This window comes from Microbacterium paraoxydans, from assembly GCF_020524545.1.
Taxonomy (GTDB): Bacteria; Actinomycetota; Actinomycetes; order Actinomycetales; family Microbacteriaceae; genus Microbacterium; species Microbacterium paraoxydans_C.
Map to the genome: position 1 here is coordinate 1 of NZ_JAIVLG010000002.1, position 57,671 is coordinate 57,671.

Sequence of the window (57,671 nt, forward strand, 5' to 3'; positions counted from 1 at the left end):
TGATCAGGATCTCGTACTTGGCCACCGTTCACGATGTCCTGAGACATCACCGCGCCACCAGACCCACCGTTCACGATGTCCCGAGACAGTCGTTCACGATGTCCTGAAACCAGACACCCTCGTCTCCGCGGTGTGATGTCTCAGGACATCGTGAACGACTGAACCCCCGGTTTCGGGGGTTCAGTCGTTTGTGCGCGGGTGGGACTAGCGCCGGGGCAATGCGATGGCGAGCGCGCGGACGAAGGCATCCACATCCTCGCTCCCGAGACACAGCGGAGGCTTTATCTTCAGCACGTTCTGATGGTCGCCCGTCGGCTGGACGATCACACCCAGCCCGCGCATCCGCTCGCAGACGAGCGCGGTCTCCTGTGTCGCCGGTTCGCGCGTCTCGCGATCGCGGACGAGCTCGATGCCGAGATAGAGACCCGAGCCGTGCACGGCTCCGACCAGAGGACTCTCCAGGCCGAGCACCTGATCGCGCAGATACGAACCGACGGTGCGAGCGTTCTCCTGAAGTCCCTCGTCGCGGATCACGTCCAGCACGGTCGACCCGATCACGCTCGACACCGGACTCCCGCCTGTCGAGGCGAAGAAGTAGCCTTCGCGTCGATATGCCGCGGCGATCTCCCGTGTCGTGACGACGGCCCCGAGCGGATGCCCGTTGCCGACGGCCTTCGCGACCGCGACGACGTCCGGCACGACGCCCTGCTGTTCGAACCCCCAGAACCACTCGCCCAGACGACCGAACCCGACCTGCACCTCGTCGGCCACCGTGAGGCCTCCGTGGGAGCGGATCGCGTCGTAGACGGCGGCGAGGTAGCCGTCAGGCAGCGGGACTCCGCCTGCATTGCCGAAGAAGGTCTCTGCGATGAACGCCCCCGGCGCGTGGCCCTCTGCCGCGAGCCGTTCGATCTCGGCGACAGCCTCCTCGGCGTATCGTGACGCGTCGGTATCGCGATGTGTTCCGCGGTAGGAGTTGGGGGCATCGACCGTGCGCACCCATTCCGGGCGGGTCGTGAGTGCAGCCGGGTTGTCTGCGATCGATGTCGACACCGCATCGGCGAGGTCGGTCCAGCCGTGGTACGACTCTCGGACGGCGAGCACGTCACGCCGGCCCGTCGCGGCCCTCGCGAGGCGCAGCGAGAGGTCGACCGCCTCCGAACCGCTGTTCACGAGGAACACCGTGTCGAGGCTCTCGGGTGTCAGCGCGGTCAGTCGCTCCGCGTATTCCACGACGGCGGGGTAGTGGAACCGCGAGTTCGTGTTCAGGGTTCGCAGCTGGCGGTCGGCGTCGGCGGCGATCCGCGGATGTGCGTGGCCGAGGGCGGTGACGTTGTTGACCATGTCGAGGTAAGCGCGGGCGTCGGTGTCGACGAGGTACTGCTTCCACCCGCGCGCGATGATTGGTGGCGCATCGTAGTAGTGCTCCTGCACCTCGGCGAACACGCGCACGCGTCTTGCCAGGAGCGCAGCAGGATCGTCGCGCTCGACGGCGTCGGGATGACCGGGGACCAGTGCGGACGGATCGGCGATGACGGCGAGCCAGGCGTCGGCGAGGGCCGGTGGGACGAACGCTGGGACGGGCTGGTCCGCATCGACGTCGCGCACGAGGCGGACGGTGACCCCGGGCGCGGTCTTCCCGATCACCTCACCCTGGGCGACCGGGCGTGGGTCTCGTCCCGTGGCGTTGGCGAGCGGGCCCCCTTCGGGGGACGCTCCCGTCAGCTCCAGACGAGTTCCCCCCGCGTCGCCGTCACCGCGGAGCACCAGTCCGCCATCGCCACAGGAGAGCCGGCCGTTCCAGGGCGCGACCAGTTCGGTCGGCCGATCGAGGACGACGTCGATGCCCGTTGCGACGGTGGCCGGGGCCTCCTGTGCGTACCTCGAGCCACGGGTCAGTCGGGCTTCACCGAACCGGGTGACGGCCGCACTCGCACCGGAGAGAAGTGCCGTGCGGGCGATCCAGGCTTCCGTGGCGGGGTCGAGCCAGGCTCCTTCGTCGAGGTCTGGGCTCGCCGGTGAGAGGTCGAGCACCGCGACGGTACCCGCATCCACTGCTGGCAACAGCGGGACCGAGGACGGCGCTGCAGCAGCGGGCGATCGGAATCCGAGAGTGCGGAGCACGTGTCGCGTGGCGACGGGCAGCGGCACCGAGATCGCCGCGGCGAGGATTGCTTCCTCGTGGCGAAGGTTCTCCGCGGCGTAGGCGTTGTCGGGCTCGCGGGAGACGACGTGGTGCCCACTTGCCACGAGGTGCACTGCGCGCAGGGTCACGAGCGGCCACAGCGCTGCCGCCTCTTCGCGGGTGAGGGGTCGCCGACGGTGGTACGCGTGCAGTGCGCGAAGCGCGGAGGGCAGATCCATGCCGTCGTGGTGCAGAAGGGAGGAGATCGTGATCGCCAGTCCGGCGACTGGCCACGTGCGGTTGAGGTCGCCCAGATCGATCACGCCGTCCGGTGTGCGCAGAACCGGGTCCGCCCATACGACGTTGTCGTCGGTGAGGTCGCCGTGCACGGCTTGTACCGGCAGTGCTGCCTCCAGAGGGGCGATCGCGGCCCACGCGCGGGCGGCGATCGCCTCGAGCCGCGAACGGAGAGCATCATCGCCGAGGCGCCCGAACAGCTCGGGAAGGACCGAGCGGGATTGGCGCAGATCCCATTGATGCGGCCGCTGCGTTCCCGGTGCATCGAAGTCGGCGAGGGCGAGGTCGACTCGGGCTGCCAGGTCACCGAGCGCGTCGACGATGGCGGTACCGAGGTGATCGCTGCCGGACAGCGTGCCTCCCTCGAGGAAGTCGAGCAGCCGGACGTGCAGGACAGCGTGACCGTGCGTGACGAGGGCAACGGTCGCGCCATCGATCGTCTTTCGCGTTCGAGGGGCGCGAACGGCGGGGTCTCGGAGTGCGAGATGCGCCGACGCCGCCGACTGCGCCGAGACCTCCGCAAGGGATGTCGCGGGATTCGCGATCTTCAGCAATACACGCTCAGTGCCCGTTTCAAGGAGGAAATTACGGTCCTCGTGGCTGCCGAGGCTGCGCGCGGTTCCCTCGACACCGAAGTGCTCACGGGCGATCAGGGCGGCATCCGCCTCGGTCAGCTGAGGCGGGGCCTCGGGGATGAGGCGCGGTGCGGCCGACGGATCGGTGGTCATGGTGCTCCTGTGGGGTCGAGGGGGGATTCGATGCGTGCACCGTCGAGGTGCAGCGGGGTCAGCGGGGCGGCGCTGCAGGGGAGCAGTCGGCCGGCACCCGGCTCGAAGAGCGGGTCGTTGATGTACTCGAATTCGCCGCATGCGACAGTGCGCACGCACGTGCCGCACACGCCGACCCGGCATTCGCTCGGCCAGTCGAGACCGGCTCGCTCGGCCGCGTTCAGGAGAGTCCCGTCGCCGGGCTCCCACATGAACGGGCCGCTCGCCGATTCGACGGGAACGGGGCCCTCCGCCCGGGGGATTCGCGGAGGGCCCCAGTCAGGGGAGACGGGCGAGTAGAACGCGTCGATGCGGATGCCGTCTGACGCGAAGCCGAGTTCGACCAGCATCGCCCGCACACTCGAGGCGAAGGTGCGGGGACCGCAGACGAAGGCTTCAGCGGAGCCGAGGTCGAGATCGGCGAGGGCCGTCGCCAGCGCGGCGCGGTCCGGTCGTCCGGCGACGGCCGTGAATCCCACGGGCGTGGCGGGAGGGGCGTCCCGGGTGAGGTGGAGCGTCGCGGTGCCGTCGCCGAGGGCCGCGACGGTGTCGCAGACCTCTCTCCACAGCGGTAGCGAGTGTATGGAGCGCTCGGTGTGCACGACGCGCACCCGGCCGCCCTTGCCCTGCATCGCCCGGGATCGCAGCAGCGCAGTGGTGGGCGTGATGCCGATGCCGGCGCTGACGAGGAGCAGATCGCGGCCGCCGTCATCTTCCGTCTGATCGCCGTGCGGGCCGGTGACGAGGATCTCTGACCCCACCGGATAGGCGTCGTGGAGCAGAGTCGAGACCCGTCCGTCCCGCTTGACGCTGATGCGGAACCGTCCCTGCGCCACCGCCGAGATCGTGTACGAGCGCCAGTTCGGGGTCGGGCCGCCCGGCAGGTGCAGTCGTACGTGTGTCCCCGGTGCTGCTGCATCGAGAACGTGCAGCGGGTCGGCGAACCAGAAGCTCACCACGTCGCGGGACTCGTCCCGTCGATCGACCAGACGTGCCGTACGCGGCCAGCCAGGCTCCCCCGCGAGCGGAGATCCGACGAGGGGGCCGGCATCCTCGACGGCGTCGCCGGCGCACAGCGAGCCCGCCGTCACGACGCGGGCGTACACCCCGCAGAACATGTGCCCGAACCGGGATCCGAGCAGCGCGGGGACATTGAGGTCGGAGACGCCGTCGCCCGGTCGGATCGTCGTGGCGCGGCAGCGGTCGGTCGGCTGGAACACCTCGAGCTCGACATCGCCCACGCGGATGCGGCGACCGACGAGCGCGAACTCCGCAAAGGGCTCGAGGCCCGTGAGGTAGAGGTTCCCCCGCACGCGACGCGGATCCACGGGAACCTCTGCTTCGCGTCCAAGAGCCTCGAGCGTTGCGCGGTTGATGATCGACAGGTGCGCCCGCGGCCAGTCCCACAGGCCCGCCGCGGTGGTGGCCACCAATCGGGGTGCGGACGTATCGTCCGCCAGCGTGCGGCGAAGGAGCGCGTCGATCCTCTCATCGACAGAGCCTTCGCCGGAGCAGAAGTCGCCGATCCGTCCTTTCGCCGACTCCCCGTTCGGGGCTGTGACCGTCAGCGTGGGAGAGGCGGTCTCTGCGTCGGCGAGGTCGACGGTGAATCGCGCGATGTGCTCATGCCGGGCGAGATGGAAGAACTCCTCGCGCGGCCGCCACCCGGCGTCGCTGGGAGTGGAAGCGTCGCGGGCGATCGCGAACGAGCGGTCCCAGCGAAGACCCCCGCCGGGCTCTAGGTGCACCGATTTCGCGGTTGTCACCCCGGCGAGGCCTTTCACCGGGTAGCGGACGATGCTGTCCACGACGATGCGGTTCGCGTCCACGGTTGCCCCCTTCGTCGGCTGCGGCGCTCGCTCTCAAAGTGCACAGGTCACGGGATGGTGTTCGAGCATGCCGGATCGTTCCGGCGTGCTCGAACTGTAGCGACCACCAACGCACCGCGTCAAGGATGCCGGAACGATCCGTTCCCTGACATCACGGGAGTGTTTCGATCGAGAGAACTTCCGAAATCGACTCTTGACGAGGCTGGCGAGGGCGGATAGCTTGCAAGTGCGCCGGAACGATCCGGCAGAGTCGCCGACTCGATCCGCGCACGACTGTGGCACCCTCCCGCACCACTCCTGCACCACCGACCCTCGAAGGACTCCGACAATGCGCACGAAGCTCCCCGCAATCGGTCTCGCCCTCACGACCGCACTGGTCCTGGCGGGCTGTTCCGCCTCAGCCGCTCCCGACAGCGGCACGTCCTCGGAAACGAAGTCCGGCTTCCTCGCCTCCGCCGACACCGCGCTCCCGACCGGCGGCGCGTTGACGGTCGCCGTCGACTACGACAGCGTCGAAGCCGCGGGTCTCGACCCTCAGCTGGCCGATACCGCTCGTTCCTGGATGATCCTCGGACTCTCGTACGAGACCCTGGTCGGCCTCGATGAGACGTTCGCCCCTACCCCCGGGCTCGCCGAGTCGTGGGAGGAGAAGAGCCCGACCGAGTATGTCTTCACTGTGCGCGAAGGAGCCGCATTCTCGAACGGTCGCGCTGTCACCCCCGAGGATGTCGTGGGCAGCTTCGAGCGGCTCAAGGCTGCCGGCGGCGCTTGGTCGGCGCAGGCTGCGGTGATCTCCTCCGCAGAGGTGACCGGCGACCGGGAGGTGACTCTGCGCCTCTCGAAGCCGTACTCCCCGCTGTTCGGTCTGCTCGCGCATGTCGCGACCGCGATCCTGCCGATCGCCGAGATCGAGTCGGGCGAGATCGACGTCAAGACCGACATCGTGGGCAGTGGGCCCTATGTTCCGACCGCCCATGTGCAGGATCAGTCGTGGACCTTCGAGCGGAACACGCACTACAATGGCCCCGAGTACTCTCCCGACACGATCGCCCTGCAGGTCATCCCCGACGAGGCTGCGCGTCTCGCCGCCATCCGCGACGGCAGTGCCGACTACGTGGTCTTCAACAACCCGGATGCTGCGTCGCTCCTCGCCCAGACCGCGACGGCGAACGTCGTCAACCAGCAGAACACCGACTTCTTCTACCTCGTGCTCAACGGTGCTGACCCTGACTCGCCCCTTGCGGATGAGCGCGTGCGGTTCGCCGTCAACGCGATCGTCGACCGGCAGCAGATCTCCGACATCGCACTCGCGGGCAATGCCACGCCGACGGCGCTGACTCCGTTCGCGCTTCCCGACGCGTGCGATCCCGCCGACCTTCCCTCGGCGACGATCAGCGACGACGAGATCCGTGCGCTGCTCCGTGATGCAGGGGCGGACGACCTGAGCCTCACCCTCAAGACCTGGAACAGCGAGGCAGGCCCGGGAGCGATCGCCCAGGTGATCCAGCAGCAGCTCGCCGAGTTCGACATCGACCTCGACGTGCAGATCCTCGACGACGGTATCTGGTCCGAGGCGTTGTACGGCGATCCTGCGGTACCGGCCGATGCCGACCTCAGCATCAGCTGGTTCGCCGGCTACGGCGATGCCTCGCTCGTGACGAACTGGTGGAACACCGAGACGGCGGGCTTCACAGGGAGGTTCATGGCTCCGACGCCCGAGATCAACGCCCTCATCACTCAAGCGGCCGAGACTCCCTTGGGTGATGAGCGTGCTGCGGTCTTCACCGACCTGTGTGCGGCGGTCGACGAGAACGCGCAGATGGTGGCCCTCGTGAACCGACCAGGCCAGGTCGCGTTCCGCTCCGACGCTCTGAGCCCGACGATCGCGACCAACGAGGGCTACGGCAACGTGCTGCGTTTCGTCTCGGACTTCCGTCTCAGCGAGGCGCAGTAGCACATGCGTATCCTGCGGATGTTGCCGGGGAGGCTGATGACGGCCCTCGCGGTCGTCGTGGGCGCGTCGATCCTGATCTTCGTCGCGGTACGCAGCCTTCCCGGTGACTTCGCCCAGCTGCTGCTCGGCCCGCTCGCCTCCGACGCAGCCAAGGACGCCGTCCGGGAGGCCTTCCGACTCGATCGGAGTCTCCCCGAGCAGTACTGGGCGTGGATGACCTCGGCGCTGCACGGCGACTTCGGGATCTCGGTGGCCAGCCAGGCACCGGTCCTGGACGAGTTCGCGCTGCGAGCCCCCACCACGGTGCTGCTGGCGGTCATGGCGATGTTCATCACGCTGGCCGTCGGCATCCCGCTCGGCATCTACGCCGGCACTCGACCGGCCCGCGGGCGTTCGGCGGTCACGGGGCGCCTGCTCGGCAGCATCGGCATCAGCATCCCCGAGATCGTCTTGGGATCGCTCGTCGTTTACCTTTTCTCACGCTTCGACCTCGGCCTGAGCGTGACCGGGTTCGTGTCGCCCCGCGATGACGTCGGCGGCGCGACGGTCTCGCTGCTGCTCCCGGCCTTCGTGCTGTCGGTCTTCTGTGTGGCCGCCACAGCCAGGACCACGCGAGACGCGGTGATGGGCGTGCTGGTGGAACCGCACATCCTCGCCGCTGTCGCGCGGGGTGAGCGCCCCGGTTTCATCGTGCGGCACCACGTGCTGCGCAACGCCCTCATTCCGGTGTTCACCTTCACGGCGACGATCTTCGCCTACCTCCTCGGCGGCGCAGTCCTGGTCGAGAGCGTGTTCTCGGTGCCGGGGCTCGGGTCCTACCTCGTTCAGGGGCTGGGGCGCCGTGACATAGCCGTCGTGCAGACGGGCGTGCTGCTGGCGACCGTCGTCTTCGTGCTGTGCAGCCTTCTGATCGACGTGGTCACCGCCCTCGTGGATCCCCGAGTCACGCCCGGCCGGAAGAGAGGTCTCGCGTGAACACCCCCACTCCGCCCGCTACGGGCCTGATCGGGGTGCGCGCCCGGCGTCTCTCCTCGACGTTCCGCGGAATCGACGTGCTCGGGCGCGTGGCACTCGGCGTCCTCATCGGGATCCTCCTGATCGGTGTCGCCGGCACGTTCCTGCAGGTCGGCGGCGACTCCTCGACGATCGTCGGTCCCCGACTGGCTCCGCCCGCTCCGGGGTGGCCGCTGGGAACCGATTCGCTCGGGCGTTCGCTCTTGCCGCGCTTGTTCGAGGGCATCGCCACCACGCTCGCACTCTCCATGCTCGCGGTCGCGATCACGGCCGTCGTCTCAGCCACGGCGGGCATGATCGCGGGGTACCACGGCGGTCTTGCCGGCGGCATCATCCTGCGTATCGGTGACATCCTCTATGCGTTCCCCGCCATCGTCCTGGCGATCCTCGTCGCGACCGCGGTGGGGCCCGGTGTGACGACGGCCGTCGCCGCGATCGTGCTGGTCACGGTGCCGCTCATGACTCGAATGGTCGGACAGGAGGCGCGCTCCGTCTCGGGGCGCGACTTCATCACCGCGGCGATCATCGCCGGAGTCAGCACCCCGCGGATCCTCGTCCGGCATGTGCTGCGCAACGTCTCCGGCACGATCGCCGTGCAGGGAACGTACGCGCTGTCCGTCGCGATCCTGGTCGAGGGTGGGCTCAGCTTCCTCGGGTACGGCGTGCAGCTGCCGGCGTCCTCGCTCGGACTCCTCATCCGTGAGGGGGCGATCTACATGGTCACATCGCCCATCCTCCTGCTGGCGCCGGGCATCGTCCTGGTCATCGCGATCCTCGCGATCAACGTCCTCGGCGACAGCCTGCGTGACCTCTTCGAACCCCGCGAGACGAGGAACCTCGAATGACCTCCTCCCTGCAACCGCCGTTCGCTCCCGTGGCGCCCGCCATCGAGATCGACGATGCCGTGGTCGAGTACGTCCGCCGCGACGGCGGGCTCGTGCGAGCCCTCGACCACGCGACGCTCTCGGCCGCGCCCGGTCGGCGCCTCGGGCTGGTCGGCGAGTCAGGCTCGGGCAAGTCGACGGTCGCCGCGCTCCTCGCCCGCCTGCTTCCGGCGAATGGCTCCGTCACCTCGGGTCGTGTCGAGGTGAACGGTGCGGACGTGCTCTCGATGGACGTTCGACAGCTCAGGGCACTGCGGCGTGACGTGGTCGGGATGATCCCACAGGACCCGGTGTCGTCACTGGACCCGACGATGCGCATCGGACGGCAGCTACGCCTCGCCCTCCCCGGCATCGTGCGGACGGATGCGGACGCCGCCGAGATGCTCGAGCGGGTCCGCATCCGCGACCCGCGCGGTGTTTTGCGGCTGTTCCCGCACCAGATCTCCGGAGGGATGGCCCAACGCGTCGTCATCGCGATGACCCTCGCCCGAGGTCCGCGTGTCCTCGTCGCGGACGAGCCGACTGCGGCACTCGACTCCAGCGTGCGCCACGAGGTCACCAGTCTGTTGTTCGAGATCGCCGACGAGCAGGACACGACCGTCGTCTGGCTCAGCCACGATCTGCGCTCGGTCGGACGCTGGTGCGAACGCGTCGCCGTGATGTTCGCCGGAGCAGTGGTCGAGGAGGGGCCGGTGTCGACCGTGTTGGAGAGCCCGACCCACCCCTACACGATCGCCCTCGCGAAGGCCGATCCGGCAAGCGCGAGGCCGGGGGAGCGTATCGAGACCGGTGTCATCGCACAGGCACGAAAGGGAGCGAGATCATGAGCGCGGTCATGTCGTTGGATGCCGTTTCGTGCACGTTCGCGAGCGGATGGGGCTCCTCCCGGCGCCGGGTCGAGGCGATGCGTCAGGTCTCGTTCGACATCCACCGAGGCGAGACTCTCGGGCTTGTCGGCGAGTCCGGCTCCGGCAAGTCCACCACCGGACGCGTGGCACTCGCCCTGCAGAAGCCCACCAGTGGGCGGGTGCTCTTCGAGGGCGCGCCGCTGGGCACTCCGAAGTCGGCTCGCGGACGACGGCAGCTGGTGCCGCAGAATCCGCTCTGGTCCCTCGATCCGCGTCTCCCTGTGGCCGCATCCATCGCGGAGCCGCTCGCGGCGCTCCAGGGCGGCACCCTGCCGACCCACCGCGACGCGGTGGAGGGGATGCTGCGCGACGTACGGCTCGACGTGTCGTTGGCCGACCGTTACCCCCATGAGCTGTCCGGCGGTCAGCGTCAGCGTGTCGCGATCGCCCGTGCCCTCATCACGCACCCGCCCTTCATCGTGTTCGACGAAGCGGTCAGTGCGCTCGACGTCTCGGTGCAGACGCAGATCCTGAACCTGCTGCGCGACCTTCAGGATGAGCACGGCTTCGCCGCCCTGTTCATCTCCCACGATCTGGCCGCAGTGCGCTACGTCGCGCACCGTATCGCAGTGATGCGACTCGGCGAGATCGTCGAGCTCGCCGACACCGAACGCTTCTACTCCGAACCGGCCCACGAATACTCCCGCCAACTCCTGGAGGCACTATGACCCCCTCATCCGCCACGCCCACCCCTCGGCTGGCCGGCGTTCCCGACTGGGGCCCCCGCACGCTCAACGGCGACGTCGAGCTCTCTCCGGTCGCTGGCACGACAGGAGACGTCGTCGAGTACGACTTCCCCGGTGTCGAGGTCGGCGTCGCCACATACCCCGAAGGACCGACGGGCTGCACGGTCGTGCATGTCCCCGGCGGTGCACGGATGGCGGTCGACGCCCGCGGCGGCGCCATCGGCATGAGCAGCGGCTACGAGTACTTCGCGCACGCGATCTGCCTCGCGGGCGGCTCGGTGTACGGGCTCTCGGCCGCCTCGGGCGTCGCTGACGAGTTGCGTGCGCGCCGAGGCAACCGCGGCGGCGTGGAGGATCTCGCGCTCGTCTCGAGCGCGATCATCTACGACTTCTCGGCGCGAGCGACGGCGATCATCCCGGACGCGCGGCTCGGACGCGCGGCCGTTCGCGACGCCGCGGTGGGCCGGGTGCCGGTGGGACGCATCGGCGCCGGCTCCTCCGCTTCGGCGGGCAAGATCGACTACGCCCGTGCGGAGATCACCGGTCAGGGCGCGGCGTTCGGACGGATCGGCGACGTGCGCGTGCTCGTGGTGACGGTGCCGAACCCCGTCGGTGTCATCGTCGACCGGGCGAGCGAGGTCGTCCGCGGCAACTATCGCGCGGAAGACGGCACGCGCCGACGCCTGGAGCCCGACTACCTCGACGCCATCGAGAAGGCCCAATCCTTCGGGGCTGGCCGGCCGGCCGCCCAGCGTGGCAACACCACCATCACGACGGTCGTCACGAACGTGCGGCTCACCGAGCACGAACTCATCCACTTCAGCCGTCAGGTGCACTCGTCGATGAACCGCGCGATCCAGCCGTTCCACACGGCGCTCGACGGCGACACGCTCTTCGCCCTGACGACAGACGAGGTCGACCTCGCCCCCGGTGCACCGGCGGACGCGAGCCCCGTCGATGCGCTCGCCCTCGGAGTCTTCGCCTCCGAACTGGCCTGGGACGCGGTCCTGTGCGCCGCGCGGTGACCCACGAGTCCCACCGCCCGACCCCCATCGAGGAGACAGCATGACTTTCATCGACCCGGCCCTGGCCGATCCCGACGCCGCCCATCGGCTCGTCCCGCCTCCCGTCACGGGCGACCGCATCGGGAACGACGACCTCGAACTCGTGCCCACTCACGGCGTCGGGCGAGGGCAGGTCTCGTTCGACTTCCCCGGTGTCTCGATCGGCACGGCGGAGTATGCCGAAGGGCCGACCGGTGCCACCGTTCTGGCCTTCGACCGCGGCATGCGTACTTCTGTGGATGCGCGCGGGGGTGCCATCGGCATCATCGGACGCTACGAGGGGGTGAACGACGCGATCTGCTTCGCCGGAGGTTCGGCCTACGGGCTCGCCGCCGCGACCGGCGTCGATGAGGAGCTCCTCGCCCGTGCGGAGGGCCGCGTGGGCTGGCAGGCGCTGCGCTCCACATCCGGAGCTGTCATCTACGACCTCGCCGCGCGCCCGACCGGCATCACCCCTGATGCTGCGCTCGGCCGCGCCGCGCTGCGCGCCGCCCGCACCGACTCCGTCGCGGTAGGTCGCGTCGGCGCGGGTGTGTCCGCCTCGGCGGGGAAGATCGATCCGTCGCGCACCGAGTTCTCGGGTCAGGGGGCAGCGTTCCTCCGGATCGGGGAGATACGCATCCTCGTGGTCACCGTCGTCAATCCGGTCGGCGTGATCCTCGATCGTTCCGGGGCCGTCGTCCGCGGCAACTACGACGCCGTCACGGGAGAGCGCCGGCACCCGTTCGACGACTACGAGCAGGCGCTCGCGGCGGGGATCGCTCCGACCACATCATCCGGGAACACGACCGTCACAGCCGTGGTGACCAATGTGGCCCTCGACGACAAGGAACTGCGACTGTTCGCCCGGCAGGTGCATTCCTCGATGCATCGAGCGATCCAGCCGTTCCACACGAACCACGACGGCGACACCCTGTTCGCGCTGACCACCGATGAGGTGACACTGCCCCCGGCCGGTAGCACCCGACTGGGGGAACAGGCCGTCAACTCGATCGCACTGGCGACCGTCGCCTCCGAGGTCGCGTGGGACGCCGTCCTGCGTGCGGCCACATGACCGCGCCGACCACACCCCCTTGCACGGCGTCGTTCGACGCGCGCCCCGCACGACTTGAGAGGAACATCCCATGACGATTCGCCGCTTCGAGACCGATGAGGTCGACCCGTTCGCACGCGGCGCGGCGATCGGACGCTTCAGCGCTGAGGGGATCGTCTGGAACCTGCGCAGCTACCGCGAGCTGTTCACGGTCGTCGGTGTCGATGCCGGCGACCTGCCTCGTCTCGGTCTCGCCGCGCTCGAGAACATCGAGCGCTGGTCGCCCGCTCTCGGCGCCGAGGCGCGGGGGCTCGCCGAAGGCGCCGGAGTACAGCCGTGGGAGATCGGGATGCTCAACGCCCGCACCGAGATCCTCGCGATCGTCGGTGCGATCGGCGAGGGGGAGTGCTCGACGGTCGTGACCCTCGACCAGGGCCGCGCGCCGTGGACCATGCAGACCTGGGACTGGCATGATGTGTCCAACGATGATCAACTCGTCGTGCGGGCACGGGTGCGTCCCGACCGCGAGGTGCGCTACTTCACCGAATTCGGCATCCTCGGGAAGGTCGGCGTGAACGACGCCGGTCTCGGCTCGCACTTCAACATCCTCAATCACGACGATGACGGTGGCGAGATCGGCGTGCCCGTGCACGCTGTGGCGCGCAGGGTGCTCGACGACGCCCGGGACTTCGACGATGCGATCCGGATCGCCCGATCCGCCCCCGTGAGCGCCTCGACCGTCCTGACCGTCGTCGCCGGCGATGCCGAGGGGGGACGCGCGGTGTCGATCGAGCTGAGCCCGGGTGGCGCCGCGGTCGTCCACCCCGACGAGGACGGCCTGCTCGTGCACACGAATCATTTCCTCGACGCCACGCTCGCCGAGGGCGAGATGGTGCCGGACAAGTCGAGTACTTTCCCCCGGCTGACCCATCTGCGCGAGCGCAGCGCGCGTCTGCGCACCGCGGATCCCGTTGCGCGAGCGCAAGCGATGCTGGTGCACGAGGCCGATGGCGCCGCGGTGTGCTGCCACCCTGATCCTGCATTGACGTTCGAGCACCGCTGGGAGACGTTGACCACGATCGGGGTCGACGTCGAGCGCGCAGAGCTGCAGTTCCACGAGGGTGGACCCTGCAGGGTGACGCGCGAGGGGTGGCAGAGCTTCTGAGACGGAAGGTTTCTGAGACAATGGCGAGGACTCGGGAGGGGCGCGTGGCATCGGCGACGATAGTGGACGTGGCGAAGGCGGCCGGAGTGTCGAAGACGACCGTGTCCGACGCCCTGCGTGGTGGAGGACGGGTCTCGGAGGAGACGCGCAAGGTCGTGCTGGCCGCCGCGGAGAAGCTCGGCTACTCGCTCAACAGATCGGCCCGCTCCCTGCGCACCGCGACGACGGGGGCGATCGGGCTGTACATTCCGCAGGTGCTGGTGCGCAGCGAGCACTACCTGTCGTTCGTCTATGGAGCCGTGAACGAGGCCGCCCAGCGTGACTACGACGTGACGCTCATCGTGGCAGGGAACCGGGAACGAGCCGCTCACGTCCCGCACGTCGACGGTCTGGTCCTGATCGACCCGGTCGAGAGCGACGAGAACCTCGACCGGCTCATGGCGACCGGCCTCATGACGGTGTCCTCCGAGCGTTTCCCCGGCGGACGCCAGCCCTCCGGCGTCGTCTGGTCGGATCACGCCGTCCAGGCGCGGCGGCTGCTCGACCACCTCGCGGCCCAGGGCGCGAAGGCTCCGGCCCTGGTCGCCTCGACGACCGTGTCCGAGTGGTCGCTCAACATCCGCGAGGCCTACATCGGGTGGTGCAGCGAGCGGGGGATCGACCCCGTCATCGTGGAGTCGCCGTTCGGTGCCTCACCGGACGACCTGCAGCGCACAGCGACTGATCTCCTGCGTGATCATCCGGCGACCGACGCCCTGGTCGCGGCGGGAGACGGCGTGGCGGCAACGGTCGCTCCGGCCCTCACCGCAGCGGGTCGGACGATCGGCGGGGACTTCCTGCTCGCATCCTGCGTCGACAGCCAGGCCAACGAGGCACTGCAGCCGCCGATCACCTCGGTCGATGCACGCGGCGGCGATGCCGGAGCGGCGTGTGTGAGGTTGCTCCTCGATCTGCTCGAAGGAAGCGTCGAGCCGGGGGCCTCCATCGAGCTGCCGCTGCTGCGCCATACCCGCGCCTCGACGCAGCGGATCGCGAGATCCGACGTCGATCCCCCCGCGAACGTGTAGAACCGGACTTCGTCGGCATCCGCCACGCGTCAGGTCGTGTGCTGTGAGGCGATGCACGGCTAATCTTCGGGAATGCGTACCTGGTTCCTTCGCGCTCGCGAGTCCTTCTGGTTCCTGCCGACTCTGTTCGGAGTGGGAGCGATCGCCCTCGCGGTAGGACTGACCGAGCTGGATCGGCTGCTGCTCGCGAACGGCGACACCTCAGGCGCCCTCCTGGCGGATCTGTCCGCGACGGGCGGGCGCGCGATCCTCACCGTCATCGGCGGGACGATGCTCGGGGTGGCGGCGACATCCTTCTCGATCACGATCTCGGTGCTCGCGACGACGTCATCGGCGTATGGTCCGCGCCTGGTGCGGAACTTCATGGCGGACCGCGGCAACCAGTTCGTCCTCGCCGTCCTCACCTCGACGTTCCTCTACACGCTGGTGGTGCTGCGCGCGGTGCGGACCGAGCAGGACTCGATCTCCGCGTTCGTTCCCGTCACGGCGGTGACGTTCGCTGTGTTGCTGGCGATCGCCGACGTCGCGGTGCTCGTGTACTTCATCCACCACATCGCCAGATCGGTCCAGGTGACCACGCTCCAAGGTCGGGTGCTGAGAGAGCTCGTCGACGTCATCGATCTGCTCTACCCCGACGCGCCCGACCGTGACACGGTGGCGGTGGAACCGGATGACCTGGTCGTCCACGAAGAGGTCCTCGCCACCACCTCGGGCTACGTGCAGTACGTCGATGTCGACGCCCTCGTCGCCGTCGCCCGCGCGCATCAGGTCGTCGTTCACGTCGTCGCGCCCCCGGGAACCTACGTGCTGGAGGGCCAGGTGATCGCTCAGTCCCTGGTCTCTCGGAATCAGCATCGGGACGAGAACACGGAAGAGGGGACGTCGAAGGCGATCACCTCCGCGATCGCTGTCGGTGCGGCTCGCACTCCCCATCAGGACCTGGGCTTCGCCGTCCAGGGCCTGACGGAGATCGGCATCCGAGGGCTCGCGTCGGGAACCAACGACCCCTACACGGCCGTGGCGGCGATCGACGCCCTGAGCTCGGCTCTCGCGACCCTCTGCACCCGCCCGCCGGCAGACGGAAGGCATCCCGGAGCCGACGGCGAACTCCGGGTCGTCTGCCGATGGCCGTCTCCCAGCGAACTGATCGCCGACGCGCTTCTCGCCCTCCGCACCTACGGGATGGGGCATCCGCTCGTCGTGCGTGCGGGGGTCGGGCTCCTCGAGCGGCTGGAGGGCGCGATGACCGGGGGAGAGCGTGCGCGTTTGCGCGACGAGATCACCGTCTTCCGCTCGGCCTACGTCGCCACGGACCCGCCACCCACCGATGCCGCACCCGTGCTCGAGCGGCTGGACGACACCCTTCGCCGCCTGGCCTGACGACCTGACGTCGGCATGGGGTCAGGGGCGTCGATCCCGTCGATGCCAGAGGCGATCCAGGAATTCCCTGGCCCTTCGGAACAGGGTGTCTTCGCGTGGTGAGAGCGTCTCCCCGCGGCGGAGACGGGTGCCGCGTTCGATCGTGATCTCACGTGAACGCTCGGTGCGGTCGACCACGGTGGACTCGCGCAGGGGGAGCTGCAACTCCGATTCCGCCTCCTGCCCGGCTTGGAGCTGCCGGCCGCGTTCGAGTTCCGCATTGAACTCGGCGCCGATCAGCAGAGCCGCGTTGATGACGAACAGCCACAGGAGAAAGACCACGACCCCGGCGAGGGAGCCGAACGTCCGGTTGTAGTCGGCGAAGTTCGACGCGTAGAGGAAGAGACCGGCGGAGGCGAGGGAGAGCACACCGACGGCGAACGCTGCGCCCAGCCCCAACCACCGAAGCGGGGGCTGCTTCAGATTGGAGGTGCCCTTGTAGAGCAGCGTGATCATCAGGACGACGGCCGCGGCCAAAACCGGCCACTTCGCGACATCCCAGGCAGCCAGGGCCGTCTCGCCGATGCCCAGGGCATGTCCGGCGGCGCGCGCGACGGGCCCGGAGAGCACGACCACCGCGACGACCACCAGCGCGAGAGCGAGCAGGACGACGGTCACGCCGAGCTGCCAGGGCTTGCGCTTCCAGTACGGTCGCCCCTCGGGGACGCCGTAGATCCGGTTCAGTATCCGACCGAATCCGCTCACGTAGATCGATGCCGACCACACGGCGGTGACGATGGCCACGATCAGGGTGATCCCCGCGGCGGACGTGCCTGCCGCATCGGTCAGAGGGCCGCGAAGCGTTTCGGTCACAGCCGGAGGTGCAACCTCGGCAAGGAGCGAGAGCAGCCGATCGAGGACGTCGTCCGTGTCCGCGAGAACCCCGACCAGCGCCATCACCGCCAGCCCCGCGGGAAAGACCGCGAGGACGGCGAAGAAGGTGAGCGCGGCCGCCGCGTCCACGCACCCGTCACGGACGAATTCCTGCAACGCGCGGCGCCCGACGTACATCCAGGTCTGCCGTCGAATCTGCAGGGGAGTCGAAGGCTTCGCTCGATCTGCGGATCCCGAGTTCGACATACCTTCACGCTACGCCGCCGGGAGATGTCGAGGCTCCTGCCGGTCCTGGTAGGGTTGGCGACCCGTGCAGGAATCAAGGAGGTGGTACCCGTGAACGAATTGACGTCGGTGCTCCTCCGGGGAGTCACGGTCGGGCGATAGGTCGTCCGGGAGCGCCGCTCATCCGCAGCACTCCCGAAAGGCACGACCATGCACTTCATCTCCGAACAGAGCCTCGGTGAGAGCATCACCGAGCGTGAGTTCACCCTCGACGACATCTCCGGCATTCTGTGGACCCCTCCGGCCGCTTCCCCATCCGCACCGGTTCCGCTGATCCTGATGGGGCAGCCCGGCGGAGTCGGGATGCGGCGAATGTACCCCCGCCTGGCGGCACGAGCTCGCAGCGCCGCAGCGCAAGGCTTCGCCGCCGTGTCCGTCGAGCTGCCAGGAGCGGGCGACAGGAGGCCGTTGCCCGATTCGGAGCAGGCTCGGGCAGACCTCGCTCGTGCGATCTCCGCCGGAGAAGCGCCGGCGGAAGAGGTCATTGACCGGTTGATACTCCCGCTCGTCGACCAGGCGGTGCCGGAGTGGCAGCGCACGATCGACGAGGTCCTCGCGCTTCCCGAGATCGGCGCGCGGGTCGGATTCTCCGGCGGCGTCATCGCGATCGGAGTACGTCTCGCGGCGATCGACTCGCGCATCGTGGCGGCAGGCCTCTTCGCGGGCAGCTATGTCCCGCGCGTGACGATCGAAGAAGCGCGTCGGGTCACCATCCCTCTGCACGTTCTCCTGCAATGGGATGACGAGGGCAACGACCGTCGGATGGCCCTCGACCTGTTCGACGCCTTCGGATCGACGGAGAAGACGCTCCACGCCAACATGGGCGGCCACGCCGGCGTCCCCTCGTTCGCAGGAGAGGACGCCGCCCGCTTCTTCGCCCGCCACCTCGGTTCTGTCGGCGGCATCGAGCATCCACGCGAAGACACTCGCTGAACACCGTCTAGCGCTCGGACCGGGGGAGGGCGCCTCGGAGGCGCGACGATTGGCGCGCAACTCTGTGAGCGGAGTGTGAACCGGTCGTCCCCTCCGGTAGTCTCGCCCGCATGGCCACCGCAGCGACGCAGACCCATAAACGCGAAGCCTTCAGCTCGCGCAACGTGTTCATCCTCTCGGCGATCGGTTCGGCGGTCGGGCTCGGCAACATCTGGCGATTCCCCTATGTCGCCTATGAAGGCGGCGGCGGCGCGTTCCTCATTCCGTACCTGTGCGCACTGCTGACGGCCGGCATCCCGCTGCTGTTCTTCGACTACGCGATCGGACACCGTTTCCGCGGCTCGGCACCGCTGGCGTTCCGCCGCCTGCACCGCGCTGCCGAGCCTCTCGGATGGTGGCAGGTCCTCATCTGCGTCGTGATCGCGGTGTACTACGCGGTGATCGTCGCCTGGGCCGCGATGTACACGTGGTTCTCCGCACAGCTCACCTGGGGTGCGGGCAACGAGAACGATTTCTTCTTCATCGACTTCCTCCGCTCGGCCGATGTCGCCGCGGTGGGCGTCTCGACCGATTTCGTACCGCAAGTGGGTCTTCCTCTGGTCGCGGTCTGGCTCATCGTCATCGTGATCATGGCGTTCGGCGTCAAGCGCGGCATCGGCAGGGCGAACATGATCCTGATGCCGCTGCTCACCCTCATGTTCGCGACTCTCGTGGTGCAGTCTCTGTTCCTTCCGGGCGCGATGGATGGTCTGAACGCGTTCTTCACCCCGAACTGGGAGGCTCTGGCCGATCCCGGCGTCTGGGCGTCCGCCTACGGTCATATCTTCTTCTCGCTGTCCGTCGCATTCGGCATCATGGTGACCTACTCCTCCTACCTGAAGCGCAAGACCGACCTCACCGGCTCGGGGCTCGTCGTCGCCTTCGCGAACTCGGGCTTCGAGATCCTTGCCGGGATCGGGGTCTTCGCGGCTCTCGGCTTCATGGCGCAGGCGCAGGGCGCGGAGGTCGCCGGCGTCGCCTCCTCCGGCATCGGACTCGCCTTCATCGCCTTCCCGACGATCGTGTCGCAGGCCACGGGCGGGTCGATCATCGGAGTCCTCTTCTTCGGCGCCCTGGTCTTCGCCGGTATCACCTCGCTGATCTCGATCCTCGAAGTGATCGTCGCCGCGCTGCAGGACAAGCTCGGCTGGGCTCGCGTGCGCACCACGCTCACGGTCACGATCCCGCTGGCGGTCATCTCGATGGCGCTCTTCTCGACGACCACGGCCCTGTCGGTGCTCGACACGGCCGATGCCTTCGTCAATTCCTTCGGCATCATGGCGGTCGCGCTGGTGGCCGTGATCGTCGTGGCCTGGCTGCTGCACAAGCTGCCGGTGCTGGTGGAGCACTTGAACCGGCGTTCGAGCTTCCGCGTGGGGACGATCTGGAAGCTGCTCGTCGGCGTGCTCGCCCCCGTGGTGCTCGGATACCTCTTCATCAGCGAGTTGATCGCCAAGACCTCCGAACCCTACAGCGGCTATCCCGGCTGGTTCCTCGCGATCTTCGGGTGGGGGATGGTGATCGCCCTGGTCGTGCTGGCGCTGATCCTGTCGGCTCTGCCGTGGAGCGGCCGCTCGCATGCGAAAGACGATCCCGAGTACGACGAGTTCCTCTCGAAAGAAGAGTACGAACCTGATGCGGAGACCTCGGCGATCCCGTTGACCGACACCACCACGAAGGGAGCCGGCGCATGACCACCACGGCGATCGTCATGATGATCATCGCGATGGTCACGGTCTGGGGCGGCCTCGTCGCCGGGATCGTGAACCTCGCGCGTCACCCGGAAGCGGCCGAGACCGAGCCCGCTCCGCCCGTCGAACTCTGAGCGGGAGATGACCATGACCGCATCCGACCGGAGAAGTCGGGTGCGGGTGGGACGAAAGCCCCGCCTCGCGTGTCGGACACCGGTGGGACACTGGGGTCACGATCCAGGGAGGCACGTGATGGCGGCGATCGACCCGAAGAAGACGCTCGACGCGTACCGGGCGAAGCGGGGAGAGTTCCGTGTCGTCGAGGTTCCCCCTCTGCGGTATCTGGCGATCGACGGGGCGGGCGATCCGAACACGGCTCCGGCCTATGCCGAGGCCGTCTCCGCGCTGTTCCCGGTGGCGTATACGCTAAAGTTCGCCAGCCGGAAGGAACTCGGCATCGACACGGTGGTGATGCCGCTCGAGGGACTCTGGCATGCGGCCGACATGGAGTCGTTCACCTCGCGTCGCGACAAGTCGGCGTGGCAGTGGACGATGATGATCATGGTCGGCGATCACGTCACCGCGGAGATGTTCACCGATGCCGTGGAGGCCGTGGCGCACAAGACGGCGAAGAAGAAGGAGTCGCTGCCCGCGCTCGGAGCGCTGCGACTCGAGACGCTCGACGAAGGCACCTGCGTGCAGACCCTGCACCTTGGTCCTTTCGACGACGAGGGCCCTGTGCTCGACGACATGCATCACCGTTTCATCCCCGAGAGCGGGTTGCGGATGCGAGGCAAGCACCATGAGATCTATCTGAGCGATCCGCGCCGGAGCGATCCGGCGAAGTTGCGCACGATCCTCCGGCAGCCGGTCGCGCCGCTCGCCTGACGGCAACAGGGCCGCGCCGGAAAATCAAGCCTCTTCTGGCCGCCTGCCGAGACGGATACTCTTCATCGATGAGCACGGTCAAGCACGCGGCGCGGGTCGCCAAGGATTCCTCCGTCTTCCGGAGGATCGCGCGCGCCGGCTTCGTGGTCCTCGGGCTGATCCACGTCGTCATCGGATCGATCGCCATCTCCATCGCGGCGGGCGCATCCGGTGACGCCGATCAGGACGGCGCGATGGAGCAGATCCGTCAGAATCCGATCGGCGGGCTGCTGCTCCTGCTCATCGCCGCGGGGCTGTTCGCGCTCGCGGCCTGGCAGGTCGCGAGCGCATTCCTCGCCACCGACTCCGCCGAGGCGAAGAAGTGGGGTCAGCGGATCAAGCTCGTCGGCATCTCCCTCGCCTACCTGGTCGTCGGAGGCATGGCGCTCATCTATGCGGTGGGTGGACACGCCGATTCGGAGAAGGCGTCGAAGACTCTCAGTGCCGTCGTGCTGGCGGCCCCCGGTGGCGTGGCGCTGCTCGTGGTCATCGGCCTGTCCGTCGCGGGAGTCGGGGTCGGCTTCATCGTCGGCGGTTTCACCCGGGGGTTCGAGAAGCTGCTCGATCTCCCCTCCGGGGTCGCCCGTGGCGGCATCGTCACGCTCGGCATCATCGGGTACGTCGGCAAGGGCATCGCCGTCGCGGTGACCGGGGTGCTCTTCGTGGCAGCGGCCGTGACGCAGGACCCGGAGAAGGGCGCGGGGCTGGATGCGGCCCTGCACAGCCTCCTGGTGCTGCCGTTCGGGCCTGTCCTCCTGGGGGCAGTCGGGGTGGGACTGGCCGTCTACGGGGTGTTCTGCATCGCCCGCTCCCGGTTCGCCCGGATGTGATCCTCGGCGCCGCTCTGTGCAGCGGTCACGCGGAAGCGGGCTTCTCGCTCCACGCGAGCAGGAACGCACCGAGAGCGATCATGAGTCCTCCTCCGGTCGCCCCCATCGCCTCGATGCGCCGCGGCGAGCGACCGAACCATCCGCGAGCCGCACTGGCGAGAAGCACCCACATCGCGTCGCAGGTCACGCCGATCACCACGACGATCACGCCCAGCAGGAAGAGCTGGGTGGGCACCGACCCGGCGTGCAGGTCGACGAACTGCGGCAGGATCGCGAGGAAGAACGCGATCGACTTCGGGTTGGTGACGCCGACCACGAACCCCTCGAGGAGAAGCCGCCACCCGGAGCGCCTCGTCGGCTCCGTGACGAGCGTTCTCGCCGCGTCCTTCCGGTGCCGGATCGCCTGGATACCGAGGTAGACGAGGTACCCCGCGCCGAGGACCTTGACGATCGTGAAGAGCAGGACCGACTGGGCGATCACGGTGCCGACACCGAGCGCGACGGCCAGGACGAGCACGATCGAGCCGGCGGCTGTTCCGAGGATGCTGAGGAATCCGCCCAGCCGTCCCAGCGACATCGCCCGTCCGATCGTGAACAGCACGGTGGGGCCGGGGATCACCACCATCACGAAAGCAGCCGCGATGAGGGCAAGCAGAGTGTCCGGGGCGATCATGGGTCGAGCCTAGAGGGGGCGGGTGTCGGCGGTCGAGTGGTCCGACGCGCCCAGGGTCATCGGACAGGTGGGAAACTGGAACGATGAGCGTTTCTTCCGGTGTCGACGTGATCGCCCCCTTGAGTGACGTCGAGGTGCGGCGATTCCGCGAGGACTTCCCGATACTGCAGACGCAGGTTCAGGGGCATCCTCTGGTGTACCTCGATTCCGGGGCGACCTCGCAGCGCCCGCTCGCGGTGCTCGAGGCCGAGCGCGCGTTCTCGGCCACCCTGAACTCCGCCGTGCACCGCGGCGCGCACACTCTGGCCGCGGAGGCGACGGAGCTGTTCGAAGACGCCCGCGGCACGATCGCGCGGTTCGTGGGCGCGGACGAGGATGAGATCGTCTGGACATCGAACGCCACCGAGGCCATCAATCTCATCGCGTACTCCCTCTCGAACGCGTCACTCGGACGTGGGGGAGCGGCGGCGGAACGAATCCGCCTCCGCGACGGTGACGAGATCGTCACCACCGAGATGGAGCACCACGCGAATCTCATCCCCTGGCAGGAACTCGCCGCACGCACCGGGGCGACACTGAAGGTCATCCCGCTGGACGACGACGGCGCGCTGCGGCTCGACCTCGCCGCCGAGCTGATCACTCCACGCACGAAGCTCGTGGCGTTCACGCACGTCTCCAATGTGCTCGGTGTCATCAATCCGGTCGAGACCCTCGTCGCCGCCGCCCGCGAGGTCGGTGCGTTGACCGTCCTCGACGCGTGCCAGTCGGCGCCGCACCTCCCGCTCGATGTGCGGGCGCTCGACGTCGACTTCGCCGTGCTGTCCGGACACAAGATGCTCGGCCCCACCGGGATCGGTGCGCTCTATGGTCGGCGCGAGGTGCTGGCCGCCATGCCCCCGTTCCTCACCGGGGGATCCATGATCACCACGGTGACGACGACGGAGGCCGAGTACCTCCCGCCGCCGCAGCGATTCGAGGCTGGTACGCAACGGGTGTCGCAGGCGATCGCGCTCGCCGCGGCCGTGGACTACCTGACCGGGGTGGGTATGTCACGCATCGCCGCTCACGAGGCTGCGCTCGGTCGGCGCCTCGTCGACGGGCTGGGTGCGATCGACGGCGTCCGCGTTCTCGGCGCCCAAATCGAGCTCCCCCGTGTCGGTCTGGCGAGCTTCGACGTCGCAGGCATCCACTCCCACGACGTGGGGCAGTTCCTCGACGATCTCGGGATCGCCGTACGTGTCGGACACCACTGCGCGCAGCCGCTGCATCGGCGCCTCGGAGTGACATCTTCCACGCGGGCGAGTACCTACCTGTACACGACCGATGCCGAGGTGGACGCCGTGATCGACGGTGTCGCCGGAGCGATCGACTTCTTCCGGAGGAGCGCATGAGCGACCTGCAGAACCTGTACCAGGAGCTGATCCTGGACCACTCGCGCACCCCGCACGGATACGGCCTGCGTGACGAGATCCCCGCGCAGTCGCACCAGCTGAACCCCACCTGCGGTGACGAGATCACACTGCAGGTGCACCGTGGTCCCGACGGCGGCGTCGAGGCGATCGCGTGGGAGGGGCACGGATGCGCCATCTCCCAGGCCTCGGCATCGCTGCTCGCGGAGCTCGCCGAGGGGCTGACCGTCCCGGAACTCGAAGTGAGGATCTCCGCGTTCCGCGAGGCGATGAGGTCGCGCGGGAAGATCGAGCCAGACGAGGAGTTGCTCGGAGACGCGGCCGCTCTCGGCGGGGTGTCGAAGTACGTGGCCCGCGTCAAGTGCGCCATGCTCGCCTGGGTCGCTGCCGAGGATGCCCTCACCCGAAGCTGAGGTGCAGGATGGACGCATGCCCCTGCAGCTGAGTCCTCTGCCCGCTGACCGCTTCGAGGAGTGGCGCGGCGCGGCCAGACAACGGGTCATCGACGGGAACAGAGCGTCCGGGCACAGGGTCGGCGCGGACGCGGTGGACTTCGCGGACGCGTATTTCGAGGAACTGCTGCCGGATGGGCTCGCGACGCCGAGTGCGCGGATCCTGCGCATCGTGGACGAGGTCGACGGGGAACTCGGCACGCTCTGGATCGCGGTGGGCGAGCAGAGACTGTTCCTTCTCGAGCTCGCTGTCGAGAAGCCACTCGCCGACGCCCGGAATGACGATCTGCTCGCTCAGATCCTGGCGATAGCGAAGGACCGGGGCGTGGCGCGGATCAGCGCACCGCTGTTCCCGCACGACGCGGCGGGCCATGCTCTGCTCGCGGGGCGCGGGTTCGATGTGGCGTCGATCCAGATGGTTCTCGAACCGCTGCCGGTGCGGGAGGTCTCCGCGCATGTGGACGTCGTGCCCATGACCGCCGAGCGGTTCCCCCGCTTCGTCGTCGCCTCGGAGGAGGGCTTCGCGCACGATCTCGTCGCGTCCGGCCGATACTCCCCTGAGGAGGCGGCGGTCGAGTCGCATCGCCAGCTGACCGCAGAGCTCCCGGACGGGCTGGACACGAAAGATCAGGCGCTGTTCACCGCCTCGGTCGACGGTGCCGAGGTCGGTATCCTCTGGCTCGGCATGCGCGTCCGAGACGCCCGCCCGCACGCTTTCGTGCTCGACATCGAGGTCGACCCCGCTCAGCGTCGCAGGGGATACGGGCGCGAACTGATGCACGCGGCCGAACGCGAGGCACGGCGCCTCGGCGCGGACTCCATCGGGCTGCACGTGTTCGGGTTCAACACCGGCGCCATCGAACTCTACGAGCAGCTGGGCTATCGCCGCACCGAGGAGAGCCTGCTTCGAGAGCTCTGAGGAGCGTCAGCGCGAGGCGTCACGGGAATAGTCGGGCGCGAGGTGCGTTGGGCCGAACATGACAACTCTCGGAATCATCGGTGCAGGACACATCGGCAGCCAGGTCGCCCGGGTGGCGGTGGCCAACGGCTATGACGTCGTGATCTCGAACTCGCGCGGGCCGGAGACCCTCGCTGACCTGGTCGCCGAAATCGGACCGCGGGCGAAAGCGGCCACGGCGAAGGACGCAGCCGCCGCGGCCGACGTCGCCGTCGTGACGGTGCCGCTCCACGCGATCGACAAGCTTCCGGCCGAGCAGCTGGCGGGCAAGATCGTGCTCGACACCAACAACTACTACTTCGAGCGCGATGGCCGCATCGATGCGCTCGACCAGGGCGAGACCACGACATCGGAGCTGGTGCAGCGCGCTCTCCCGACGTCGAAGATCGCGAAGGCGTTCAATCACATCTACGCGTCTGAGATCACCACGGACGGCACCCCGGCTGGGACAGCTGATCGTCGTGCGCTAGCGACGGCCGGCGATGACGCGGAGGCGGTCGCCTTCGTGACGCGTTTCTACGACGAGGCCGGCTTCGACACGGTCAATGTCGGGCCGCTCAGCGAGTCGTGGCGGGTCGAGCGCGATCGTCCGGCGTACGTCGTGCGGCAGAACGCCGCGGAGCTGACCGCGAACCTCGCCATCGCCAACCGGCTGCCCTGAGCGGATCCCGCGCGGAGACGGGGGGATCGCGCCACCCCCCCGTGCCCGCTCGGGAGACGTGCACCCGGGCGTGTTGGGATACCAAAAGTTGAGGAACCCGCCCCGGAGTGCGAGAATGCCCAGGTGGTGGGGGCTATGGGGGGAAACGGCGAACTCGAGTCGGTGCGGGTCACGAGGATTCTCCGTGACGACATCGTCCTCGGGAGGCGCGCCCCCGGGGCACGGCTCGTCGAGCGCGACATCGCCGCCGAACTGAACGTGTCCCGTCTTCCGGTCCGCGAGGCCATCCGCACGCTGGTCGCCGAGGGTGTCGTGGTCGCCCGCCCCCGAACTTGGGCCGTCGTGCGCGAGTTCACCCAGCGCGACATCCAGGACTTCGCAGAGGTGCGCGAGGCGATCGAGACGCTGATCTTCGTCTTCGCTGCGCAGCGGCACGACGAGGCCGGCATCGCCCGAATGCGCGGCGCCTACGAGCGCGAGCTCGCTGCGGCGGAAGCGGATGATGCGGAGGCGGCGCGCGTCGCCGCCGCGGAGTTCCACGAGATCGCGGTCGATCTGGCCGCGAACGAGATGTTCGGGGAACTCATCGCGGTGTTCCTCACCCGGCTGAAGTGGCTCTTCGGTCAGCACGACGACCTGCTCGCGATGGCCGAGGAGCATCGCGTCATCCTGGAGGCCATGACGGCCCGCGACACGGAAGCGCTCCGCCGCATCATCCCGGCTCACCTCGCCAGCGGCCAGTCCGCGGCCGAACGCCGCCTCGCCCGGGGAAGCGACCTGATGGTCTGATCGCGGCTGGGCTGCGCGAAGTCGGGGACGACGGCGACGGCTTCGGTTGTATATTGGTGCGATCGGAGTCGGTCCGGAAGAGTTGCGTTGTTCTGGGGAGCGAGATGCGGAATCTTGCTGTCGCGGTCGGATGCTTGTTGCTGCTCGGTGGAGTCGCCATCGTGGCGCTCGCCGACCAGGAGCGTGCAGCCGCTCTCGATGCCGTCAAGGCGGAGATCGTGAGAGTGGAGCGCGCTCTGGACGAGTCCCAGGGCGAGAACTTGGAGCTGGCTGAGCACCTCACCGCCCTGCGTACTCAGATCGCCGAACAGGATCGCGAGATCGCGGACACCACGGGGTTTCTTCCGTGATCCGCCGGATGCTTGCCGTCGCGGTCGCGATGACGGTCCTGCTCTCCGCCGGTGTGCTCGCGCGGGCGGAGGCGCTCGACCAGGAGCGCGCGGCGGCGGTGGCCGAGCTGGGCTCCCTCACCCGGAAGTACCACGAGACGACCCAGCGCACCGACTATCTCGACGGTGCGGTCGATCGCGCCGAGCGGGACACGGAGGAGCGGGCGGCCGTGCTCGCCGTCCGCCCGGACTTCGTGACCGAGATCACCGCCTTCGCCGCAGCCCTGGAAGGGGCGCGCGGGATGGTCGACACGGCCGCGCATCGTGCTGCAGCCGTCTCCGCCCAGGAGACGGTGCTGGCCGAGAAGGTCGATCCGGGCACGGTGACGGCCGCGACGGCGACGGTGCATGCCCTCACGGAGAAGGTCGGGACCGAGGTCGCGTCCGCCCAGGCCGCGCTCGCCGCGCAGAGCGCCGGACCGGGAGGGCCCGTGTGGACTTCGAGCGGTCCCGGCGGCTACGCCAGAGTGCGGGCGGCGCTGGACCGCGTGGGCGGGGGCGGGGTCGGGCTGTACGAGTCCGCGTCGTGCGCCGGGGGGAGCGCGCCGGCGTGCGCCAACAGCAACGGCTACATCAAGTACCGCGCGGACATCGCGAACTGGAGCTCGGGGCGGTTGAACTGGGCGATGGCGCATGAGCTCGCGCACATCTACCAGTTCCGGGTCTGGGGAGCACTGACCTCATCAGGCGCCTATGCATCCCTGTTCGGCGGCGATCCGGAGTACCTGGCGAACTGCATGGCCGCCGTCCGAGGCTATCCGGGTCCGGTCGGCTGCAACGGCGAGCAGCAGGCCTGGGCGTCGGGAATCTGGGTCGGAGCGGTCCGCTGACCCGCCCTCACGCGACCGGGGTGGTCGTATCGACCGCCGCGCGCAGCGGGCGCCGCATCACCCGCCAGTAGGACGACGGCAGGATCCGGACGAGGACGTCGATGAGGCGCGCTTCGCGTCCGACCATCGTCCTCGCCGCTCGCCGCTCGGTGGCACGGACGATGCGTGCGGCGGCCTCCGCGGGCTCCGTGTGGTACATGGCCGCCTGTGCTGCGGCCGCACGGGCGGCGACGGCAGGATCGAGTGCCGCGGCGTAACGGCCGTGCAGGATGATCCCGGTGCGCACGCCCGAGGGGTAGATCGCCCCTACGCTGACGGACGTGCCTTCGAGCTCGTGCCGCAGAGCCTCGGAGAAGGCGCGTACGGCGAACTTGCTCATGGCGTAGGGGATGCGGCCGGCCGGGGAGGCCAGTGCGTAGACACTCGCAAGATGGGTGATGTGCGCCGCCGGCGCCGCGCGGAGTGCGGGCAGCAGCGCCTTCGTGATGGAGACCGTGCCCCAGAGGTTCACGTCGGTGAGCCAGCGCATCTCCTCCATCGTCAGCTGGTCGAGGTTGCCGAGCATCGACGATCCGGCGCAGGTGATGAGCGCATTGATCTGCGTATGCGCGTCAGCGATCTCCGCCGCGGCGGCGAACACGGCCTGGTCGTCGCGGAGATCGACGACGTGGGTCGTCACCCGGGTGCCCTGGAGTTCTCCGGTGATCGCCTCGAGTGCCGCGGCATCGTGATCGACCAGGGCGAGGTGTGTGCCCCGTGCCGCAAGCAGCCGGGCGATGTCGGCGCCCATCCCGTTCGCGGCTCCGGTGATCACGGTGGTGCTGCCGGCGAGATCGATCGGCTTCATGTGTCTCCTGCGGGCGTGACCGGGGCGCGAACCCGCGGATGTCGGATGGGTGCGGCAAGCTGATTCCGAACCATTCTGGCCGACACCGGGCCGTAGTGATACCGGTACGCTCAAGGAGAGGAGGTACCGGTGGGACGGACAGCGGATGCCATCGCCGAAGGCGTCGCGATCGCGACCGCTGCCGCGCGCCTCGCCGTGAAGAATCACATCCTCATCGGCACCATCGCTGAAGACGGCGTCTTCGACATGGACAAGTACATCGACGATGCGCGCGAGGCGCTGCGAGCGATGGCCGAGGAATCCGAGGAGGCCGCCGCCACCGTCACCGCGCTGCGCAAGCGGGCGCGGGGCCGGCACTCCGATCCGGTGGGAACACACGACTATCGCGACCGGGATGTCCGCAACCTCCGCCGACGGGCGAAGCAGTCGACCGGCGTGGCCGAGCGCCTGCGCGAGATGATGCAGGACCGCGACAGTCTCGCGCGGATCGTGGAGGAGGCGAGAGATGCGGCCTGGGCCGATGTGCGGCACAACCTCGACCGCCGGTTGCGGGTCGAGGGCATGCGCCCCGACCACGATCCCGACTACGGACGGATGCGTGAAGCCCGAATGCAGGCACTGCGACTCGTCGACCTGCAGGCCCTCTCCTCGGAGCAGAGAGCGAAGGCGAAGCGTCGGAAGAAACAGCAGAAATCCGCGGCGGCCGGAGACTGAGGCCTCGTTTCGCTTTCGCGTCAGGACTGTTGTAGGCTGTTCCACGGCCCGCTGAGCGGGCTGGGCGCCCGTAGCTCAATGGATAGAGCATCTGACTACGGATCAGAAGGTTAGGGGTTCGAGTCCCTTCGGGCGCACACTGTGTTGAGACAGTACAGAAGGTCCCCGTCGCGAGAGCGGCGGGGACCTTCTGCTGTGTGCGGGTCGTCGCTCCGGTCAGAGCAGACTCGTGATCGCGGGATCACGGCGCGCGACCTCTGCGGACGTCGAGACGATGACCTTGCGCATCGCCGCCACGGCGATGGCCGGAGTGACATCCGAACGGTGGGCCAGGCTGACCGTCCGGGTCATCATGGGGTGGGAGAGCCGCACCGAACGCAGCCCCGGCCGCTCGAAGAGGACCATCGCCGGAACCACGGCGACACCGAGGCCGCGCTCGACGAAGCGGAGCGCCGTGTCCATCTCGGCACCCTCCAGCACGGGGCGGGGTGTCAGACCGGCCTCGCGGAAGGCGGCATCCGTCGTCGCGCGCAGCTCGTAGCTCTCGCCGAAGGTGATGAGGGGCAGGGCGGACAACTGCTCCAGGTCGATGGAGGGCCCGTCCGTCAGCGGCGGCTCCGCAGCTGAGGACACCACGACGAGCTCTTCGGCGAGCAGCGGCATCCTGGTCAGACTCACGCCCGCCGGCGGGAGACCGTCGGACGCGGTGATGAGTGCGATGTCGACGGCGCCGACCGCGAGCTGTTCGACCAGGAGTCGGGAGCCGCTCTCGGTCAGGTGCAGGTCGACGTCGGGGTGGGCGGCGTGGAACGAGCTGACCGCTTCGGCGACGAGGCTGATGCACAGGGTCGGCGGAGCCCCCAGGCGCACGCGCCCGCGCCGGAGCCCCGCGAGCTCGCCCATCTCGTCGCGGATCGCGTCGGCGTCGGCGAGCATGCGCTGTGCGCGGGGGAGGAGCGTCTCGCCGGCCGCGGTGAGCGTGATGTGACCGCGTGCCCGGTGGAATAGCTCGGCACCGAGCTCGCGCTCGAGCGTGGAGATCTGACGGCTCAACGACGGCTGCGCCAGGTGCAGGTGCTCGGAGGCGCGGGTGAAGTGTCCGAGACGAGCGACCTCGACGAACCCGCGAAGCTGTTCGAGGTTCATGTCCATAGCCTACCCGCATCGTTTCGAGTCGGACTATGCATTGGAGTTATTAGGATCGCCTAACTACCGTGGACCGCATGGCAACGCGTGAACGACAGATATCCACCACCGTCCTCGTCATCGGCACCGGCGGTTCCGGGTTGCGGGCCGCGATCGAGATCGCCGAACACGGGGTCGACGTCCTCGCGGTCGGCAAGAGACCGAGACAGGATGCGCACACATCCCTCGCGGCCGGCGGCATCAATGCGGCACTCGGCACCATGGATGCGGACGACAGCTGGCAGCAGCACGCGGCCGACACCATCAAGGAGAGCTACCTCCTCGCGAACCCGCACACGGTGGAGATCGTGACGCAGGGCGCTGAGCGCGGCATCCGCGACCTGGAGCGTTGGGGAATGGACTTCGCCCGCGAAGACGACGGTCGCATCTCACAGCGATTCTTCGGTGCGCACACCTTCCGTCGCACGGCCTTCGCCGGCGACTACACGGGACTCGAGATCCAGCGCACGCTCGTGCGCAAGGCCGAGCAGCTCGACGTGCCCCTCCTCGACCACGTCTACATCACCCGTCTTCTCGTGCGCGACAACGTGGTGTTCGGCGCCTACGGATTCGACCAGGCAGACGGCACGCGCTATCTGATCCACGCGGACGCTGTGATCCTCGCCGCCGGTGGACACAACCGCATCTGGCGGCGTACCTCATCCCGCCGCGATGAGAACACCGGCGACTCGTTCCGGCTCGCCGTGGACGCGGGTGCCCGACTGCGAGACCCCGAGCTCGTGCAGTTCCACCCGTCCGGCATCATCGAGCCGGAGAGCGCTGCGGGAACCCTGATCTCGGAGGCCGCGCGGGGGGAGGGCGGGATTCTTCGCAATGCTCTCGGAGAGCGGTTCATGGCGAAGTACGACCCCGAGCGGATGGAGCTGTCGACCCGTGACCGTGTCGCCCTCGCGGCCTACACCGAGATCAAGGAGGGGCGCGGCACCGAGAACGGCGGTGTCTGGCTCGACGTCTCGCACCTGCCCCGCGAGACGATCATGACCAGGCTTCCCCGCGTGTACCAGACGATGATGGAGCTGCAGATGCTGGACATCACGAACGATCCGATCGAGATCGCCCCGACGGCGCACTACTCGATGGGTGGGGTCTGGGTGCGTCCGGAGGACCATCAGACCGATGTCGACGGCCTCTACGCGATCGGCGAGGCGTCGAGCGGACTGCACGGCGCGAACCGTCTCGGCGGCAATTCCCTCATCGAGCTGCTCGTCTACGGTCGCATCGTCGGACAGGCGGCCATGGAGCACGCGGCGGGTCTCGATGCGCAGCGGCGGTCGGCGACGGCGGTGGACGAGGCGCGTGCTGAGATCGACGACCTCCTCGCCGCCGAAGGGCGTGAGAACGTCCGGGCCCTGCAGCGCGCGATCCGCAACCTCATGACCGAGTACGCCGGTGTGGTGCGTTCGGAGGAGGGGCTGCTCGCCGGGCTCGCCGATCTCGACATGATCGAGGGGCGGATGGAGGACATCGGTATCCACCCGGACATCGCCGGGTTCCAGGACCTTGCCCACGCCTTCGACCTCAAGGCGTCGGCGCTCGCCGCACGGGCCACCCTCGAAGCGGCCCTGGAGCGTCGAGAGACACGCGGATGCCACAACCGCAGCGACTTCCCCGACACCGACCCCACTCTGCAGGTGAACCTGGTGTGGTCACCGAAGGATGGCGTGACCCGCGAACCGATCCCGGAGATCTCGCCCGAGATCGCCGAGCTCATGCGCGAGGTCGACACCGAGGGCAAGCTCGTCGAGTAGTTGGCCAGACCCCGCGCTGCCGCCGAGACCCCGCCCTAATTTCGGCTGCAGAGGGGGGCTCGGCGGCGAACGGGGGTCTGGGCGAGTCTCTCAACCGGCCTGCGGCTCCTCCGCGTCGATCACGCCGATGCCGACGGCCTCGTGGTCGGGCTCGGGGTCATCCCGCTTGGGTGCGACGGGTTCCTCGCCGGGGTCCTTCTCGGTGCTGGGTTCTTCGAGCTCCTCGGTGCTGGGCACCTCGCTCGGGTCGGCGTCTTCGGGCGAATCCGCCGCGGAGGGGGTCGTCGCATCGGCTCCACTCGTGTCCGAAGACGGAGTGGGCGTCGGAGTCTGTGCTTCGGGAGAGAGCTCGTCGGTGGGTTCCGGCTCGGGAGTGGTATCGGTCATGGTGACCCCTTTCGGCGATGTCCTGCGACAACCGTGCCTCGGCCGCGCACCCGCCGGAAGGGGGTTGACTCCCGTCGAGTTAACCGAGGTGAACCGAAGTGGTGAATCCGGCGTAGCCTGGAGGAGTGACAGCGTACGTCTCGGCCTTCGACCTCTTCTCGATCGGAGTGGGTCCTTCGAGCTCCCACACGGTCGGACCGATGCGGGCGGCTCTCGACTTCGCGCGACGTCTCGCGGCCAGCGGCGCGCTGGCGCAGGTCGCCCGCGTCGAGGTCACGCTGTACGGGTCGCTCGGAGCGACGGGCATCGGTCACGGCACTCCGGATGCCGTCGTCGCCGGGCTCCGTGGTCTCACGCCGGAGACGTGCGACCCGGCCGAGGTCCGTGCCGCGTGGGCCGACCTCCCCGCGGGCACCGTGATCCGCATCGACGGCACCCACGACGTGCCGTTCGCGAAGGACGACATCGTGTTCGCGCCGCGCACCCGGCTCCCCGGACATCCGAATGCCATGACCATCACCGCGTGGGATGCCGCAGGGGCGGTCGTGGCGGAGGAGACCTACTACTCGGTGGGCGGAGGCTTCATCCGCAGGGACGGCGAGGACGCGAAGCTCACGACCGCGGGTTTCCCGTATTCGTATGCGGATGCGGCGTCGCTGCTCGCCCTGTGCGACGAGAACGGACTGTCCATCGCCGAGGTCGCGCGACTCAACGAGGCCTCGGTGCGCAGCGAGGAAGAGGTCGCCGCCGGGCTCGACGCGATCTGGGATGCGATGGCGGGATGCGTCGACGCCGGACTGCATGCGGATGGAACGCTCCCCGGCATCCTCAAGGTCAAGCGACGGGCCGGAGTGATCCGCGGTCAGCTCGAAGCGGTCGAAGCCGACGGGCATCGTGAACTGCCGGGCGAGTGGCTCGGAGCCTTCGCGCTCGCGGTCAACGAGGAGAACGCGGCGGGCGGCCGGGTCGTGACGGCGCCGACCAACGGTGCCGCCGGAATCCTGCCTGCCGTCGCGATGTACTGGTGGCGGTTCCTTGCCGATTCGGGGCTGGGAGCGGGCAATGCGGTGACCCCCTACGGCGAGCTGGTCGGCAGTGCGCTGTTGGGATTCGAATCGGAAGTGCGGACGCTGGAGGGCGCGGGCGGTCTCGACGAGGAGCAGACGGCCGAGGCCAACCGTCGTCGAGGCATCCGGCGCTTCCTGCTCACCGCCACGGCACTGGGGTCGCTGTTCAAGGCGAACGCGTCGATCTCCGGGGCCGAGGGCGGATGCCAGGCCGAGGTCGGATCCGCGTGCGCCATGGCGGCCGGTGGGCTCACCGCGGTGATGGGCGGCACGAACCGTCAGATCGAGAACGCGGCGGAGATCGCGATGGAGCACCACCTCGGTCTCACGTGCGATCCGATCGGCGGTCTCGTGCAGATCCCGTGCATCGAGCGCAACGCGATCGCCGCGTCGACCGCGGTCACGGCGGCCCGGCTCGCCCTGCGCGGCGACGGAAGCCACTACGTATCCCTGGATGCCGTCGTCGAGACGATGCGCCAGACCGGTGCCGACATGTCGACGAAGTACAAGGAGACCAGCGAGGGCGGTCTCGCGGTCAACGTCATCGAGTGCTGAACCCTCGCCGAGCACGCGGAGTGAAGTCGTAGGCTGGCGGGCATGACCGAGCAGAAGGCACCGCGTCGGCGAGGGCGCCCGAGAGGTGCCTCGGACTCGCGGGCGCGCATCCTCGCCGCCGCGGTCGACGACTTCGCCGAAAAGGGCTACGACGGGGCGACGGTCCGCTCGATCGCGGCCCGGGCCGGTGTGGACTCCGCGCTCGTGCACCACTACTTCGGCACCAAGGCCGACCTCTTCGCGGAAGCCGTGGGAATCCCCCTCCGCCCCGACGTCGATGTGCCGCGGATCCTGGCGGGACCACGTGATGGGGTCGGCGAGCGACTCGTCCGCTACATTCTCGAGGCGTTCGAAAGGCCGGACGTTCGGCGGCGAGGGGTCATGCTGATCCGCACCGCCCTGGGGAGTCGGGTGACGACTCCGTTGCTGGCCGGCTTCCTGTCACGTGAACTCCTCTCCCGCGTTTCCCGGAGCCTGGACGCCGACGACGCCGACCTGCGCGCTGCGCTCGTCGCCTCGCAGATCGCCGGCATGCTGATCGCCCGCTACGTGCTGCGGCTCCCCGCGCTCGCCGCCGCATCGGTCGATGAACTCGTCGGACGCGTCGGGCCGACCGTGCAGCGCTACCTCTTCGACTGAGCGGGACAGCGTCCGGAGCCCGTTGACGACGGCGTCGAGCAGGCGCATAATTCATCGCATGATGAATAAACCGGCTGTCGAGATCTCGCAGCTGCGCGTGCACCGCGGCGCCGTCCAGGTCTTCGACGGGATTGATGTCACGATTCCGCGGGGGCAGGTCACGGGTCTGCTGGGGCCGTCGGGGTGCGGCAAGACGACGCTCATGCGCTCGATCGTGGGCGTGCAGAGGATCTTCTCCGGAGACGTCACGGTCCTCGGGGAGCCGGGCGGCTCACGACGCCTGCGGCACCGGGTCGCATACGGCACTCAGGGCACCGCCGTCTACGGCGACCTGAGCGTGCGCCAGAATCTCGCCTATTTCGCTTCGCTGCTGAAGGCGCCCAAAGGCGACGTGGATCGGGTCATCGACGAGGTCGGGTTGCGTGCGCAGTCGGGGCAGCTCGTCGACTCGCTCAGCGGCGGTCAGGCGACGCGGGTGTCGCTCGCGGCCGCGCTGATCGGCGCGCCTGAGCTCGTCGTCCTCGACGAGCCGACCGTCGGTCTCGATCCCGTGCTGCGGGCCGAACTGTGGACCCTTTTCCGTGGGCTCGCGGACCGCGGGGTCACCCTCGTCGTGTCGAGTCATGTGATGGACGAGGCCGTGCGCTGCGACCGGCTGTTGCTGATGCGGGAGGGTCGCATCATCGCCGACACGACCCCGGCCTCGCTCCTCGCCGACACCGGGACGACCGACGCGGAGGCGGCCTTCCTCGCGCTGATCGAGCGTGACCGCGCGTCCGGGGGCGGAGAAACGAGGAGGTCGCGCCGAGACGCGCGCGCCGCACAGGGGGAGGCCGGAGAATGAACGGTCGCCGGATGTTCGCCACCGCGGGCCGCGTGCTCACCCAACTGCGGCACGACCCGCGGTCCATCGCCCTGATGCTCATCGCGCCGAGTCTGCTCGTGGGGCTCTTCGCCTGGGTGTTCAGCGATCAGGAAGGAGTCTTCGACCAGGTCGGCGGTGCGATCCTGGCTCTGTTCCCGTTCATCGTGATGTTCCTCATCACCTCGATCACGACGTTGAGGGAGCGCTGTTCGGGCACGCTGGAGCGGTTGATGACGACCCCTCTGGAGAGGGCTGACTTCATCCTCGGCTATGCGCTCGCGTTCGGGGCGATGGCGGTGATCCAGGCGGTGGTCACGGTCTGGTTCGCGGTGGGGGTGTGCGGACTCGACGTCGACGGGCCGCTGTGGCAGCTGGGTCTGGTCGCCGTCGTCGACGCCCTGCTCGGCACTGCGCTGGGGTTGCTGGCGAGTGCCTTCGCGCAGACCGAGTTCCAGGCGGTGCAGTTCATGCCGTTGCTGGTGTTCCCGCAGATCATCCTCGGCGGGATCTTCATGCCGCGCGATCAGATGCCCGACGTACTGTACGCGATCTCGGACTGGCTGCCGCTGAGCTACGCGATCGACACGATCAACGCGGTCGCCGCGGGGGACGAGGGCTGGGACGTGTTCGGCCCCTTGCTGATCGTCGTCGCCTTCGCGGTCGGTGCTCTGGTGCTCGCATCGCTCACACTGCGAAGGCGTACGCGCTGAATCCTCGGTCCGGTCCGGGGCTCAGCGTGCGGCGCGGTTCTTGGTGTGCTTGGTCGGGGCGGCGGCGCACGGATCCTCGGGCCAGGGGTGGCGCGGATAGCGCCCGCGCATCTCGGCGCGGACCTGTGCGTACGGGCCGGACCAGAACGAGGACAGGTCATCGGTGACCGCGAGCGGACGCCCCGCGGGGGACAGCAGGTGGAACAGCACGGGCACGCGTCCATCGACCAGCCGAGGCGTCTCGGCCCAGCCGAAGCACTCCTGCAGCTTGACGGCGACGACGGGCCGCGTCGATACGTCGCCGTCGGGCTCAGGATAGGCGATGCGGATGCGGGAGCCGCTGGGTACTTCCAGGCGTTCCGGAGCGAGGTCGTCCAGGCGAGCCGCCTCCGGCCACGGCAGCATGCGGCGAAGGGCGGACAGCAGATCGAGCCGTCCTACCGGGGTGCCGGACGCCAGCGCATCCAGTTCGGGCGCCAGCCAGGCGTCGAGAGACTCGACCAGACCCGCATCCGACACATCCGGCCAAGGGGCGCCGAGCTCGCGTCGCAGCAGAGCCAGCCGACGACGCAGTGCCTCCGCGCCGTCGGACCACGCGAACGTTCCGATCCCGTCGCGGCGCAGTACGCGGCGCACAGCATTCCGCCCCTCTTGCGCGGAGGCGCGAACCGGGACCGATGAACGCAGGATCGCACCGATTCGGCGTTCGCGTCGGGCCTGGACGCGGTCCCCGGTGAATTCCGCCTCGATGCGATCGGTCAGAAGGTGCTCGGCGGCCAGTTCCATCTGCTCTTCGGTGAGCGCCGCGGCGGATCGGATGATCGCTCCGGACCCGGCCGCCGCGCGCCCGGAGGCACGGGCGACATCGGCGACCGCCAGCCATTCGACCGCCGCGAGCGGTCCGGTCACTCCTGCGCGTGTGCCTGACGCGAGGAGGAATGTCGCTCCGGTGGCGGTGCGTTCGACGCGGCGGGCGATCCGCTCGGGAAACGCCAGGGCGACCACGAGGCCGACACCGTCGAGGTCCGGGCGCACGTGCGGTGCCGGGGGAGCCAGGCGCTCGAGGCGATCGACATCGTCTCGCCATCGGCGGGCATCGGGAGTCCGTCCACCCCGTAGCGCGACAAGCGCCTGAGCGACGTCGGCATCGGCGACTCGCAGGTCGCCGCCCAACAGCGCGACGACTTCTGCGGCGAGGCGTCTGCCGACCGCCGGGCTGCCGTCGCGGAGCGCGCGGGCGAGTCGTGGGTCGGTGGGAACACGTGCCAGGGCGCGACCTTCTGCGGTGGCACGGCCCTCCTCATCGATCGCGCCGAGACCGCGGAGGACCGTGAGGGCGTCGGCGAGGTTCTCCGCGGGCAGCGGGTCGATCATCCGCAGTCCCGCCCCGCCGGGGGCTCCCCAGCACGCGAGCAGCAGGGCCGCGTCCACGAGGTCGATCACCCCGATCTCGGGCAGCGGACGTGCGGGTGCCGCGGCATAGGACCGCTCGTCGACGCACCGGATGACGGCGCCGGGAGCCTGGCGGGTGGCGCGTCCCGCTCGCTGCACACACGACGACCGGGGTGCGGCGGTGGTCACCAGGCCCGTCATGCCGCGGGAGGCGTCGCGCAGCGGATGCCGTGAAAGACAGGTGTCCACGACGAGGCGCACTCCCGGCACCGTGAGCGACGACTCCGCGAGCGAGGTGGTGACGATGATGCGCGGACGGTCTTCCCCCGTGCGGCCGCGGATGACCGCATCCTGTTCGGCCGACGGGATGCGACCGTGCAGCTCCCGCACGTCGAACGTCTCGGTGGTGGCCCGGATGCGTCGGGCGACCTCCGAGACTTCACGGGCGCCCGGAGCGAAGACCAGGACGTCCGCCTCCGGGTCTTCGCGGATCTGCGTCAGGGCAGCGGACGTCGTGACACGCGAGACATGGTCCAGGAATCCCGAGGTGACGCCGCGCTCATCGAGGCGGGGCACGGAGCTCGGGGCCCAGCGCTCGGTGAGGGGGAAGGCGGGCACGTCGTGGTCCACGATCGGGGCGGCGGACGCATCGGTGCCGAGGGCGGAGGCTATCCGCTCAGCGTCGAGCGTGGCGGACATGGCGACGATCACGAGGTCGTCTCTCAGCTCGCGCACCTCGGAGAGCAGGCCGATCAGGAGGTCGGTCTCGAGCGCGCGCTCGTGCACCTCGTCGATGATCACGGCGTCGACGCCTTCGAGGCCGGGGTCGTCGAGCATTCGTCGCAGGAGCACTCCGGCGGTGACGAACTCGATCCGGGTCGCAGCACCTGCGGAGCGCTCGCCGCGGACCGTGAAACCCACGCGGGAGCCGAGTGGAGAGCCGTCGAGGTGGGCGAGTCTGCGGGCTGCGGCGCGGGCGGCGACGCGGCGAGGCTGGGTGACGATCACGCGACCGGTGCACCGCGAGGCGACCAGCGGCGGCACGAGTGTGGTCTTGCCCGTACCCGGCGGTGCGGTCACGACCACGGAGCTGCCGTCGTCAAGGACTGCGGCGAGCTCGTCGAGGGCGCCCGCGAACGAGAGACCCGCGCCGATGGCGTCGAGGTCGAAAGCAGCGGGCGTCATCCACCCAGTCTGCCGTGTCAGGTCTGCGGTCGGACGCGTTCACAACTCCGCAGAAATGCCCCTCGCACGCCTCCTGACCGGGCTTCGCCGACTCGACCAGCGCATTTCTTGCTGAATTGCGAACGGAGAAAGCGGATGCCGCGACCTGATCGGCCGCGGCATCCGCTGTGTTGCGTAGGTACTACTCCGCTGCGGGAGCCGACTCTGCGGCAGGTGCTGCCGCGGCGGTCGTCGACTCACGCGCGGGCGAAGGCGACGGAGACGCGGCCTTGGCGACACCGGCACCGAAACCACGGCCCACGGCCTGACCCTGGATGATGCCGGCGAGGTCGAGCCCGGTGGCCGAGTGGACACTGTCGAACACCGAGCGGAGCGCCTTGGCGTTGTCGGCGCCGACCACGTTCGATGCGCCGTCCTCGCCGGAACCGCCGATGATCGACACGTTGCCGATCGCCGCGTAGCCCTTCGAGAATTCGGCCATGATCGACGGCAGCACGTCGAGCACGCGCTGCGAGAGGAACGCGTCCTGGTTCGACGCGATGGCCTTGGCCTCGGCCTCGAGAGCGCCGGCGCGAGCGTCACCTTCGGCGCGGATCGCATCGGCCTCGGCGCTGGCACGGAGGCGACGAGCTTCGGCTTCGGCTTCGGCCTGGGCGCGGAGGGCGTTCGCCTCACCGCTCGCCTTCGCGATGGCAGCGGCGGCTTCACCCTCGGCGCGGGCCTTGTCAGCCTGCGCCTGCTGCTCGGCGATGCGGGTGCGGGCTTCCGCCTGCTTGACCTGCTCGATCGCGGCAGCCTCCGCCGCGCGTTCGCGGGTGTAGAGCTCGGCCTGAGCGCGGGTCTCCGCCTCGTACCGCTGGGCGTCGGCGACGCGCTTGACGTCGGCGTCGAGCTGGGCCTGCTTGTTCTCGGCCTGCTGCTGCAGAACGGCCTGCTCCGCCTGAGCGCGTGCGAGAGCCTCTGCCTGCTCTGCCTCGGCGCGTGCACGGCCGATGCCGGAGTCGGCGTTGGCCGTGTTGGTGTCGAGCGCGGTCTGCTCGATCAGGTTGGCTTCCTGGTTCGCGATGTTCTTCTGGTTGATCGCACGGTCGGCGTTCGTCTGCGAGATCTCGGCGGCCTGACGCTTGGCCTGGATCTCGGGGGCGCCCAGCGACTGGATGTAGCCGACCTTGTCGGTGATTCCCTTGATCTGGAACGAGTCCAGGATCAGGCCCTGCTCGGCGAGCTCCTGCGAGACATCGGCGGCGATCTGATCGGAGAACTTCTTGCGCTCACGCATGAGCTCGACGACCGACAGGGTCGCGACGATGCCACGGAGTGCACCTTCGAGCTGCTCGGTGGTGAACTGCTCGATGGCCTTGTCCTGCGAAGCGAAGCGCTCGGCCGCGCGGCGGACGTAAAGCGGGTCGGAGCCGATCTTGACGATCGCGACGCCGTCGACGTTCAGCGTCACGCTGTCGAGCGACTGCGCTTCGGCGTTGAGGGAGACCTGCCGGGAGCGCAGCGAGATGATCTCGTGGCGCTGAGTGATCGGGTTGACGAGCGACTTGCCGTTCACGATCACGGTGACGGGCGACTCCGCCAGCTCCGAGCTGGTCGTGCCGTCCACCGCGATGACCGCGCGTTGGATCTTCTGCTTGCGCCCCGAGATGACGAGTGCTTCGTCGGCTCGGGCGACCTTGATCCAGCTGCGTGCGAACAGCAACAGGATCAGCAGCAGGACGACGGCGATGACGACACCGATGCCGACGATGACGAGGATGCCGACGATTCCGGCGATCTCCATGAATGACCTCCCTGGTTCCCCCCCGAGGGGGCGGTCCAACATGCCCGCGACAACGCGGGCGTACGCAACCACCCTGCCAGAAAGCGGCGCTCACGGTCGTCGTCCGGTGTTGCTCCGCTCAGGCGGAGCTTCGGCGGGCGGAGACACGATTGCACCGATCGGCGACGACGGTACGGTTGCAGGAGCGGTCGACGATCCGCGGAAGAGGGCGTATGTCACACGAAGCCGACGGCGGGGAGAGCGGGGAAGAGCCCCGGCAGGATGCGCGTTCCGCTGTGGACGGCGAGGCGTTGCGGGAGCGCGTCTACGCGACGTTCACCGGGCTGGCGATCGTGCTCGTGCAGAGCAGCAGCGTCGACCACATCAGTCCCGTGCGTGCGATCGTCACCCTCGCCGTCGGCATCCTCGCCATTGCCGCCGCCGGTTTCGCGGCTCAGCTGGTCGCAGAGGTCGCGACCACTTCGCGATTCCCCGACAGGGAGGAGTTCCGAAGGATGTTCCGAGTGTCGGGCAGCGCTATCGCCTCGGCGGCGGTACCGGTCCTGGTGCTCGTTCTCGCCGCCTTCGGCATCATCGACCTGGGCCTCGCTCTCGGTCTCGCCTCGGTCGTCTACGTCCTCATTCTCGGACTCGTCGGATACATCGCCGTCCGGCGCACGCGTGCGCCCTGGTGGCAGCAGCTGGTGGCCCTCGGCGCCCTGGTCGCGTTGGGTGTGGCGGTCATCGTGATCCAGCAGATCGCGCACGGACACTGAGTCCGGCGCGCCTCAACGGGAGCGGAGCTTCTCGGCGAGGTCGCGCAGCGTGCGCAGCTCCTCGTCGTCGAGGCGCGACATGCGCTCGGCGATCGAACGTCCGTGCACGGTCGCGAGCGCGCGGAACGCCCTGGCTCCTTCATCCGTGGCGCGGATCAGGGCGCCGCGGCCATCATCGGGATCGGAGCACTTCGCCACGAGGCCGCGAGCGACCATGCGGTCGACCAGGCGAGAGACGCTCGGCTGACTGATCAGCATGTTCGAGGTGATGTCACGCAACCGTGCGGTCATCTCGGGTGCGCGGGTGACGGTCAGCAGCACGTCGTACTCGGCCTGCGCGAGATCGCTGTGCTCGAAGTCGGCCAGCATCCCCGTGAACAGTTCGTGCTGCGCGCGGAACAGGCTCTCCCAGGCCTCCAGGGCGAGCTTGCGATCGGTCATCCTCACAGGATAGTGCGAACAGTAAAGGGCCGGTCGGAGAGGCTCCCGACCGGCCCTTGTCCCTTGCACCAAGAGTGTCCTGCAATCACATGCGGTGAGTGCCACAGCAAACATTCACCGTGTGATCACTGTATAACGGCGAGATAACGAATGCAACGGTTTGATCACGGAATCTTCGGTGCATCCGGCACTGTCCCATCTCGCGGAAGTTGTCACTTTCTCACGTTGAATCGGCCTGACTTTCGTTCCTATCGGGAGGCTTGTCCGGCAGGTGCCGGTTGGCCTGATTCTTGGTCAGCGTAATACGCCGTTTCGACCTCGACGGGGGTGCGCATGTCGAGCTCGCCGTGGAGCCGCTGGTTGTTCCACCACCACACCCACTCGAGCGTCGCGAGCTCGACCTGCTCGACCTTCCGCCAGGGGCCGCGCTGACGGATGAGCTCGGTCTTGTAGAGGTTGTTCACTGCCTCCGCCATCGCGTTGTCGAACGAGTCGCCGACGGTTCCGGTGGAGGGGACGGCGCCGAGTTCGACGATCCGGTCGGTGTAGACCATCGCGGTGTAGTTCGACCCGTGGTCGGCGTGATGAATGAGCCCATCAAGGCGGCCGCCGACGTTCCAGGCGGCCATGTCGAGCGCCCGCATCGGGAGGATCTCTGACCGCAGCGTCGATGCGACGTTCCAGCCGACGATGCGGCGCGAGTAGACGTCGGTGACGAACGCGACGTAGGCGAAACCACTCCAGGTCGCGACGTAGGTGACGTCGCAGACCCAGAGCCGGCGCGGCGCCGGTGCCGTGAAGCGGCGGTTCACGAGATCACTGGGCAGGACGGTCGTCTTGTCGGAGCGCGTAGTGAATACCCGCTTCGACTTCCGGACGCCGCGCACCCCAGCGAGGCGCATGAGGCGTTCGGTCTGGTCGCGACCGATCTGCCAGCCTTGCCGGCGTATGAGGGCGTGCATCTTTCGGCGCCCGTAGACGCCGTAGTTCTCCGCATGCAGCCGTGCAACCTCCGGGACGAGGAGCTCGTCGCGCAGTTGCCGGGCCGACGGCGCGCGACCGACTGCAGCGCGATAGCCGCGCGCGGTGAGAAAGCCCTGCACTGCCGGTCGGAGGACCCGGCAGATGAGCTCGACCCCGAAACGATCCCGGTGTTCGCTTATAAACCGGATCATCTCGGTCAGGGACGGTCGACCTCCTTCGCGAAAAACACGCTCGCAGCCTTGAGGATCTCATTCGCCTTCCGCAGCTCCGAGACCTCCTTCTGTAGCCGCTTGATCTCAGCCGCAGCATCCGTGGTCAACCCCGGCTTCACGCCAGCATCGACCTCCGCCTGGCGTTGCCACAACCGCAACGTCTCCGGGCTCATCCCCAACAGCCCCGCCACATGCCGCGCGGCACTCATCAACGTCGGGTGCGACGGCCGCGTCTCCGCGAGCATCCGCAACGCCCGCTCACGCATCTCCGGCGAGTACTTCCTGTTCATCGTGTTCCATCCTTGCTTGAAGAACGGAACGAAAGTCAGGCCGATTCATGATGGCGGGCGTGCGGAGCTTGCACGGACAATACTCGGGGCAGTCGTGGATGGCAGATGCGGGATGCACCGGAAGTGCGGGCGGACGAGTTCCGACACTGCCTCGCGGAGCTCGCGGGAATCGACGTCGCGCCACAGGCTCCCGTGATCACGCTCGAGCCGTACGCCGCGCTCGACTCGAGTGCCCGAGGGGGTGACGACAGCGCATCACTTCCTGAGGATCTTCTCGAGGCGTGGAAAGCCACATCTCGCTCATGTCGTTGAGTCCCTGATCGACGACTGGAGTCCCGCGAGCGTCGAGGGCTTCATGACCGTGCCGAAGGACGATGTGATTCATCGAGGCAAGCGGCAGTCACCCGTCGAATGGTTGCTTCGCGGAGCCAGCCCTGGCCGCATCGTCAGGATCCTCGAAGGTGAGCGGTGGCGTTGATCAGCACGGGCGCTGCTTCACATCACTCTCTGCGAGTCGATATCAAACCACACGCCTTGTGAATCCAGTGATTGGGTCGAGCGGCCAATCTACGGCGAACACGCGATTGAAGCTGATCACCATCGGGGATTCCGGTTGTTCATCCGCGGCGGCCATCAGGACGATCTCCCCAGGGTTTGGTTCGTGTGCGGAGCGCGCGACTTTGATGGACCTTGCCACGTCGCCGAGCTCAGCTCTCTGGTCACGGGGCATGTCTCGGGCGGCGAGGAGCTCAGCTCGCAACGCATCAGCGCGGGGTGTCTGCGGAATCGCGCGCAGCGCAACGCAGCTGGCCAGATATGCAGTCTTGACCGCTGCGATGTGCGAACGGGTTGTGTCGACAACCTCGTAGCTCATCTCGAACCCCTGTTCTCCTAAGATCTGAGAGACCGCCGGGTCGTGTTTCCCATGTTGGAAGAGAACAAAACCACCGGATGCGTTCTCGCGTAGTAGGTACTCGCCGACGCTGCGGCGGCCGGGAACGGACTTGCCTGACAGTCGTACTTTCCCGATCGTGTTCTCATACCAATTGCGTAGGTGCGGCTCGTACTTGCTGCCGAACTCGTTGTTGCATGTTTCGCAGCTCATCGTGACCACGCTGCCGCCAACCGAGTGGGGAGGCACATGCTCCCGGCTTCGCGGCTCCGGCGCGAGGCAGATCGGGCAAACACCGAAGTCGACAAATTCGAACGCGACAGGGAGTGCCTGAAACTTCCGCTCTGTCCCCACTGGCCGAGGCATACGCACCTCGAGCGTCGACCCATCCTCTAGCCGAAGAACGGCTTCGCTGACCTCAGGGACACCCCGACCATTCGCGCGTCCGGTGACGCTTTCGATTACCCCGCGTACATGACGCCGGCCGAGCGATTCGTTCACGGGTCAGACTGTACTCGCAGCCTCGGACAGTTCTGAAACGTCCGAGGTGATGCCGCGCGCGATGACGAGGGCGTGCGAAGGCGCCGCCGAGGAAACCCGACAGATCTTGCGAGGAAGATCGACCCCAGATCCGCATCTCTCTGGTCCCATAGTGGTTGAGCACAAAAGTGCAGGTCGCTGCTGTCGCCGCTCACATACGCCGAGGCCCGATGATCCGAATCGCAACGACGCACTCGTCCGCCCATGAGCTGATCGGCATCGGGGCGCTCAGATCGCCGAAGCGGACAGTAACTGCGAGGTGGCCGGCGTGTCGGAGGCGTGTGGTTCGATGAGGCATGGCATCGAAGTCGAAGCGTTTGAAGGCGCGTGCGAAGAGGCGGCGGCATTTGCCTCACGGGGACGCTGCAGCGCCGTCGGATCCTTATGTGGATTTTGTGATGCAGTCCTCGGATACGGTGCAGTCGCTGTTTGCTGAGCTCAGTGCTGAGGGCGATTTCGCGGCGAACGTGAGTACCAGGTTCGCTGACCGTGTAAGTGAGCTTGCGGCAATGGGTTCGCGTTTCACGCCGGCGAGGATCGCAGAAACCGCCAGGCTGGCGTACTTCCCCTTATCTCAGGCAGGGCAGGTTGTCGCGAGCCCGGACGGCGGCGCGTGGCAGGTCGAGTTGCTCGTGCTGTTGGCGATCGCGGGTCGCAGTACGGATGAAGTGGATGTTCCACCTGCTGAGCCGAATGAGATGAGCGGGGTGGTGCAGGACGCCTGGCCGATTCTGGAAGAGATCACGAACCTGGGCTGGTTCCGGACGCTGGTCGCCGCTGGCCCGGACGCACCACTGGGGTGGCTATCGCTCAGTGTGCAGGGGTCAGAGGTCGCGATGCGCAACTCCTCGTACGCAGACGTGTCGCAGGCGACGGCGGTCGAGCTGCTTGATAGCAACCGGGGGGTTCGCGTTGCGCTGGAGAAGGGTCTGGGGTTCAGTGCCGCTGAGGCGCTGAGTGTCCTGAATGCCTGTCATTCGATTCAAGCCCGCAAGCTAAACAAGCGGGGGCAGCAATTCGCTAGATCCCTGTCAGAGCCTGCGGGCGCGCCCGGCGACGATGTCGCATCGATGACCAAGCAGGCTGTGACTGTGCTGATGTCGATGTTTGAACCGTCTGCAGATGACTGCACGGTCGGCATCGATGAGCTTTTCGCGGAGACTTGCCTCCCAATGGAGCGTGTCGAACGGGTGGTCGCCTTCTTCACTCTTGATGCGTCCGGGATGACGGCGTTGGAGGCCGCAGAGAAGTTCGTTCAGGGGGACAATCCGTGGCGGCGTCGCCCGTTGCTATCAGGCGATGCGGGTCGGGTGATGCTGCTACACGACGGACACACAGCACCGGCGTTGAGGGAGAGGCTTGAGGACTACCTGAAAACGCAGAAGGCCGAATGGGACGCGTATGCGAAGCACCGCGGAGAGGTCCTGGAGGAGCGGGTGCTTCGCGCGGTGAAGATGATTCTTCCGACGGCGACCTACCGGAACGGGTTCGAGTTCTTCGTCCCTGCAACGGAGGCAGAGAAGGCGACTCGTTCGGTTGATGCGTATACCAAGCGGGTGGAGTGCGATCATCTGGTTCTTATCGATGACGTGGCCTTCGTCATCGAGGACAAGGCGGTTGCATTCAGTGCCCTGTCACGGGGAGGGAAGAGATCGCGCCAGCTTGGTGATTTGCGGCGCATCATCACGAGCGCAGCGAATCAGGCGGGGCGGGTGCGTTCAGGGATCGTCGATGACGGCGGGCTACGCATCGAGGGAGAGGGATGGGTGGATCTCACTCATATTCGCGAGATTCACACGATTGCTGTCAGCCTTGACGACATCCCGGCCGTGTTCACGGCGACCGCGGATCTCCTTGAGGCCGGGCTCATCGATCTGGAGAACGTCCCCTGGACGGTCTCGCTGCACGATCTCGAGCTGATCGCGGAGCTGGTGGACCGGCCTGCAGAGTTCCTCCTTTATTTGCGGCGCAGGCGCGACCCGATGACGACGATGATGTTCATGGCGCCTGACGAACTCGACCTGTTTCTCTACTTCTACGAAGCAGGATTGTGGGTGGCGCCCGACCCAGCCTTGGTCAAGGATGCGTTTCCATTCATGCCGGACCCCACCACGGGTGAGCTGCGTCGCTTCCGGCAGCAGGTACCGGCGTTCATCACGAGCCGGACGGATGCGCTCGATCAGTGGCATCTCACCCGCGATGCCAGCCCGCGTGCACCGAAGCCGTCGATGCCGACGACGAGCATCGTTGACCTTATCGACGAGCTGCACGACCGACAGAGCTTCGGCTGGCTAAGTGTCGGGGCGACACTGCTTTCCGGAAACGAGGCGGCGCAAGAGAAGTTCGCGCGGCATGCAAAGGACCTGCTCAATAACCCTGACCCGGAAGGTCGCGGACGTAGCCTGACCGTACCGGTCACCGGAAGTGTTAACGTCGAGGAAGGCTGGGTGCTGGTATGGGCGGTCAAGCCCGCCGGAATCTCCTTGGCGGCTTGGGAGACGCACATCCGGAACTACATGAAGGCCAAGGGCCACCAACTGAACATCCCGCGGGTGGCCGCATTCGCCTATGACGAGGTGAGCCGCGAGTTGATCGCTCTTTACTACGAAGGGGAGACCGAGACGCTGAATCCGTCGGCGGCAGCGTCGCTTCAGCGGCTGCGCCCCGCGTCCGCTCTGCAATCGCTACTTCCGCCGGCTGCGAAGAATCGAAACCGGTCGCCCCGCCCACGCTGAGTCGCGCGGCCAGGTCTGCTAACTGGTGCACAGCGCTTCGGGACATCCGATCGACGGTGCGGCGTGAAGGCCTTGTTGAGCGCGCAAGGTGACGCAGCCCGATCGAACGACGCAACACTGCGGAGACGACCTCGACGGAGGAGATCTCATGGTGTCCCGTATCGCTGTGCTTGGCGACTGTCCAGTTCCCGCAGGCGCCCGGTAGGAACGAACCTGGGATCGAGTCAGTCGATGGTTTCATCGTTAAGGTGGTGCTCAGCCGTGCGGCGGTCTCGGCCCCGTCCGCTGTCGGCGCTGGTCGCGGACGCGCCAGCAAAGGGTCGATAGGCTCACGGGAGGAGGGTTGGGATTGGATCAGAGCTTCTCGCCGAAGAATTTGCGCAGGATCTGGGACTTGGAAGCGCGGCGTGGGCGCGACCGCCTAAGTCTCTACCCTGACGTTCGCCGCGCCTACGATCTGGCGCGTGACTCGCGCCATCGTGCTCGGGCAGCGCGAAAGGGAACGGTGCCGTACATCGGGCCACCTGAGCTGGCTCCGGAATCCGTTGCCCGTGCAGACCGTCAGGCCGCCGAGGACTTGCTGGAAGCATCACTGGCTGCAACTAGCGAGATACTTACTGGAAGCGTCGAGTCCGGCGCGTTCGCGTGGGGTTTGGACCGCGGCCATTTGATTGGTGGGAAGCGTCAGACCTACTCGATCGCGGAGACCCCCGAGGCATTCTTCGCGGATAAGCACCTTCAACGCGTCGTCGGATCAACGCTTCTGAGCCGCCCGCGAGGACGTCAATCGATCGTCGCGGGACTGATTCGAACGATCGATAACAACGTACCGAAGATCGTCGTTAGGGCTGATGTCAAGGACTTCTACGACAGCATCGATCATCGACGGCTCCGTTCTCACCTCGACACAACAGCGCTAAGTCCATCGTGCCGGCGGCTGATCGACAGGTTGCTATCCGAGATGGAGACCCTCACCGGGAACGCAAGAGGCCTCCCCGCAGGGGTGGGTCTGAGCGCGAAGCTAGCCGAGCTGTACATAGCTCAAGCTGATCGCGCTCTGCGGGACACTCGCGGCACACTTTATTTCGCGCGCTACGTTGACGACATCGTCTTGGTGCGCGCGGAGGAAAGTGAGGGCGCGGTGGCACCGGGCGCTGTGATTGCGGAGATCGAAACTGAGCTTCAGCGACTCGGTCTTGCTCTGAACCCGGCGAAGACCTTGCATCGGGAACTTGTCGACAACTCGCTCGGGAAAATCGAGTTCCTGGGTTATGAGATCGAGTATCGAGGCAGGGGTGGCCCGGTGGTGAGGCTCACCGATGATCGCTACAAGACCATCCGGACTCGCGTCGACAGGACCTTCTCCGCGTGGGATCGCGCCAATCCTGCCAACCACGGACGGCGAAGCCTCCTCATCGACAGGCTTCGCTTTCTGACGGCGAATACTCGCCTTTCTCACAACAAGCGGAACGCGCTAGTTGGGATCTACTTCTCGAATCCGCACCTAACCGATCTGAAGTCTCTCGCCGGGTTGGACCGCTATCTTCAGCACCGAGCCTCGCAGTCTCCGTTGCCTCCCGGCCTCGATCGGAAGATCGCGGCCCTGTCTTTCACTGATGGATTCAGTCGGCGAACGATTCACCGATGGTCCATGCAGCGCATGACTCGACTGAAGGGGGCATGGCGTGCCTAAGCGTCGGCAATCTCTTCGGAAGCACCCTGCGCGGGTGGTGCTGAGCGACGTTCTGCCCTACGAACTCCCGCCGTCATTCAGTAACCGTGGCCTGTACGACTTTCTTCGTGATGCTGATGTGCGCCTCGGAACCGAAACGGTCCATGCGAGGCTGCTCGACGAGACATCAGAAGTGATCCTCGGAGTTATTCTCGGCAGGGCAGTCTCCTTCCCTGCGGGGACCACTTCTAGAACGCGCACTGCTCTCAATCTCCCTGCGGACCAGGGGGCGGTCTCCACGATCCCTTTCCAGTACACGGTCCGTCATCGGAAGAATGACTACCGCACACTGACGGTGCCGCACCCTATGGCGCAGTTGGACATCGCGCACTTCTACGAGAGGTTCGAGGATCTCATCCTCTACCACACATCCAAAAGCCGGTTCTCCCTAAGGCGGCCGGCGCGAGTCGCGCCATACGTCGTCGTGAGGGACTCGCTCTTCGCCTATCAACGGCGAACACACGACAGCATCGAACACGACGACCACGAGTACGAATGGCTGCGCTCGTACTTCACGTACCAGCGATACTCGAATGTCTACAAGTTCTATGACTCCTCCGAGTACCGATCCTGTGAGCGCCGGTTTGGATATCTCGTCAAGGTTGATGTTGCGAAGTGTTTCGACAGTATCTACACCCATTCGATTGCATGGGCGGCCCACGGTCACGATGTAGTGAAGGCCAATCTTGGCCCGCATCTCGATCGCACGTTCGGTGGCGCCTTCGACAAGCTCATGCAACGACTGAACCACAGTGAGACGAGCGGCATCACGATCGGTTCTGAAGTATCGCGGCTGTTCGCAGAGGTCATTCTTCAAGCGGTAGATCTCGAGCTTGCGGAGCAGCTTGACCGACTGGGAATGAAGTTCGGTGAGGACTACGAGGTACTGCGTTACGTTGATGACTACTTCATTTTCCTCGCGGACGAAAGTAGACGTCCGTTCGTGGTCGAGGCGTTGTCTAGGAGCTTGCGCAAGTACAAACTGCATTTGAACGCCTCGAAGGAGGAGGGAGAGCTCACGCCGTGGCTGTCGCCACTGACTATCGCAAAGAAGCGAGCTCGCCAGCTCATACGGGAAGCGACCAAGCCGCGCGATCGAGACCGCGGTGGTGTCGCCGTGAGTCGCCCATACGTCGATGCGGGCGATCTGATCGTGGGGTACAAGGCGATTCTGCTGGACACCGGCGTCAGTCACTTCGAGTTAGCAAACTATGCCCTAGCGCGAGTCGAGCGCTCGTTCGAGAAGATCCTGCGCAGATCAGGAGAGGACCTAGGCAGTGTCGAGCTCTCCAGCCAACAACTGACTAAGCACCATCGCGCGATCACCTCAAGTCTGCTCGCGTTGACGGACTTCGTATTCTTCGTCTACTCCGGCGCTCCCCGAATGAGCCCTGCCGTCAAGGTGGCTCGAGTTTGTAGCACGTTGCTCCGATATGCACGTTCGGAGGGCGTGCCTGCTCATGATCGCGAGCGGGTCGAGATGCGCGTCCGCGACGAGCTGATGCAGCAACTTCGGCGGTCGAAGGGATCGATGAGCCCTGATGCGGTGACAGCGACACTCATCGACTGCGTCTCGGACTTGGGCGCGAACTACGCGATCCGAGAGGGTGAACTCGCAGATCTCTGCGGATTCACCAGATCAGGAGGCAAGCTCCGTGAGCCGTCGACGATGAATGTGTTGCTACTGTTCAGTCTCCTATTGCATATGAAACGCTCGAAGGCCTACCCGGAGCTACGCCAAGCGTGCGAAAGATGGATCCTCCAGATGCAGGAGCGGTCACTGATCGACGGGGAGCTCTCGCTGCTCAACCTGAATGTGCTCACCTGCCCGTTTGTTCCTCGATCCATCCGGGAGGAGATCTGCGCACGATACGCTGTGACGGTTACTGCGGCGGCAACAGCGGATCGTCTAGTCGCGAAATCTCGACGATGGAACGTTGACTGGGAGTCCTTCGATCTTTACGCCGCGCTCGAGCGGAAGCGAATGCTCGAGGTATATTGACTGGGCGCCCAGGCTCGCCCGACTTGTTCGAGCACACACACCAGCGCAGAGCGTGACGCCTGGAGAATCGCCGGAGGTGGTGGGCCGTCCTAGGGCGGCCCACCACCTCGAACCCAGCTCAGAGCGGCCGGTGGGTAGTCCTATTGCGAGCCAGTGGCTTGGAGGTTCCTGCAGCCTGTGCACAAGACCGGGTTTTCAGCTCCTCGTATGCTTCTAAAGCGCTAGCCTTCCAGCTTGGGCCTGATCGCGTCGGGAGCCTCATCCAACCGGTCCAGCATCTTCTTCGGATCCTTTACGACCTCATCGTCGAGCCGGTTCGATGCGATGTCCTTGGAGTTCACAACGCGGGCTCGCGCGTGCATTTCGCCATTCTCGTCCTGCCATTGCACGTACTGCAGAGGCTCGGAATCGAAGGAGAAGGACTTCAGGTGCTTGGTCTTGTCCGCCAGGTTGGCGATAGACCCGGCGTGAGTTGCGGTGTTGTCAGCCTGAAACTTCTCAGTCGTCGCACCTTCAACCAGGCCGACGAGTTGTGTGGCCGCGACACGAACCTTCCTCTTGTCGGCGACCGCCTTAGTCCACTGTTTGAACTTCACCCATGCCGAACCTGGCTCAGCCCCAGTGATCTCGACCCGTCGTACGCCTAGACCCCGCATGAACTCGCGATAGGCTGCGATCACGTTGAGGACTTCGGCAGCGTCCGATGACGCGATGTACATGCGCCCTTCCACGACGCGAAGAGTGTTCTCATGGGTCGGCGCGGGCACTTTCGCGCGTGCTGCGCCACCTGCGTCTCGACGCCTCCGGAAGCTGAACCGATGCCCACTTAGCTCTTGAGCCGCGGGGTTGACCTTGATCAGCTCCCCGTTGATCCGGACGTAGAACTGTCCATTGCGACGAATGAGCTGACGCCCTCACTCGCTTCCTTGGCGATACGCGCTCTGTGGTGGTCATCGGAGGTGTTGTCAGTCACAAGAGCACTGTATCGACATGGTCGCTAGATTGACTTCATGCATCCCACCCCTTCGCCCGACCCGTTGCTGATCCAAGTAGTGGGTGGAGGCGACGGAGCGCCGTGGTGGGGCGTGCCGGTGATCGCTGGGGTCTTTCTGATCGTCGGCGGGTTCCTTTCGTACTTGTGGACGCGATCTAACGACAAGCGACGAGGCGACCGAGAGCGCAACGACGCCCTCACCGAGGAACTTGTGGAACTGACTGCCGAGTTCGTCGCGCTCGGTAGCAAATTCAGCACGCTGGCTGAGAAAAGCCTAGTCACACCCTTGGATGAGTTCTTACCCGAGCTAGTCCATCAGAGCACGGAGCTCATCGGGCAACACTCAGTCCTCTTCAACCGCGCTCGTCTAGTAATGCCTCAGAGCATCCAACTGGCTGTGCAGAAGTACTCAGCGGCCTGTATCTCTCTGACGTTCCCACCCTTCGGGGAATCAAGCATGACTCCCCGAATGAACAATTACGTGCAGTCTGAACAAGACCTCGTCAACGCACTGCGGCGTCTACGCGGCCTGACGGATCTCGCAACGACTGGCGGCATCGATACACAAGAGAAGCGCATCGCCTTCGCGGACCGCGTTACGGATCAGCTCGTCAAAACGATGAACGACAACGGCATCGAGATTGTAGATGGCGAGAAGAAGCCGACAGAGCCTCCGACCGTCTCATGACACAAGAAGAGCGCCCCTCTCGGAGCGCTCCCGGGCGCTTCGCTGACGAGTTACCCCACAGACCCGTATTCGCGTTCGGTGCCGATAAGTGACCCTCGTGACTAGCATCCTGAAGAGATCGCGGCCAGCCGTTTGTACAACTCATCAGCGAGATCGACCAGTTGTCTCCGGAGCGACTGGGCAGCGTCATTCCCGCATCACCAAGGCTGACCCTTGAGATTGTTGACGACGGTATGGTGCGGTCGTTGCCGAGATGGCGAACCAAGTTGTTGGCCCACAGTCTGCAGGTCTTGCAGGAACCTACGCCCCGGGACCTGCTTTCGATCGCGTGAATCCTTCTGCGATATGCGGACCTCAGCGACGACCAGGCGGCGGAAGTCGCAGCCGGCATTCGAAAGGCTCTGGATGCCGAGTCTGTTGCTTCTCGTGCTACAGCCCTTGCTCTGCAAGAGCATGTTCCTGACACTGCGGATGAGATGCAGCTCGGTCTGCGAGCCGAAGACGCTCGCGCGCGTGTTGAGGGCCCCTATCTCGAAGCCCTGTGTCGTCAGGAGTCATATGAGTCGGCGGCTCGTTACGGATGCCGATGAGGGGTGACTGGGATGCGCGTGCCACGGGGCGAACTGCGCATCGGGGACAGCTTTCGTCGCAAGATCGACTACGGGCTCGCGCACTCGTCATTCGGAGTGGTCATCTTATCGAAGTCATTTATTGCGAAGGGATGGCCCCAGTATGAGCTCGACGGGATCGTCGGTTTGTCCGTGGCCGGGAAGCAGCGCATGCTGCCGATCTGGCACGAGATCTCCAAGGACGAAGTCGAGGCCAACTCTCCGTCTCTCGCTGACAAGATCGCTCGGACGACGGTGGTGAGTACGATCGCTGAGATCGCGGACGAGGTCGTCGCCGTAGTTCGCGATGCAGATGCTGCCTAACCCAATAGACGGCCGCGTCCAACGCGCTGGCTTCTCGTGCATCAGCGAGGGCGCCCTGGGTGGCGTGAATGCGACAGCCCTGCGAGACAGCTGAAGGTTCTGACAACTTCAATGAGACTAGATCTCCGATTTGCGGACTTCGGAATCCGCAGGATTGCAAGGGGTCCCTGTCTCATTTCCGGTCAACTCTCGTGAGATCGGACAGGCACACCCTGTCCGTGTGCTGGGCTCGGTGGTCGCGCCACAGGAACGGCGGCCCAAAATGAACCTCTCGAGGTCTCGTGCGATCGGACGATGGGCATCACTGGGCGGGCGGCTTCCGAAGCCGTCAGGTGAGTCGCTCGCGGTCAACGAGGTGAGCGGCGAGCCGCTCGATGGTGCGCGTGAGCTCGGCCGGTTCGATGACTGTCACCGGAGCGGTGATTGCTATCTCGGCAACAGTCATCGCGAGCCGGCCGAGGTCTTCGCCGCGGATTCTGACTATGCAGCGTTCGGCCTGCGCCTCTTTCACGGTGTGATCGGCCCACTGGAGCACGCCCTCGACATCGGCCAAGGGCGAATGAACGACGAGTGTCGCGTCGTGATCGCGTCGTGTGTCGCCGATCGAGCTCGCGACGAAGTCCGCCGCATCTCCACCTGGAATCGTGCGGGGCGTGAAGTGGCTGCCTACCGGCCGCGGCTCCCGGATCCGGTCCAGTCGAAACGTTCTCCAATCATGCTGGTCTCCGTCCCATGCGACGAGATACCACCGTCGCCCGGCTGTGACAAGCCGGTGCGCCTCGACGCGCCGACCGCTGCTCTCGCCGTCATTTCGCCGGTAGTCGAAACGCACATGCTCATGGTCACGACAGGCTGCGGCGAACACGCTCAGCGACTCCGGGTGGATGATGTCGTCATCGACTGCCCGCCGCAGTGAGGCGACGCTCGAATGCAGCGCTGACACGCGGCGGCGGAGCCGGTAGGGCAGGAGCGCTTCGATCTTCGCCAGCGCCCGCAGCGACGTCTCCTCGATCCCGCTGACGGCGGCTTCAGCCGCATGGCGCAATCCGATCGACACCGCGACGGCCTCCTCGTCGTCGAGGATCAATGGAGGCAGGTGCGCTCCCGCCGCGAGCCGGTAGCCGCCGTACCTCCCCGAGATGGAATCGACCGGATAGCCGAGTTCGCGCAGGCGGTCAAGGTCTCGGCGCACCGTTCGTTCGGTCACTCCGAGCCGCGCTGCAAGTTCGGCGCAGGGCCAGAAGCTATGGGTCTGCAGAAGCGACAGCAGTTGCAGCGCTCTGCTGGTGGAATCAGTTCGCATGAGCTCAGGCTGCCGAGGATCTAGGACATTCCGTGTCCAGGATGCTCCATACGGTCCGAGTAGCCGCCGATCCAGTCCTGCGATCGGTGCCGAACTCGAAGGAGCATCCGTGAACCCGTCCGATTTCCCCGACCCCATCCTCATCCCCGTCAACGGCATTGAACTCGAAGTCTTTGAGGTCGGGCGAGAGAATGCCGAGAACCCCATCGTGCTGTGCCACGGATGGCCCGGGCACGCCTCCGTGTGGCGGAATCAGGTGTCGGCCCTCGTCGCTGCGGGCTATCACGTCATCGTCCCGAACCAGCGTGGTTATGGCAATTCCTCGCGGCCGACTGACGTGGCGGCCTACGATATCGAACATCTCTCGGGCGACCTTGTCGCACTTCTCGATCACTACGGATACGACAGGGCGATCTTCGTCGGGCACGATTGGGGTGCGAGCGTCGTCTGGGGGCTGACCCTGTTGCACCCGGACCGTGTGGACAAGGTGATCAATCTGAGCCTGCCCTATCAGGAGCGCGGAGAGACTCCGTGGATCGAGCTCATGGAGGCCGTGCTCGGCAGTGACTTCTACTTCGTCCACTTCAATCGACAGCCCGGTGTCGCGGATGCCGTGTTCGATGAGAACACGTTCCGGTTCCTTCGCAACCTGTACCGGAAGAACGAACCCCCTCGGCAGCCTCAGCCGGGGATGGAGTTCATCGATCTCGCCCGGGCGGAGACGCCACTCGGTGAGCCCGTCATGAGCGACGACGAGCTCGCCGTTCTCGTCTCCGCTTTCGAAACCTCGGGATTCACAGGCGGGGTGAATTGGTACAGGAACCTCGACCGCAACTGGCACCTGCTCGCCGACGTGGACCCGATCATCCACCAGCCTGCACTCATGATCTATGCCGACAGGGACATGGTTCAGAAGTCGGCGACGCTCGCGGACTTCGTGCCGAACGTGGACGTCGTCAGCCTCGACTGCGGGCACTGGATCCAGCAGGAAAGGCCCACCGAGCTCAACGAGGCAATCTTGAGCTGGCTACGACGGCAGGACGCAACGCCCGAAGACTAATCCACGCGCGGAGGGCGGAGTACGAGAGATCTTCGGTTTCTCACTTTCAGGAAATCCCCGATGAGGTCGGACACACGCCCGGTCGGTATGCTGCGGATGTCGTCCCGACTCTGATGGAGGCCCCGTGGCACCTCGCGATCGTCCTGCTCCTGCATCTCTCTACTACGACGACGTCGTGGCCGCCCTTCCGCGACTGGAGGGGCGGACCGTGGCGATCACCGGGTCGACGAGCGGCACCGGCGCCGTCCTCGCCCGCACGGCCGGTCGCCTGGGCGCCCGAGTCGTTCTCCTCAACCGGCCGTCGAGGCGCGCGGAGGCCTCCGTGGACTCCCTGCGCGGCGAGGGCATCGATGCGACGCAGGTGGACTGCGATCTGCAGTCGTTCGCGAGCGTTCGCTCCGCGGCGCCCGTGGTCCTGGACGCTGCCCCCTCGGGCATCGACGTGCTGTGCAACAACGCGGGTGTCATGGGGCTCCCAGACCGCGCGACCGTCGACGGATGCGATGTGCAGATGCAGACCAACCATCTCTCGCACTTCCTGCTGACCTCTCTCCTCTGGTCGGGTCTCCGACGCGCCGCGGCGGAGCGTGGCGACGCGCGGATCGTGAATCACTCGAGCGGCGCCCGCCGCGGCGCGGCGCTCCAGGCCCGGTACCTCGAGCGCAACGGCGGCGACCTGGGGGGCGACGGCTTTCCCGGACTCGGCAAGTGGCGGCGCTATCAGCAGTCCAAGCTCGCCAACCTGCTCTTCAGCTATGCACTGTCCGACCGGGTGCCCGCGGACGACCGCGCGCGCGGCATCAAGGTGCTGGCCGCCCACCCGGGCCCGACGAACTCGGGCCTGCAGTCCAAGACCGCGAACGACGGCGGGACACGTCTGCTTGACCGTTACATCCTGGAACGTACCCTCAAGGTCGCCCACTCCGTCGAGGACGGCGCTCTCGGCATCATCCGCGCATCCTTCGACGCGAGCGCCGAAGACGGCCAGTTCTACGGGCCGGCAGGCAACGGCGCTCCCGGGCCTGCCGTGCTGCTTCCCGCCGAGCGCGCCCCCGAGTCGGAGAGACTCCTGTGGAACGTGAGCCTCGCGACGACAGG

50 protein-coding genes and 1 tRNA gene (1 of these 51 running past the window's edge) are annotated in these 57,671 nt (G+C 67.1%); 37 read left to right on the forward strand and 14 right to left on the reverse strand.

What is annotated here, in order from left to right; genetic code table 11:
- Nucleotides 1-204 precede the first annotated feature (204 nt).
- On the reverse strand, nt 205-3,150 hold the full coding sequence (locus LC041_RS04715; RefSeq protein ID WP_226531804.1) for an aminotransferase: 2,946 nt from the start codon (nt 3,148-3,150) through the stop codon (nt 205-207).
- A complete protein-coding gene (locus tag LC041_RS04720) occupies nt 3,147-5,018 on the reverse strand; it encodes an MOSC domain-containing protein (protein WP_226531805.1) in 1,872 nt (623 codons plus the stop codon). Before LC041_RS04720 ends, LC041_RS04715 begins: the two co-directional genes overlap by 4 nt.
- Nucleotides 5,019-5,346: 328 nt before the next feature.
- On the opposite strand from LC041_RS04720, the gene LC041_RS04725 reads away from it, so the two are divergent.
- The 10 genes from LC041_RS04725 to LC041_RS04770 all read left to right on the forward strand — a co-directional run bounded on the left by LC041_RS04725 (nt 5,347) and on the right by LC041_RS04770 (nt 16,173).
- On the forward strand, nt 5,347-6,972 hold the full coding sequence (locus LC041_RS04725) for an ABC transporter substrate-binding protein (RefSeq protein WP_226531806.1): 1,626 nt from the start codon (nt 5,347-5,349) through the stop codon (nt 6,970-6,972).
- 18 nt (nt 6,973-6,990) lie between these two features.
- Nucleotides 6,991-7,947 (forward strand): ABC transporter permease, encoded by a 957-nt coding sequence (locus LC041_RS04730; RefSeq protein ID WP_226532582.1) that lies wholly within the window; start codon nt 6,991-6,993, stop codon nt 7,945-7,947.
- Nucleotides 7,944-8,831, forward strand: coding sequence for an ABC transporter permease (locus LC041_RS04735; protein ID WP_226531807.1), 888 nt, complete (start codon nt 7,944-7,946; stop codon nt 8,829-8,831). The genes LC041_RS04730 and LC041_RS04735 overlap by 4 nt, the downstream gene beginning before the upstream one ends.
- Nucleotides 8,828-9,697 (forward strand): ATP-binding cassette domain-containing protein, encoded by an 870-nt coding sequence (locus LC041_RS04740; protein WP_226531808.1) that lies wholly within the window; start codon nt 8,828-8,830, stop codon nt 9,695-9,697. Before LC041_RS04735 ends, LC041_RS04740 begins: the two co-directional genes overlap by 4 nt.
- The gene (locus LC041_RS04745; protein WP_226531809.1) at nt 9,694-10,446 is read left to right on the forward strand and encodes an ATP-binding cassette domain-containing protein; all 753 of its coding nucleotides are present in this window, start codon (nt 9,694-9,696) and stop codon (nt 10,444-10,446) included. The genes LC041_RS04740 and LC041_RS04745 overlap by 4 nt, the downstream gene beginning before the upstream one ends.
- Nucleotides 10,443-11,489, forward strand: coding sequence for a P1 family peptidase (locus LC041_RS04750; RefSeq protein WP_226531810.1), 1,047 nt, complete (start codon nt 10,443-10,445; stop codon nt 11,487-11,489). Before LC041_RS04745 ends, LC041_RS04750 begins: the two co-directional genes overlap by 4 nt.
- A gap of 40 nt (nt 11,490-11,529) precedes the next feature.
- Complete coding sequence (locus LC041_RS04755) at nt 11,530-12,582, forward strand: P1 family peptidase (protein WP_226531811.1); 1,053 nt, start codon at nt 11,530-11,532, stop codon at nt 12,580-12,582.
- 70 nt (nt 12,583-12,652) lie between these two features.
- Complete coding sequence (locus LC041_RS04760; protein ID WP_226531812.1) at nt 12,653-13,726, forward strand: C45 family autoproteolytic acyltransferase/hydolase; 1,074 nt, start codon at nt 12,653-12,655, stop codon at nt 13,724-13,726.
- 20 nt (nt 13,727-13,746) lie between these two features.
- Nucleotides 13,747-14,793 (forward strand): LacI family DNA-binding transcriptional regulator, encoded by a 1,047-nt coding sequence (locus LC041_RS04765; RefSeq protein WP_226531813.1) that lies wholly within the window; start codon nt 13,747-13,749, stop codon nt 14,791-14,793.
- Nucleotides 14,794-14,865: 72 nt separating this feature from the next.
- Complete coding sequence (locus tag LC041_RS04770; protein WP_226531814.1) at nt 14,866-16,173, forward strand: DUF2254 domain-containing protein; 1,308 nt, start codon at nt 14,866-14,868, stop codon at nt 16,171-16,173.
- A gap of 21 nt (nt 16,174-16,194) precedes the next feature.
- On the opposite strand, the gene LC041_RS04775 is transcribed toward LC041_RS04770, so the two are convergent.
- A complete protein-coding gene (locus LC041_RS04775) occupies nt 16,195-17,292 on the reverse strand; it encodes a YihY/virulence factor BrkB family protein (RefSeq protein ID WP_226531815.1) in 1,098 nt (365 codons plus the stop codon).
- 189 nt (nt 17,293-17,481) lie between these two features.
- Between LC041_RS04775 and LC041_RS04780 the strand changes: the two genes are divergently transcribed.
- From LC041_RS04780 to LC041_RS04800, 5 genes are all read left to right on the forward strand, one after another.
- Complete coding sequence (locus LC041_RS04780) at nt 17,482-18,264, forward strand: alpha/beta hydrolase (RefSeq protein ID WP_226531816.1); 783 nt, start codon at nt 17,482-17,484, stop codon at nt 18,262-18,264.
- A 110-nt stretch (nt 18,265-18,374) separates the two neighbouring features.
- Entirely contained in the window at nt 18,375-19,997 is a 1,623-nt protein-coding gene (locus tag LC041_RS04785) for a sodium-dependent transporter (protein ID WP_226531817.1), read from the forward strand.
- Complete coding sequence (locus tag LC041_RS04790; protein WP_226531818.1) at nt 19,994-20,128, forward strand: methionine/alanine import family NSS transporter small subunit; 135 nt, start codon at nt 19,994-19,996, stop codon at nt 20,126-20,128. The genes LC041_RS04785 and LC041_RS04790 overlap by 4 nt, the downstream gene beginning before the upstream one ends.
- A gap of 118 nt (nt 20,129-20,246) precedes the next feature.
- On the forward strand, nt 20,247-20,882 hold the full coding sequence (locus LC041_RS04795) for a GyrI-like domain-containing protein (RefSeq protein WP_226531819.1): 636 nt from the start codon (nt 20,247-20,249) through the stop codon (nt 20,880-20,882).
- A 68-nt stretch (nt 20,883-20,950) separates the two neighbouring features.
- On the forward strand, nt 20,951-21,751 hold the full coding sequence (locus tag LC041_RS04800; RefSeq protein WP_226531820.1) for a DUF1206 domain-containing protein: 801 nt from the start codon (nt 20,951-20,953) through the stop codon (nt 21,749-21,751).
- A gap of 25 nt (nt 21,752-21,776) precedes the next feature.
- Here the strand turns inward: LC041_RS04800 and LC041_RS04805 are convergent, their stop codons facing one another.
- Nucleotides 21,777-22,424, reverse strand: coding sequence for a LysE family translocator (locus LC041_RS04805; protein WP_226531821.1), 648 nt, complete (start codon nt 22,422-22,424; stop codon nt 21,777-21,779).
- Nucleotides 22,425-22,507: 83 nt separating this feature from the next.
- Here LC041_RS04805 and LC041_RS04810 point away from each other — a divergent pair, with 83 nt between their 5' ends.
- From LC041_RS04810 to LC041_RS04840, 7 genes are all read left to right on the forward strand, one after another.
- The gene (locus LC041_RS04810) at nt 22,508-23,815 is read left to right on the forward strand and encodes an aminotransferase class V-fold PLP-dependent enzyme (RefSeq protein ID WP_226531822.1); all 1,308 of its coding nucleotides are present in this window, start codon (nt 22,508-22,510) and stop codon (nt 23,813-23,815) included.
- On the forward strand, nt 23,812-24,246 hold the full coding sequence (sufU, locus tag LC041_RS04815) for a Fe-S cluster assembly sulfur transfer protein SufU (protein ID WP_226531823.1): 435 nt from the start codon (nt 23,812-23,814) through the stop codon (nt 24,244-24,246). The genes LC041_RS04810 and sufU overlap by 4 nt, the downstream gene beginning before the upstream one ends.
- Nucleotides 24,247-24,262: 16 nt before the next feature.
- The gene (locus LC041_RS04820; protein WP_226531824.1) at nt 24,263-25,204 is read left to right on the forward strand and encodes a GNAT family N-acetyltransferase; all 942 of its coding nucleotides are present in this window, start codon (nt 24,263-24,265) and stop codon (nt 25,202-25,204) included.
- 58 nt (nt 25,205-25,262) lie between these two features.
- Nucleotides 25,263-25,904, forward strand: coding sequence for an NADPH-dependent F420 reductase (locus LC041_RS04825; RefSeq protein WP_226531825.1), 642 nt, complete (start codon nt 25,263-25,265; stop codon nt 25,902-25,904).
- Nucleotides 25,905-26,039: 135 nt separating this feature from the next.
- Nucleotides 26,040-26,693 carry a GntR family transcriptional regulator gene (locus tag LC041_RS04830; protein WP_226531826.1) on the forward strand — a complete coding sequence of 218 codons (654 nt, stop codon included), beginning with the start codon at nt 26,040-26,042 and terminating at the stop codon, nt 26,691-26,693.
- A 104-nt stretch (nt 26,694-26,797) separates the two neighbouring features.
- A complete protein-coding gene (locus LC041_RS04835; protein WP_226531827.1) occupies nt 26,798-27,043 on the forward strand; it encodes a hypothetical protein in 246 nt (81 codons plus the stop codon).
- On the forward strand, nt 27,040-27,912 hold the full coding sequence (locus tag LC041_RS04840) for a hypothetical protein (RefSeq protein ID WP_226531828.1): 873 nt from the start codon (nt 27,040-27,042) through the stop codon (nt 27,910-27,912). The genes LC041_RS04835 and LC041_RS04840 overlap by 4 nt, the downstream gene beginning before the upstream one ends.
- A gap of 7 nt (nt 27,913-27,919) precedes the next feature.
- Here the strand turns inward: LC041_RS04840 and LC041_RS04845 are convergent, their stop codons facing one another.
- A complete protein-coding gene (locus tag LC041_RS04845; RefSeq protein WP_226531829.1) occupies nt 27,920-28,759 on the reverse strand; it encodes an SDR family NAD(P)-dependent oxidoreductase in 840 nt (279 codons plus the stop codon).
- A gap of 129 nt (nt 28,760-28,888) precedes the next feature.
- Between LC041_RS04845 and LC041_RS04850 the strand changes: the two genes are divergently transcribed.
- Nucleotides 28,889-29,473, forward strand: a complete 585-nt coding sequence (locus LC041_RS04850; protein WP_226531830.1) for an asparagine synthase — start codon at nt 28,889-28,891, stop codon at nt 29,471-29,473.
- Nucleotides 29,474-29,537: 64 nt separating this feature from the next.
- Nucleotides 29,538-29,610, forward strand: a tRNA-Arg gene (locus LC041_RS04855).
- A 79-nt stretch (nt 29,611-29,689) separates the two neighbouring features.
- Here LC041_RS04855 and LC041_RS04860 read toward each other — a convergent pair.
- Complete coding sequence (locus LC041_RS04860) at nt 29,690-30,619, reverse strand: LysR family transcriptional regulator (protein WP_226531831.1); 930 nt, start codon at nt 30,617-30,619, stop codon at nt 29,690-29,692.
- Between the two features lie 77 nt (nt 30,620-30,696).
- On the opposite strand from LC041_RS04860, the gene LC041_RS04865 reads away from it, so the two are divergent.
- Nucleotides 30,697-32,427, forward strand: coding sequence for an L-aspartate oxidase (locus LC041_RS04865; protein WP_226531832.1), 1,731 nt, complete (start codon nt 30,697-30,699; stop codon nt 32,425-32,427).
- A 90-nt stretch (nt 32,428-32,517) separates the two neighbouring features.
- Here the strand turns inward: LC041_RS04865 and LC041_RS04870 are convergent, their stop codons facing one another.
- The gene (locus tag LC041_RS04870; protein ID WP_226531833.1) at nt 32,518-32,814 is read right to left on the reverse strand and encodes a hypothetical protein; all 297 of its coding nucleotides are present in this window, start codon (nt 32,812-32,814) and stop codon (nt 32,518-32,520) included.
- A 125-nt stretch (nt 32,815-32,939) separates the two neighbouring features.
- On the opposite strand from LC041_RS04870, the gene LC041_RS04875 reads away from it, so the two are divergent.
- Genes LC041_RS04875 through LC041_RS04890 form a run of 4 tightly spaced genes read left to right on the forward strand, consistent with a single transcriptional unit; the run spans nt 32,940 to nt 36,650 of the window.
- A complete protein-coding gene (locus LC041_RS04875) occupies nt 32,940-34,436 on the forward strand; it encodes an L-serine ammonia-lyase, iron-sulfur-dependent, subunit alpha (protein WP_226531834.1) in 1,497 nt (498 codons plus the stop codon).
- A 42-nt stretch (nt 34,437-34,478) separates the two neighbouring features.
- The gene (locus LC041_RS04880) at nt 34,479-35,075 is read left to right on the forward strand and encodes a TetR/AcrR family transcriptional regulator (RefSeq protein WP_226531835.1); all 597 of its coding nucleotides are present in this window, start codon (nt 34,479-34,481) and stop codon (nt 35,073-35,075) included.
- Between the two features lie 58 nt (nt 35,076-35,133).
- Entirely contained in the window at nt 35,134-35,919 is a 786-nt protein-coding gene (locus LC041_RS04885) for an ABC transporter ATP-binding protein (protein ID WP_226531836.1), read from the forward strand.
- Nucleotides 35,916-36,650: an ABC transporter permease gene (locus LC041_RS04890; protein ID WP_226531837.1), complete on the forward strand. Its 735-nt coding sequence runs from the start codon at nt 35,916-35,918 to the stop codon at nt 36,648-36,650. Before LC041_RS04885 ends, LC041_RS04890 begins: the two co-directional genes overlap by 4 nt.
- A 21-nt stretch (nt 36,651-36,671) precedes the next feature.
- On the opposite strand, the gene hrpB is transcribed toward LC041_RS04890, so the two are convergent.
- Nucleotides 36,672-39,227: an ATP-dependent helicase HrpB gene (gene hrpB, locus LC041_RS04895; protein ID WP_226531838.1), complete on the reverse strand. Its 2,556-nt coding sequence runs from the start codon at nt 39,225-39,227 to the stop codon at nt 36,672-36,674.
- 181 nt (nt 39,228-39,408) lie between these two features.
- Nucleotides 39,409-41,013: an SPFH domain-containing protein gene (locus LC041_RS04900; RefSeq protein WP_226531839.1), complete on the reverse strand. Its 1,605-nt coding sequence runs from the start codon at nt 41,011-41,013 to the stop codon at nt 39,409-39,411.
- Between the two features lie 212 nt (nt 41,014-41,225).
- On the opposite strand from LC041_RS04900, the gene LC041_RS04905 reads away from it, so the two are divergent.
- A complete protein-coding gene (locus LC041_RS04905; protein ID WP_226531840.1) occupies nt 41,226-41,768 on the forward strand; it encodes a hypothetical protein in 543 nt (180 codons plus the stop codon).
- A gap of 12 nt (nt 41,769-41,780) precedes the next feature.
- On the opposite strand, the gene LC041_RS04910 is transcribed toward LC041_RS04905, so the two are convergent.
- From LC041_RS04910 to LC041_RS04920, 3 genes are all read right to left on the reverse strand, one after another.
- The gene (locus tag LC041_RS04910; protein WP_226531841.1) at nt 41,781-42,209 is read right to left on the reverse strand and encodes a MarR family winged helix-turn-helix transcriptional regulator; all 429 of its coding nucleotides are present in this window, start codon (nt 42,207-42,209) and stop codon (nt 41,781-41,783) included.
- Between the two features lie 248 nt (nt 42,210-42,457).
- A protein-coding gene (locus LC041_RS04915; RefSeq protein ID WP_374197653.1) for an IS3 family transposase occupies nt 42,458-43,695 on the reverse strand; the annotation gives its coding sequence in 2 pieces (ribosomal slippage) (nt 42,458-43,410 and nt 43,410-43,695; 1,239 coding nt in all).
- A 520-nt stretch (nt 43,696-44,215) separates the two neighbouring features.
- Nucleotides 44,216-45,088 carry an HNH endonuclease gene (locus tag LC041_RS04920; protein ID WP_226531843.1) on the reverse strand — a complete coding sequence of 291 codons (873 nt, stop codon included), beginning with the start codon at nt 45,086-45,088 and terminating at the stop codon, nt 44,216-44,218.
- Between the two features lie 335 nt (nt 45,089-45,423).
- Between LC041_RS04920 and LC041_RS04925 the strand changes: the two genes are divergently transcribed.
- The 3 genes from LC041_RS04925 to drt3b all read left to right on the forward strand — a co-directional run bounded on the left by LC041_RS04925 (nt 45,424) and on the right by drt3b (nt 51,596).
- Complete coding sequence (locus tag LC041_RS04925) at nt 45,424-47,862, forward strand: hypothetical protein (RefSeq protein WP_226531844.1); 2,439 nt, start codon at nt 45,424-45,426, stop codon at nt 47,860-47,862.
- 349 nt (nt 47,863-48,211) lie between these two features.
- On the forward strand, nt 48,212-49,555 hold the full coding sequence (drt3a, locus tag LC041_RS04930; protein ID WP_226531845.1) for an antiviral reverse transcriptase Drt3a: 1,344 nt from the start codon (nt 48,212-48,214) through the stop codon (nt 49,553-49,555).
- Nucleotides 49,556-49,589: 34 nt separating this feature from the next.
- Nucleotides 49,590-51,596: an antiviral reverse transcriptase Drt3b gene (gene drt3b, locus LC041_RS04935; protein ID WP_226531846.1), complete on the forward strand. Its 2,007-nt coding sequence runs from the start codon at nt 49,590-49,592 to the stop codon at nt 51,594-51,596.
- 221 nt (nt 51,597-51,817) lie between these two features.
- Here the strand turns inward: drt3b and LC041_RS04940 are convergent, their stop codons facing one another.
- On the reverse strand, nt 51,818-52,363 hold the full coding sequence (locus LC041_RS04940; RefSeq protein WP_226531847.1) for a hypothetical protein: 546 nt from the start codon (nt 52,361-52,363) through the stop codon (nt 51,818-51,820).
- A 243-nt stretch (nt 52,364-52,606) separates the two neighbouring features.
- Between LC041_RS04940 and LC041_RS04945 the strand changes: the two genes are divergently transcribed.
- Nucleotides 52,607-53,278: a hypothetical protein gene (locus LC041_RS04945; protein ID WP_226531848.1), complete on the forward strand. Its 672-nt coding sequence runs from the start codon at nt 52,607-52,609 to the stop codon at nt 53,276-53,278.
- Nucleotides 53,279-53,880: 602 nt separating this feature from the next.
- Nucleotides 53,881-54,210 (forward strand): toll/interleukin-1 receptor domain-containing protein, encoded by a 330-nt coding sequence (locus LC041_RS04950; protein WP_226531849.1) that lies wholly within the window; start codon nt 53,881-53,883, stop codon nt 54,208-54,210.
- 328 nt (nt 54,211-54,538) lie between these two features.
- On the opposite strand, the gene LC041_RS04955 is transcribed toward LC041_RS04950, so the two are convergent.
- Nucleotides 54,539-55,513, reverse strand: coding sequence for a helix-turn-helix transcriptional regulator (locus LC041_RS04955; RefSeq protein ID WP_226531850.1), 975 nt, complete (start codon nt 55,511-55,513; stop codon nt 54,539-54,541).
- 109 nt (nt 55,514-55,622) lie between these two features.
- Between LC041_RS04955 and LC041_RS04960 the strand changes: the two genes are divergently transcribed.
- The gene (locus LC041_RS04960; RefSeq protein WP_226531851.1) at nt 55,623-56,573 is read left to right on the forward strand and encodes an alpha/beta fold hydrolase; all 951 of its coding nucleotides are present in this window, start codon (nt 55,623-55,625) and stop codon (nt 56,571-56,573) included.
- 124 nt (nt 56,574-56,697) lie between these two features.
- Nucleotides 56,698-57,671: the 5' portion of an SDR family NAD(P)-dependent oxidoreductase gene (locus tag LC041_RS04965; RefSeq protein WP_226531852.1), read on the forward strand. The gene runs 25 nt beyond the window's last position; the window shows 974 of its 999 coding nt (coding positions 1-974); its start codon is at nt 56,698-56,700; its stop codon lies beyond the right edge, outside the window.

Coding starts and splice junctions, on each gene's coding strand:
- LC041_RS04715 (WP_226531804.1), bottom strand. CDS start 3,150: ATGACCACCGATCCGTCGGCCGCACCGCGCCTCATCCCCGAGGCCCCG.
- LC041_RS04725 (WP_226531806.1), top strand. CDS start 5,347: ATGCGCACGAAGCTCCCCGCAATCGGTCTCGCCCTCACGACCGCACTG.
- LC041_RS04730 (WP_226532582.1), top strand. CDS start 6,991: ATGTTGCCGGGGAGGCTGATGACGGCCCTCGCGGTCGTCGTGGGCGCG.
- LC041_RS04740 (WP_226531808.1), top strand. CDS start 8,828: ATGACCTCCTCCCTGCAACCGCCGTTCGCTCCCGTGGCGCCCGCCATC.
- LC041_RS04745 (WP_226531809.1), top strand. CDS start 9,694: ATGAGCGCGGTCATGTCGTTGGATGCCGTTTCGTGCACGTTCGCGAGC.
- LC041_RS04750 (WP_226531810.1), top strand. CDS start 10,443: ATGACCCCCTCATCCGCCACGCCCACCCCTCGGCTGGCCGGCGTTCCC.
- LC041_RS04755 (WP_226531811.1), top strand. CDS start 11,530: ATGACTTTCATCGACCCGGCCCTGGCCGATCCCGACGCCGCCCATCGG.
- LC041_RS04760 (WP_226531812.1), top strand. CDS start 12,653: ATGACGATTCGCCGCTTCGAGACCGATGAGGTCGACCCGTTCGCACGC.
- LC041_RS04765 (WP_226531813.1), top strand. CDS start 13,747: ATGGCGAGGACTCGGGAGGGGCGCGTGGCATCGGCGACGATAGTGGAC.
- LC041_RS04770 (WP_226531814.1), top strand. CDS start 14,866: ATGCGTACCTGGTTCCTTCGCGCTCGCGAGTCCTTCTGGTTCCTGCCG.
- LC041_RS04775 (WP_226531815.1), bottom strand. CDS start 17,292: ATGTCGAACTCGGGATCCGCAGATCGAGCGAAGCCTTCGACTCCCCTG.
- LC041_RS04780 (WP_226531816.1), top strand. CDS start 17,482: ATGCACTTCATCTCCGAACAGAGCCTCGGTGAGAGCATCACCGAGCGT.
- LC041_RS04785 (WP_226531817.1), top strand. CDS start 18,375: ATGGCCACCGCAGCGACGCAGACCCATAAACGCGAAGCCTTCAGCTCG.
- LC041_RS04790 (WP_226531818.1), top strand. CDS start 19,994: ATGACCACCACGGCGATCGTCATGATGATCATCGCGATGGTCACGGTC.
- LC041_RS04795 (WP_226531819.1), top strand. CDS start 20,247: ATGGCGGCGATCGACCCGAAGAAGACGCTCGACGCGTACCGGGCGAAG.
- LC041_RS04800 (WP_226531820.1), top strand. CDS start 20,951: ATGAGCACGGTCAAGCACGCGGCGCGGGTCGCCAAGGATTCCTCCGTC.
- LC041_RS04805 (WP_226531821.1), bottom strand. CDS start 22,424: ATGATCGCCCCGGACACTCTGCTTGCCCTCATCGCGGCTGCTTTCGTG.
- LC041_RS04810 (WP_226531822.1), top strand. CDS start 22,508: ATGAGCGTTTCTTCCGGTGTCGACGTGATCGCCCCCTTGAGTGACGTC.
- sufU (WP_226531823.1), top strand. CDS start 23,812: ATGAGCGACCTGCAGAACCTGTACCAGGAGCTGATCCTGGACCACTCG.
- LC041_RS04820 (WP_226531824.1), top strand. CDS start 24,263: ATGCCCCTGCAGCTGAGTCCTCTGCCCGCTGACCGCTTCGAGGAGTGG.
- LC041_RS04825 (WP_226531825.1), top strand. CDS start 25,263: ATGACAACTCTCGGAATCATCGGTGCAGGACACATCGGCAGCCAGGTC.
- LC041_RS04830 (WP_226531826.1), top strand. CDS start 26,040: ATGGGGGGAAACGGCGAACTCGAGTCGGTGCGGGTCACGAGGATTCTC.
- LC041_RS04835 (WP_226531827.1), top strand. CDS start 26,798: ATGCGGAATCTTGCTGTCGCGGTCGGATGCTTGTTGCTGCTCGGTGGA.
- LC041_RS04845 (WP_226531829.1), bottom strand. CDS start 28,759: ATGAAGCCGATCGATCTCGCCGGCAGCACCACCGTGATCACCGGAGCC.
- LC041_RS04860 (WP_226531831.1), bottom strand. CDS start 30,619: ATGAACCTCGAACAGCTTCGCGGGTTCGTCGAGGTCGCTCGTCTCGGA.
- LC041_RS04865 (WP_226531832.1), top strand. CDS start 30,697: ATGGCAACGCGTGAACGACAGATATCCACCACCGTCCTCGTCATCGGC.
- LC041_RS04870 (WP_226531833.1), bottom strand. CDS start 32,814: ATGACCGATACCACTCCCGAGCCGGAACCCACCGACGAGCTCTCTCCC.
- LC041_RS04880 (WP_226531835.1), top strand. CDS start 34,479: ATGACCGAGCAGAAGGCACCGCGTCGGCGAGGGCGCCCGAGAGGTGCC.
- LC041_RS04885 (WP_226531836.1), top strand. CDS start 35,134: ATGATGAATAAACCGGCTGTCGAGATCTCGCAGCTGCGCGTGCACCGC.
- LC041_RS04890 (WP_226531837.1), top strand. CDS start 35,916: ATGAACGGTCGCCGGATGTTCGCCACCGCGGGCCGCGTGCTCACCCAA.
- hrpB (WP_226531838.1), bottom strand. CDS start 39,227: ATGACGCCCGCTGCTTTCGACCTCGACGCCATCGGCGCGGGTCTCTCG.
- LC041_RS04900 (WP_226531839.1), bottom strand. CDS start 41,013: ATGGAGATCGCCGGAATCGTCGGCATCCTCGTCATCGTCGGCATCGGT.
- LC041_RS04905 (WP_226531840.1), top strand. CDS start 41,226: ATGTCACACGAAGCCGACGGCGGGGAGAGCGGGGAAGAGCCCCGGCAG.
- LC041_RS04910 (WP_226531841.1), bottom strand. CDS start 42,209: ATGACCGATCGCAAGCTCGCCCTGGAGGCCTGGGAGAGCCTGTTCCGC.
- LC041_RS04925 (WP_226531844.1), top strand. CDS start 45,424: ATGGCATCGAAGTCGAAGCGTTTGAAGGCGCGTGCGAAGAGGCGGCGG.
- LC041_RS04945 (WP_226531848.1), top strand. CDS start 52,607: ATGCATCCCACCCCTTCGCCCGACCCGTTGCTGATCCAAGTAGTGGGT.
- LC041_RS04950 (WP_226531849.1), top strand. CDS start 53,881: ATGCGCGTGCCACGGGGCGAACTGCGCATCGGGGACAGCTTTCGTCGC.
- LC041_RS04955 (WP_226531850.1), bottom strand. CDS start 55,513: ATGCGAACTGATTCCACCAGCAGAGCGCTGCAACTGCTGTCGCTTCTG.